This window comes from Singulisphaera rosea (assembly GCF_054877945.1).
Map to the genome: position 1 here is coordinate 1 of NZ_JBTYIP020000017.1, position 57,671 is coordinate 57,671.

Annotated in this window: 43 protein-coding genes (1 of these 43 running past the window's edge); 21 read left to right on the forward strand and 22 right to left on the reverse strand. The window is 66.0% G+C overall.

Annotated features, from left to right (window positions below):
* Nucleotides 1-528 precede the first annotated feature (528 nt).
* The 6 genes from ACYOEI_RS24860 to ACYOEI_RS24885 form a co-directional block, all read right to left on the reverse strand.
* The gene (locus ACYOEI_RS24860) at nucleotides 529-2,232 is read right to left on the reverse strand and encodes a polymorphic toxin-type HINT domain-containing protein (protein WP_462852328.1); all 1,704 of its coding nucleotides are present in this window, start codon (nucleotides 2,230-2,232) and stop codon (nucleotides 529-531) included.
* Entirely contained in the window at nucleotides 2,145-2,759 is a 615-nt protein-coding gene (locus tag ACYOEI_RS24865) for a hypothetical protein (protein WP_462852329.1), read from the reverse strand. Before ACYOEI_RS24865 ends, ACYOEI_RS24860 begins: the two co-directional genes overlap by 88 nt.
* A gap of 253 nt (nucleotides 2,760-3,012) precedes the next feature.
* Entirely contained in the window at nucleotides 3,013-3,789 is a 777-nt protein-coding gene (locus ACYOEI_RS24870; protein WP_462852330.1) for a class I SAM-dependent methyltransferase, read from the reverse strand.
* 90 nt (nucleotides 3,790-3,879) lie between these two features.
* Complete coding sequence (locus ACYOEI_RS24875) at nucleotides 3,880-4,713, reverse strand: helix-turn-helix domain-containing protein (protein WP_462852331.1); 834 nt, start codon at nucleotides 4,711-4,713, stop codon at nucleotides 3,880-3,882.
* A 260-nt stretch (nucleotides 4,714-4,973) separates the two neighbouring features.
* On the reverse strand, nucleotides 4,974-7,580 hold the full coding sequence (locus ACYOEI_RS24880) for a polynucleotide kinase-phosphatase (RefSeq protein WP_462852332.1): 2,607 nt from the start codon (nucleotides 7,578-7,580) through the stop codon (nucleotides 4,974-4,976).
* Between the two features lie 260 nt (nucleotides 7,581-7,840).
* The gene (locus tag ACYOEI_RS24885) at nucleotides 7,841-9,262 is read right to left on the reverse strand and encodes a 3' terminal RNA ribose 2'-O-methyltransferase Hen1 (protein ID WP_462852489.1); all 1,422 of its coding nucleotides are present in this window, start codon (nucleotides 9,260-9,262) and stop codon (nucleotides 7,841-7,843) included.
* 372 nt (nucleotides 9,263-9,634) lie between these two features.
* Here ACYOEI_RS24885 and ACYOEI_RS24890 point away from each other — a divergent pair, with 372 nt between their 5' ends.
* Nucleotides 9,635-11,146, forward strand: coding sequence for a radical SAM protein (locus ACYOEI_RS24890; RefSeq protein ID WP_462852333.1), 1,512 nt, complete (start codon nucleotides 9,635-9,637; stop codon nucleotides 11,144-11,146).
* A 189-nt stretch (nucleotides 11,147-11,335) separates the two neighbouring features.
* Here the strand turns inward: ACYOEI_RS24890 and ACYOEI_RS24895 are convergent, their stop codons facing one another.
* Nucleotides 11,336-12,442 (reverse strand): WD40 repeat domain-containing protein, encoded by a 1,107-nt coding sequence (locus tag ACYOEI_RS24895; RefSeq protein ID WP_462852334.1) that lies wholly within the window; start codon nucleotides 12,440-12,442, stop codon nucleotides 11,336-11,338.
* Nucleotides 12,443-12,714: 272 nt separating this feature from the next.
* Here ACYOEI_RS24895 and ACYOEI_RS24900 point away from each other — a divergent pair, with 272 nt between their 5' ends.
* Together ACYOEI_RS24900 and ACYOEI_RS24905 are read left to right on the forward strand one after the other, a co-directional pair.
* Nucleotides 12,715-13,308 (forward strand): ECF-type sigma factor, encoded by a 594-nt coding sequence (locus ACYOEI_RS24900; RefSeq protein ID WP_462852335.1) that lies wholly within the window; start codon nucleotides 12,715-12,717, stop codon nucleotides 13,306-13,308.
* Nucleotides 13,305-15,830, forward strand: a complete 2,526-nt coding sequence (locus tag ACYOEI_RS24905; protein ID WP_462852336.1) for a WD40 repeat domain-containing serine/threonine protein kinase — start codon at nucleotides 13,305-13,307, stop codon at nucleotides 15,828-15,830. Before ACYOEI_RS24900 ends, ACYOEI_RS24905 begins: the two co-directional genes overlap by 4 nt.
* Before the next feature lie 135 nt (nucleotides 15,831-15,965).
* Here the strand turns inward: ACYOEI_RS24905 and ACYOEI_RS24910 are convergent, their stop codons facing one another.
* Both ACYOEI_RS24910 and ACYOEI_RS24915 read right to left on the reverse strand, forming a co-directional pair.
* Entirely contained in the window at nucleotides 15,966-20,711 is a 4,746-nt protein-coding gene (locus tag ACYOEI_RS24910; RefSeq protein WP_462852337.1) for a chemotaxis protein CheB, read from the reverse strand.
* A gap of 458 nt (nucleotides 20,712-21,169) precedes the next feature.
* Nucleotides 21,170-22,390: a c-type cytochrome gene (locus ACYOEI_RS24915; RefSeq protein WP_462852338.1), complete on the reverse strand. Its 1,221-nt coding sequence runs from the start codon at nucleotides 22,388-22,390 to the stop codon at nucleotides 21,170-21,172.
* Between the two features lie 521 nt (nucleotides 22,391-22,911).
* Here ACYOEI_RS24915 and ACYOEI_RS24920 point away from each other — a divergent pair.
* The 6 genes from ACYOEI_RS24920 (at nucleotide 22,912) to ACYOEI_RS24945 (ending at nucleotide 31,112) form a co-directional block, all read left to right on the forward strand.
* Nucleotides 22,912-23,982 (forward strand): alkene reductase, encoded by a 1,071-nt coding sequence (locus ACYOEI_RS24920; RefSeq protein WP_462852339.1) that lies wholly within the window; start codon nucleotides 22,912-22,914, stop codon nucleotides 23,980-23,982.
* A 41-nt stretch (nucleotides 23,983-24,023) separates the two neighbouring features.
* Nucleotides 24,024-25,058 (forward strand): aldo/keto reductase, encoded by a 1,035-nt coding sequence (locus tag ACYOEI_RS24925; protein WP_462852340.1) that lies wholly within the window; start codon nucleotides 24,024-24,026, stop codon nucleotides 25,056-25,058.
* 309 nt (nucleotides 25,059-25,367) lie between these two features.
* Nucleotides 25,368-26,903 (forward strand): carboxypeptidase regulatory-like domain-containing protein, encoded by a 1,536-nt coding sequence (locus ACYOEI_RS24930; protein ID WP_462852341.1) that lies wholly within the window; start codon nucleotides 25,368-25,370, stop codon nucleotides 26,901-26,903.
* 418 nt (nucleotides 26,904-27,321) lie between these two features.
* A complete protein-coding gene (locus ACYOEI_RS24935) occupies nucleotides 27,322-29,259 on the forward strand; it encodes a type II and III secretion system protein family protein (protein ID WP_462852342.1) in 1,938 nt (645 codons plus the stop codon).
* A 50-nt stretch (nucleotides 29,260-29,309) separates the two neighbouring features.
* Nucleotides 29,310-30,119: a hypothetical protein gene (locus ACYOEI_RS24940; protein ID WP_462852343.1), complete on the forward strand. Its 810-nt coding sequence runs from the start codon at nucleotides 29,310-29,312 to the stop codon at nucleotides 30,117-30,119.
* A 171-nt stretch (nucleotides 30,120-30,290) separates the two neighbouring features.
* The gene (locus ACYOEI_RS24945) at nucleotides 30,291-31,112 is read left to right on the forward strand and encodes a tetratricopeptide repeat protein (protein WP_462852344.1); all 822 of its coding nucleotides are present in this window, start codon (nucleotides 30,291-30,293) and stop codon (nucleotides 31,110-31,112) included.
* 9 nt (nucleotides 31,113-31,121) lie between these two features.
* On the opposite strand, the gene ACYOEI_RS24950 is transcribed toward ACYOEI_RS24945, so the two are convergent.
* From ACYOEI_RS24950 to ACYOEI_RS25000, 11 genes are all read right to left on the reverse strand, one after another.
* On the reverse strand, nucleotides 31,122-32,081 hold the full coding sequence (locus tag ACYOEI_RS24950) for a type II secretion system F family protein (RefSeq protein WP_462852345.1): 960 nt from the start codon (nucleotides 32,079-32,081) through the stop codon (nucleotides 31,122-31,124).
* A gap of 26 nt (nucleotides 32,082-32,107) precedes the next feature.
* Nucleotides 32,108-33,073: a type II secretion system F family protein gene (locus tag ACYOEI_RS24955; RefSeq protein WP_462852346.1), complete on the reverse strand. Its 966-nt coding sequence runs from the start codon at nucleotides 33,071-33,073 to the stop codon at nucleotides 32,108-32,110.
* Nucleotides 33,070-34,416 carry a TadA family conjugal transfer-associated ATPase gene (locus ACYOEI_RS24960; RefSeq protein WP_462852347.1) on the reverse strand — a complete coding sequence of 449 codons (1,347 nt, stop codon included), beginning with the start codon at nucleotides 34,414-34,416 and terminating at the stop codon, nucleotides 33,070-33,072. The genes ACYOEI_RS24955 and ACYOEI_RS24960 overlap by 4 nt, the downstream gene beginning before the upstream one ends.
* Nucleotides 34,417-34,576: 160 nt before the next feature.
* Nucleotides 34,577-35,617: a DUF362 domain-containing protein gene (locus ACYOEI_RS24965; RefSeq protein ID WP_462852348.1), complete on the reverse strand. Its 1,041-nt coding sequence runs from the start codon at nucleotides 35,615-35,617 to the stop codon at nucleotides 34,577-34,579.
* Nucleotides 35,614-36,540 (reverse strand): hypothetical protein, encoded by a 927-nt coding sequence (locus ACYOEI_RS24970; RefSeq protein WP_462852349.1) that lies wholly within the window; start codon nucleotides 36,538-36,540, stop codon nucleotides 35,614-35,616. Before ACYOEI_RS24970 ends, ACYOEI_RS24965 begins: the two co-directional genes overlap by 4 nt.
* Before the next feature lie 437 nt (nucleotides 36,541-36,977).
* Nucleotides 36,978-38,093, reverse strand: coding sequence for a CpaE/TadZ family protein (locus ACYOEI_RS24975; protein WP_462852350.1), 1,116 nt, complete (start codon nucleotides 38,091-38,093; stop codon nucleotides 36,978-36,980).
* Nucleotides 38,094-38,242: 149 nt separating this feature from the next.
* On the reverse strand, nucleotides 38,243-39,238 hold the full coding sequence (cpaB, locus tag ACYOEI_RS24980; RefSeq protein ID WP_462852351.1) for a Flp pilus assembly protein CpaB: 996 nt from the start codon (nucleotides 39,236-39,238) through the stop codon (nucleotides 38,243-38,245).
* Nucleotides 39,235-39,867: an A24 family peptidase gene (locus ACYOEI_RS24985; RefSeq protein ID WP_462852352.1), complete on the reverse strand. Its 633-nt coding sequence runs from the start codon at nucleotides 39,865-39,867 to the stop codon at nucleotides 39,235-39,237. The genes cpaB and ACYOEI_RS24985 overlap by 4 nt, the downstream gene beginning before the upstream one ends.
* A 268-nt stretch (nucleotides 39,868-40,135) precedes the next feature.
* Complete coding sequence (locus ACYOEI_RS24990; RefSeq protein ID WP_462852353.1) at nucleotides 40,136-40,315, reverse strand: Flp family type IVb pilin; 180 nt, start codon at nucleotides 40,313-40,315, stop codon at nucleotides 40,136-40,138.
* A gap of 163 nt (nucleotides 40,316-40,478) precedes the next feature.
* Nucleotides 40,479-40,658, reverse strand: coding sequence for a Flp family type IVb pilin (locus ACYOEI_RS24995; protein WP_462852354.1), 180 nt, complete (start codon nucleotides 40,656-40,658; stop codon nucleotides 40,479-40,481).
* Between the two features lie 141 nt (nucleotides 40,659-40,799).
* A complete protein-coding gene (locus tag ACYOEI_RS25000; RefSeq protein WP_462852355.1) occupies nucleotides 40,800-40,979 on the reverse strand; it encodes a Flp family type IVb pilin in 180 nt (59 codons plus the stop codon).
* Between the two features lie 870 nt (nucleotides 40,980-41,849).
* Between ACYOEI_RS25000 and ACYOEI_RS25005 the strand changes: the two genes are divergently transcribed.
* The 3 genes from ACYOEI_RS25005 to ACYOEI_RS25015 all read left to right on the forward strand — a co-directional run bounded on the left by ACYOEI_RS25005 (nucleotide 41,850) and on the right by ACYOEI_RS25015 (nucleotide 44,146).
* Nucleotides 41,850-42,272, forward strand: a complete 423-nt coding sequence (locus tag ACYOEI_RS25005) for a TadE family protein (protein ID WP_462852356.1) — start codon at nucleotides 41,850-41,852, stop codon at nucleotides 42,270-42,272.
* A 96-nt stretch (nucleotides 42,273-42,368) separates the two neighbouring features.
* Nucleotides 42,369-42,734: a TadE family protein gene (locus tag ACYOEI_RS25010; protein ID WP_462852357.1), complete on the forward strand. Its 366-nt coding sequence runs from the start codon at nucleotides 42,369-42,371 to the stop codon at nucleotides 42,732-42,734.
* A 134-nt stretch (nucleotides 42,735-42,868) separates the two neighbouring features.
* Nucleotides 42,869-44,146: a TadE/TadG family type IV pilus assembly protein gene (locus ACYOEI_RS25015; protein WP_462852358.1), complete on the forward strand. Its 1,278-nt coding sequence runs from the start codon at nucleotides 42,869-42,871 to the stop codon at nucleotides 44,144-44,146.
* 74 nt (nucleotides 44,147-44,220) lie between these two features.
* Here the strand turns inward: ACYOEI_RS25015 and ACYOEI_RS25020 are convergent, their stop codons facing one another.
* Nucleotides 44,221-45,741, reverse strand: a complete 1,521-nt coding sequence (locus ACYOEI_RS25020) for a hypothetical protein (RefSeq protein WP_462852359.1) — start codon at nucleotides 45,739-45,741, stop codon at nucleotides 44,221-44,223.
* 199 nt (nucleotides 45,742-45,940) lie between these two features.
* Here ACYOEI_RS25020 and ACYOEI_RS25025 point away from each other — a divergent pair, with 199 nt between their 5' ends.
* Both ACYOEI_RS25025 and ACYOEI_RS25030 read left to right on the forward strand, forming a co-directional pair.
* Nucleotides 45,941-47,848 carry a redoxin domain-containing protein gene (locus ACYOEI_RS25025; protein ID WP_462852360.1) on the forward strand — a complete coding sequence of 636 codons (1,908 nt, stop codon included), beginning with the start codon at nucleotides 45,941-45,943 and terminating at the stop codon, nucleotides 47,846-47,848.
* Nucleotides 47,845-49,464: a hypothetical protein gene (locus tag ACYOEI_RS25030; protein ID WP_462852361.1), complete on the forward strand. Its 1,620-nt coding sequence runs from the start codon at nucleotides 47,845-47,847 to the stop codon at nucleotides 49,462-49,464. Before ACYOEI_RS25025 ends, ACYOEI_RS25030 begins: the two co-directional genes overlap by 4 nt.
* Before the next feature lie 175 nt (nucleotides 49,465-49,639).
* Here the strand turns inward: ACYOEI_RS25030 and cax are convergent, their stop codons facing one another.
* Nucleotides 49,640-50,740: a calcium/proton exchanger gene (gene cax / locus ACYOEI_RS25035; RefSeq protein ID WP_462852362.1), complete on the reverse strand. Its 1,101-nt coding sequence runs from the start codon at nucleotides 50,738-50,740 to the stop codon at nucleotides 49,640-49,642.
* Nucleotides 50,741-50,961: 221 nt separating this feature from the next.
* Between cax and coxB the strand changes: the two genes are divergently transcribed.
* The 7 genes from coxB to ACYOEI_RS25070 all read left to right on the forward strand — a co-directional run.
* Nucleotides 50,962-51,981, forward strand: coding sequence for a cytochrome c oxidase subunit II (gene coxB / locus ACYOEI_RS25040; RefSeq protein WP_462852363.1), 1,020 nt, complete (start codon nucleotides 50,962-50,964; stop codon nucleotides 51,979-51,981).
* Nucleotides 51,982-51,992: 11 nt separating this feature from the next.
* Entirely contained in the window at nucleotides 51,993-53,636 is a 1,644-nt protein-coding gene (gene ctaD / locus ACYOEI_RS25045; RefSeq protein ID WP_462852364.1) for a cytochrome c oxidase subunit I, read from the forward strand.
* 13 nt (nucleotides 53,637-53,649) lie between these two features.
* Nucleotides 53,650-54,321 carry a cytochrome c oxidase subunit 3 gene (locus ACYOEI_RS25050; protein ID WP_462852365.1) on the forward strand — a complete coding sequence of 224 codons (672 nt, stop codon included), beginning with the start codon at nucleotides 53,650-53,652 and terminating at the stop codon, nucleotides 54,319-54,321.
* 163 nt (nucleotides 54,322-54,484) lie between these two features.
* Complete coding sequence (locus tag ACYOEI_RS25055) at nucleotides 54,485-55,807, forward strand: hypothetical protein (protein WP_462852366.1); 1,323 nt, start codon at nucleotides 54,485-54,487, stop codon at nucleotides 55,805-55,807.
* A complete protein-coding gene (locus ACYOEI_RS25060; RefSeq protein ID WP_462852367.1) occupies nucleotides 55,804-56,631 on the forward strand; it encodes a c-type cytochrome in 828 nt (275 codons plus the stop codon). Before ACYOEI_RS25055 ends, ACYOEI_RS25060 begins: the two co-directional genes overlap by 4 nt.
* Before the next feature lies 1 nt (nucleotide 56,632).
* On the forward strand, nucleotides 56,633-57,184 hold the full coding sequence (locus tag ACYOEI_RS25065; protein WP_462852368.1) for a QcrA and Rieske domain-containing protein: 552 nt from the start codon (nucleotides 56,633-56,635) through the stop codon (nucleotides 57,182-57,184).
* A 25-nt stretch (nucleotides 57,185-57,209) separates the two neighbouring features.
* Nucleotides 57,210-57,671 carry the start of a cytochrome b N-terminal domain-containing protein gene (locus ACYOEI_RS25070; protein WP_462852369.1) on the forward strand. The gene runs 1,026 nt beyond the window's last position, so the window shows 462 of its 1,488 coding nt (coding positions 1-462); it begins with the start codon at nucleotides 57,210-57,212; its stop codon lies off the right edge, out of view.

The window sequence follows — 57,671 nt, forward strand, 5'->3', positions numbered from 1 at the left end:
ACGACGGAACTGAGTCCGCTGCAGCGCAGGCTCCTGAGCCTGTTGCGAATGACGGCGGCTTATAACCGCTGACGTGGCGACCGCCGGAAATTCGGAGAAATTGAATGCCGGATGTGCGGAACGTAGGCTGATGCAAGCTGCCTGCGCCGAATTGTCAAAACGCCCCGCGACCGCTCAGCGGGAAAGGCAACGAGCCGAGGACGAATAAACATGGGTGGACAAATCTGGCGGCAAACGCGGCTTCTCCTGCGGGTATTCTTCTCGACCTTGATCGATGGCATAAGGATGAATTGGCGGCGAGGTCGATTTCTGCGTTATCAGGCAAACGCCCGAGCATGGATCATACGAGGGGACCAAAATCAGCGTTACGCTGAACTCGCCCGGTCGAGGGGTGATCTCGCTGATGCATCAAGATGGGACGAGCATGCCCTGAACGCATACAAATGTCGACATCTGTATAAACATCAAGCCGTGTATGGCCGAGATCACATGCCGCCGTTTCGAATGGCCCGACCAAGGCCGCTCGTTTCAAAGTCTTCCGGCAATTCTCGTCGGTAATCCATTGACCGCAGCCGTGGTGGATTCTCTGTCGAAGGGAGACGCGACATCGTTGGCGACGGTGTTGTCGTGGACCAGGGCACCCTGGCGACCGACGAGGAAGTCGCGGTCGCCCTCGACCTCGAGGTTGAAGACCGGCATCACGGTTCCTTCGCGGACGGCGACGACGCGCGAGGGTTGATCCAGGGTGCGGATGGCGTCGCCGGGCTTGAGGTCGCGGGCGGCGACCCACCCCTTGCCGGCCTGCCAGAAGCGGTGCCAGGGGGTCGTCACGATCGTCTCGTCCCCCAACTCGACCTTCAAGGTAAGGCTCGGCGGGTTGTGGAAGACGGTCAGGATCGGGCGGTACGACAGGGCCCCCGTGGCCACGTCCCGGGTCAGCACGCGGTCCCCCACCTTGAGAGACTCGATCGGGCGTCGGCCGGTGATCGTGTGGACTTCCGTGCCGGCGCCGAAGCAACTGATCGCCTGGAATCCCACGAGGTTTTGAGTCACCTCGATCGTGACGGGCGACGGCGTGTATTCCAGGGGGACCTCCTCGACGATCGTCGGTCGTTCCTTCTGGCTCGAGAGGAACGCATAGCCCTTGGCGTCGGCGATCCACTTCGACCAGGCCTTCCGGTCCGCTCCGAACGCCTGACCCGTCCCCCCCTCCAGGGCCGCGAGCACGGGGGCGTTGCGTTTGGCGATATCGGCGTTGGTGCGATCTATCGAGTCGACATCGGCCTGCAATTGTTTTTGGGCGACGACGGCCGAAGTCTCGGCCTCGGCAGCCATCCGGCCGACCGGGACCTGGAGGGCATCGTCGTACGTAATCGCGAAATAGCGAATCGGGTCGAGGGGGGAACCGAGCAGCCCCCGTTGGGACAGGGCAATCTCATAGTTCAGCTCCGCCTCGAGGGGAGTGCGGCCCCCAGGCATCACCGGAAAGGCCGGGTACGTTGACGGATGATCAACCAGGAACTGGCCGAGGTGCCGGCCTTCCTCTCCCAGAGGGCTTTGGGCGAGTTGATTTCGAAGATCGATCAGATTTTGATGATTGCTGATCGCTGGGGAGCTTGTAAAGATCCCGACTTGGGTGTCGATCATCAACGTGCGGGTGTCGAGCACATGGTTGAGGACCGGCAATCCGGAGGCGTCGAGGGTGAAATAATCGTCGGGGCTGGGGGTAAAGTCCGGGGCGTCGAGCGGGGAATACCGACGCTGGACGTCGACGCGGTCACCCTGGACGGTGAGTTCGCCCGGCGAGCCGGGACCGGGCACGGGGCGGGACTGATACTTGATCGGGTCGCGCAGGAGGGCGATGAGGAGTTCGGCGAACTCGCGAGGGTCTCGCCGTTTGAGCGTCTCGATGGCCGTCCTGCGAACGTCGGCCGAAGGTCGGGTGACCGCCATGATCGCCAGGAGTCGAGAAGCCGACGCCGAGTCGACCTGGCCGAGGAGTTGCACGGCGACGAGTTGCCGTCGCGTCGTCCCGCCGGCGAAGAGTTGATAGATCATCGGCACGGCGCGGGGGTCGGTGACATCGGCGAGGGCCTCGACCGCGCCTGGATGAGGCCTGGGCCGTTCGAGGCGGGCGCGGTAGGTCACCAGCAAGGGGCGCCATTTTTGATCCGCCCGCTTCTGGGCCTCGGCCTCAACTTCGAGGCGGCGAGGTTCGCCTCGGTCACCCACCGGCCTTTCTCTCGACGATACCCGAGTCGTTTCCAGGCCGCCTCGCGACGCGGGTCCAGCCGGACCACGGCCGTCAGGTGGGCGCATGCTTCGGACTCTAATCCCCGTTCCTCGCACCAGAGGGCGAGCTTCCAATGCCCGTCGGCGGTCACGGGCGTCCTGGCGCGACGGGCGTGATATTCGGCCAGGAGCCCGACCAACTCGGTGTCCTTGCTAAGCGTCTTGCCCACGTCCTCGGGCCGCTCCCAACGTCCGCCGAAGGCGACCATCCCCATCAGGGCCCGCGCCTTCGCGTTCTTCGGGTCGCGGATGATGGCGAGCGCCAGGTGCTTGATCCGCTCGGTTGAGAGCCCGTGCCGCTCGCACCAGAGGGCCAGGTCGACCTGCGCGTCGGCGTCCCGCCCCGCCGTCGACCTGACCGACTCGTACTCCTTGAGGACAGCCTCTTTCGAAGAGGAAGGATCGACCTCCTCCGCAACAGGGCCGGCCGACGTCAGGGCTGCTGCGAGGATCAGGCAGGCAAGCATCGACCTTCCTCCCACGTCCGGGGACGGCACTGGCACGAGTCCACCGAATTCATTCCGCAGAGCTTGCCCAATCATTGACCCAAGACGGACCGGCATCAAGTCGTTCCGCCAAGAACGTGAGCCCTGCTCACACGGAGAGGTATTCACCACAAAGGCACAAATAAAATACCGAAAGAATTTTTCATTCTTCCCTTCTTGTCCCCTTTGTATCTTTGTGCCTTTGTGGTGAATACCTCCCCCTTGGTCAGAGCCGTCAGCGAGGCTTTCGGCCGACGAGGATCACCGTGGGAAACGCGAACCGGAGCCCGTCCTCGGCACGATAGGCCCCGACGCCGAGGCGGTCTCGGCCGATGTCGTCGGCGAAGGTCTGGCGGATCGTGTCGAGGTCACCCGGATCCGAGAACGAGGCGGAGAGCAAAGGCTCGAGGCCGACATCGAGCCCGTAGCGCTCGCTCCGGACATCCCGAAGACCCGCGGCCTGGAACAGAGACTCGAGCTCGTCGAGGCCGAGGGCCCTCACATGGGAGGGGTCGCGGAGTGTCTCGACGCGGTCATAGGCCTCGGCCTGCTCGGGGCTCGTCGAGTAGACGTCCACGAGCGCGACCCGACCCCCCGGCCGGCACACGCGGACCATCTCGGCGAAGACGGGCGTCGTGTCGAGGATGTGGTGGTACGAGTAGCGGGTGAAGACGAGGGAGAAGCTCGCGTCGGGATACGGGAGCGTCGCGACGTCGCCGACATCCCAGGAGAGGTTGGCGAGGCCCTTTGAGCGCCTCAGGTCCTCGGCCTGCTCGATCATCGCGGGGGTGATGTCGATGCCCGTAACGTGTCGGGCCACCCCGGCCAGGGCACAGGCCATCAGGCCTGGCCCGCACGCGACGTCGAGTACGATATCGGACGGGCCGACCTCGGTCGTCTTGAGCACGAGGTCGACCGAGTCCTCGGTGGAGTGGGCCGGGAAATCGCGGAAGGGGGCCGCCTGGCGGGTGAACTGGTCCAGGATCAGGCGTCGATGGTCTTCGGGATTCATGGTCGTCCTCAATGGCTTGCTCGAGTCGAGTCGGGCGGCCTCGGGACGCCGGCCTCAACGCCGCGTCCCTCGCCGGTCCTCGAGCCAAGTCTAGGGACCGGCCCCCGAGGGGTCTTGAACGTTCCTGCCCTTCGCCCGATACGAGCCGGGCGTCACCCCAACGAGCCGCTTGAAGTGGCGGGTCAGGTGGGCCTGGTCGGCGAAACCGAGCCGGGCCGCGACCTCGACGATCGGCCGCCCTTGCTTGAGCCAGGCGCGAGCCCGATGGATCCTGGCCTGGACCAGGTACGCATGGGGAGGCAGCCCGAAGGCCCGCCGGAAAGCCCGAGAGAGGTGCGACGGGCTCAGGTCCGCCAGGGCCGCGAGATCGGAAAGGCCGAGCGTGCCGACCGGGCACTCGTCGAGGAACTCCCGGACTCGCGTCAACACAGCCTCACCCGGGCTCGAGATGGCCGCCGCCCCCAGTTCGGCGAATGGCTCGCCCCCGAGGCCGTCCAGCAGGCCGAGGATATGTTCCTCCTGCTCGAGCTCCGGAGCCCCCTCCACGACCGCCCGATGCAATCTCAGAAAGGCCGACGACGCCCCTGGAGACCTCGGAAGCATCCGCCCCCATCGCGGAATCCTCGTCTCGACGTCGATCGACCGGACGGCCGCCTCGGAGAGATACAGCGTGTCGAACCGCCACTCCGAAGCCACGGACGGGATCACTTCGTGGACCTCGCCGGGCCCGATCACGACGATCTGCCCGACCTCGCACGGCGACCTCACGCCAACGCTCACGAAAGAGCCGAGACCCGACCGCGTGAGGCTGATCTGGTAGTCGTCATGCGAGTGCCGAGGCTGCACGTGGCCGGCCCAGGTTGACTCCCACGCCTCGAGCCCAACCTGGGGCGAAGTCCAGAGACGGTTGCGGCTCGCGGTCATCCGAGGGGAGCCTCATCGGGTCGACTGATTTTTAGCCACGGATTGAACACGGATGAAACACGGATGGGGAAAATATCGATCAACGGACGACGCAGATGATCGCGGATTGAAAATTATAATTAATTTAACAATTTTCAATCTATTCAATTTTGATTTATCCGTGTCAATCTGCGCCATCTGTTGATTGTCAATCTTCGTATTTCATCCGTATTCCATCCGTGGCTAAAGACCGATTCACTCACCCAGCCAACGAAGACACGTCACAGCCTCGGGTCGACGGGTTCGCTCTCGAGGGCGAGGACGCCGAAGACGCATTCGTGGGCCCTGCGGAGGGGCTCGCGTCGGACGAAGCGTTCGAGGGACTCGATGCCGAGGGCGAATTCGGCGAGGGCCAGTGAACGCTTGCGGCCAAGCCCTCGGGAACGGAGGCGGCCGAGGTTTTCGACGGCCGTGTAGTCGGGCCCGTAGATGAGCCGGAGGTATTCGGGCCCTCGGCACTTCAACGCGGGTTGTGCGAGGCCTCGGCTACCTCGGTGGACGAAGCCCAGGGGTTTCACGACCATCCCCTCGCCGCCCCGGTCGACCAGATCCTGCCACCAGGCGATTCCTTCGGCCTGGCTTTCGGGGTCGGTGACGTCGACGATACGAGAGGGAGTCGCCCGCAGCAACTCCGGGTCGGCCGCGCAGAGACCGGCCAGCGTTTCCATGTGCCAGGTGTGGTCCTTGTCGGCGTGGACGTGCCCCTCGGTCGCCAGCAGGTGGAAGGGGGCGAGCTTCAGGTCGGCCAGAGAGTTCACGGGCCAGCAGTACCTTCGATAGGCCGCGACGAACCGCTCGATGCCCTCTTCCTTCCGGCCGAACCGCTCCCGGACCTCGGCCAGGATTCGCGCCTCGGGTCCTTCGAGCCTCTCGGAGTCGAGGGCCAGGGCGGCCCCGGCGGAGGCAAGAGACGCCATCCCCGAGGCGCCGACGGCCGCATATTGCGACTTGAGGAGCTCCTGGGCCTTGGCCGACCAGGGCATCAGCTCGCAGTCGAGGCAGGCCCAGTCGGTCTCGAGGCGTTCCCAGAGACCGGCGTGGCCGAAGGCCTCTCGAAGCCGGTCGAGGAAGGAACGCTCCAGGACGGGGTCATTGAAGAACCGGCGGCCGGTCCGGGTGACGACGGCGCCGAGCTCGGAGTCGTCGACGCCGAACCGCCGACGCGCGACGGCTTCGTCGCGACAGACGATCACGACAGCCCTCGAGCCCATGTGCTTCTCTTCGCAGACGACCTTCGGGGCACCCTGGCCCCGGTAGTAGGCAAACGCCTCGGCCGGGTGTTCGAGCAGTCCGGGCTCGTCGCTGGTCTCGCTGGGGGACATCGTGGGGGGGAGGTAGATGAGCCACCTCGGGTCGGCGGCGAACCGGCTCATCACCTCGAGCGCCGCGGCCGCGTTCTCTTCGCGGATGGTGACGCTCCCTCGCAGCCGGGTCGCGATGAACCGCTTGCCGAGGACGTCCTCCGCGTCGAGCACACGGTCGTAGGCCTGCTGGGCCGAAAGATCCGGCGCCTGAGCGGGCTCGGGCAGGAACGGGCGGGCCGGCTCGCAGTACGTCCGCGCGGCCGGGACCGAGACGAACGTCCGCTCCGGGTAGCGCAGGGCGGTGAGCGACCCGCCGAAGACGCAACCGGTGTCGACGTTCACCGTCCGGTTGAGCCAATCGGGCGTCGGCACCGGCGTGTGTCCGTAAACGACCATGGCCGAGCCTCGATATTCCCTCGCCCAGTCGTGTCGGATCGGCAGCCCGAACTCGTCGGTCTCGCCGGTCGTCTCGCCGTAGAGGGCGAAGTCGCGCACCTTGCCCGACCCCCTGCCCTGCATCTCCTCCTTCAACCCGGCATGGGCCACGACGAGCTTGCCGTCGTCGAGGACGTAGTGGCTCACCAGGCCATCGAGGAACTCGGCCAAGGCCTTGCTGAATTCGTCCCGCAACTCGCTCGGAAGAGCGTCGATCTCCCGGAGGGAGTCGGCCAACCCGTGCGTGACCTGGACCTTCTTCCCCCGGAGGGCCTTGAGCAGCTTCATGTCGTGGTTGCCGGGGACGCAAAGGGCCGAGCCGGCGCCGACCATGTTGTAAACCAGGCGCACGGTGTCGAGGACCCGAGGCCCCCGATCCACCAGGTCGCCGAGGAAGATTGCCTTCCGCCCTACCGGGTGCGTGTAGACCGGGCCGGCCCCCAGGGCTGGCCCGCCCGGCGCGAAGGCGACGGGCTCGTACCCGAGTTGCCCGAGCAAGCCCTCGAGCTCGTCGCAGCAACCGTGAATGTCGCCGATGATGTCGAACGGGCCGTGCTCGGTCCGCCGGTCGTTCCAGAGCGGCATCCGCTCGACGGTCGCCGCCTCGACCTCCTCCGGCGACTCGAGCTTATAGACGTACCGAAAGCCTTCCTTCCAGAGCCCTCGGATCGACCGACGCAACTGGGACTTCTGGTTCCGGACGACGTGCGGGCCGAAGTTCCGGTCAGGACGTGCCTCGTTACGATCCGAGCAGACCCGCTCGGGCATGTCGAGCACCACGGCGACCGGAAGGCAATGGTACTGTCGCGCGAGCTCCACAAACGGCCTGCGGGCCTCCGGCTGGACGTTCGTCGCGTCGATGACGGTCAGGCGGCCGAGAGCCAACCGTTTCGAGGCGATGAAACGCAAGACCTCGAACGCCTCCTTGGTGACGTTCTGGTCGTTCTCGTCGTCACCGACCATCCCTCGGCAGACGTCGGACGAGAGGATCTCGGTCGACTTGAAATGCCTCCGAGCGAACGTACTCTTGCCCGAGCCGCTCGGGCCGACCAGGACGACGAGGCTGAGCTTCGGGATCTTGATGAGCATGGGTCTTCAATCCAACGCAGGAGCGGTCCCGACGCGATAGTCTGCCACGGGGAGACGAAAGATTCTTAGCCACGGATGAAACACGGATGGAACACCGATGGAACACGGATAAATCAGTGGACCAAAGGCAAAATAAAAATAAATTTATGAACATTACAAATTTAAATTTTAATACACAACATTAACATGCTTTTAATTTTATTGACTATCCGTGTTTCATTCGTGGCCAAGAATTCTCCGCCTCCCAACCGTGGCTGCTTTCAGACCGATGATGGGGTCGTTGATTCTGTTCGCGTGAAAACGCCCATCTGCGTCGGTGCCCCGAGCCGACGGTCCTCCGGCCCGATCGGGAGGATCCGGGCCGAATAGCCATGCTGGGCCGCGACGCGGTCGGCCCAACCTTGGAACTCCTCGCGGGTCCACTCGAAGCGATGGTCGGGGTGCCTCAGTCGGTCGGGCCCGACGGCCTCCCAGGTCACGTTATACTCGCGGTTCGGCGTCGTGAGGACCACCGTACGAGGGCGGGCGAACTCGAAGAGGACTCGTTCGAACGCGGAGAGTCGGGAGGGGTCGAGGTGCTCGACGACCTCGACCACGGCGGCCGCGTCGAAGCCTTCGAGTCTTCGGTCGCGATAGGTCAGCGACCCGTGGAGGAGGCGGACGCGTTCGGACTGGCTCGGCGGCAGACGGTCGAGCTTGAGCCGATCCTGGGCCACCTCGAGCGATCGGAGGGAAACCTCCAGGCCGACGATCTCCTCGAAGGTCTTATCCTTGATCAATTCGCGGATCAGCTTGCCTTCGCCGCAGCCGAGATCCAGGACCCGCCTCGCGCCGATGCCCCTGAGCACGGCCATGACCGCGCCGATCCTCTGCTCATGGAGGCTCAGGGTTCGCTCCAGGCTCTCCTCGGCTCCGCCCGAAGGCCGCTCCTCCCCTTCCGGTTCAATAGGCTCCTCGTCCTCCTGGAGGCGATCGAGAGCCTGGCGGTAGAGGCCCGGTCGGTATTTCAGGTAGCGGCGGGCGATCTCCTCACGCGCCGGGTGCGCCGCCAACCAACCTTGGCCTTTCGAAAGGAGTTTTTCCAGCTCGTCTTCGCCGACGAAGTAGTGCTTCCGGTTGTCGAACACCGGGACGAGGACGTAGAGGTGCGTCAAGAGCTCGGAAACGGTCGTGGCCTTCCTCAAGGTCAACGAGACATACGGGCTCTCGCCCCACTCGGGAAACCGGTCGTCGAGCGGGAGGTGCCGGGCCTCGACTTCATAGCCCAAGGGTTCGAAGAGGTCGCGAAGGAGCCGTTCGCCCCCCCGGACGGGAAGCACGTCGAGGCGAGCGGTAAGGGGCATGGCTGTGGTCGCCAGCTCAGGCCGATCTTTGCAACGACCCGCCAGGGCCGAACCATACACCTGGGAGATCGCCACGCTCAGGAATGACGAGGCCGCGTACGGCCGGTCGTTGACGTACTGGGAAAGCAGCCCGCGCTCCTCTCCCTTGCCCCGGACGAGGCCGACGGGATCGACCTCGAGCAGCAGGCAGGCCGTGCATCGCTCCTCGGACGCGTCCGGGTAGAAGACATGCGCCCGGCCGAAACTCAGGTCGACGCTCTGGAACCGGGCCGGATGCTTGTGCAGCAAGAATCCGAGGTCCGTCGCGGGCCGGTGATCCGTCGAAAGGGTGAGCAGCACGGCAACAGCCCCAGTCAAACCTCGTGACATCCTCCCGGACCGCTCCGAGCGGCGGCAGACCACCTTAGGTTCTGTCCGCGTCTCCGACACCGCAACCGGCAAATCGGTTCGCCCTTCTCATGTCGTGGACGGGGAGGATTCACCACAAAGGCCCAAAGGACACAAAGTGAATTCAAAATCAAAACGTTTTCTTTTTAATTTTTCCTTTGTGTCTTTGTGCCTTCGTGGTGATTCTTCTCTCGGTTTTCCACATCCCGCGTGATATTCGGCGAGCTTGTTAATACCGCCCGACCGCTCCGGTTCTCTAGACATGGCCGGTCGTGTCGGGAGGTCCGACGCGAACGGCGCTTCGTCTTCGCAGGAGTGGTCTCGATGAAGGTTTTGCTCGTCAACCCACCCTATCAGACGATCACCTCGAATTTCGGGGTGGGACATCAGATCCCTCTCGGGCTCCTGATGGTCGGCGGCCCGCTCATCGACGCGGGGCATGGGGTGTCGTTGCTCGACGCAGAGCGCCGGCGATTGAGCATCGAGGTCATCGTCGGAGAGGTCCGACGCCAGCGTCCTGACGTGGTCATGACCGGACATGCAGGGTCGACGCCGGCTCACCCGGTCTCCGTCCGCATGTTGCGGGCAATTAAACGGAGCTGTCCCGAGGTCGTCACCGTGTATGGCGGCGTTTATCCCACGTATCACGCCGAGCAGATCCTCGCGGGCGAACCGGCGATCGACCTGATCGTGCGTGGCGAAGGCGAGGCGACGACCCTTGAGCTCGTTCGGACGCTGGCATCCCTCGAAGGCGAGGCGAACGGGCCCGGTTTTCGAGGGGTCGCGGGGCTTGCGTATCGGGAAGGCGACGAGGTCATCCTCACGGCGAGCCGAGCCCCGATCGCGGACCTCGACGCCTGGCGTGTCGGTTGGGAGTTGATCGAACGTTGGGAGGACTATCGCTGCTTCGGCCTCGGGCGTGCGGCGATCGTCCAGTTCTCCCGAGGCTGCCCCCACCGCTGTACGTACTGCGGCCAGCACGGCTTCTGGGTCAAGTGGCGGCATCGCGACCCTATCAGGCTCGTCGACGAGGTCGAGTGGCTTTACCGTACCCACGGGGTCCGCTTCATCACGCTCGCCGACGAGAACCCCACGACTTTGAAAGTCCAGTGGCGGGCCTTCCTCGAAGAGCTCGCGGCCAGGAAGCTTCCCGTCCAGCTCTTCGCCACGATCCGCGCGACGGACATCGTCCGGGATCGCGATGCCCTACCCCTCTATCGCGAGGCCGGGATCCTTTACGTGCTGATGGGGATCGAGTCGACCGACGAGGAGATCCTCCGCGAGGTCCGGAAAGGGTCGAGCGTGCGCGAAGACTACCTGGCCTGCCGCCTGCTCAAGGAGAACAACATCTTTTCGATCATCGGCCACATCGTCGGCCTCGGGAGCGAGACCCGGGCGAGCTTCCGCACGGCCCGTCGCCAGCTCGCGCTTTATGACGGGGATTATCTGAATGCCATGTATGTGACCCCGCACGCCTGGACGGCCTTCGGGGCGGACGTTCGCGATCGGAGGGTCGTGCAGCTCGAGCAGGAGAAGTGGGACTATCGCCACCAGGTCCTGGCGCAGGAGACGATGTCGCCCCGGCAGCTCTTCTTCGCGGTCAAATGGCTCGAGCTCGCGTTCCACCTGAGACCCGGCAAGATCTGGGGGATCCTCCGACGGGGGGATCGCTTCCAGAAACTCCAATGGCTCTGGGTCTCGTGGAACATCACCCTGGTGTGGCTGGCCGAGATCCTCGAGTTCGTCACCAGGACCCCGTTCGCCCGAACGCCGATCACCCTCGGCGAGTTGGAATCCGCCAAGGATGGAAGACGGAAATCAATCAGCCACGGATGAAACACGGATAAGGCAAGGAAAGAGAACGATCAACAGATGAGGCAGATGGACGCAGAGCGGAAATCCAATAAATAATTTACATTATTTAAATTTTCAACTCGTGTTGATCTTTGCCACTTGTTGACAAATTCCCCGATTTCTTGATCCGTCCGCGGCTCAAGAGACCCGTTCTCCATTCGGGGCGCCCGTTCAGCGGATGGCAGGCGTGAGGGACGCGAGGGTCGAGTGGCCGGCGAGTTCCCAGATCCTGAGCTTGGCATCATCGCCACCGGAGACAATCGTCGTCCCGTCGGGTGAAACCGCCATCGCCTTCACCCGGCATGTCTGACCGCTCAGGGAACATCGCGGGAGCACGCGGTCTCGGGCGATGTCCCAGAGGTCGACGGACCCGTCCAGGCCGCAAGAGGCGAGGGTCGCACCATCGGGGAAGTAGTGAACGACGGTCACCACCCCTTTGGGACACGACCAGCGCCGGACGTTTCCCGACGAGAGGGCCCGGACCACGATCCCTTCCGACCCTCCGACCGCGAGCGAACGGCCGTCGGGGGCGAAGGCCACCGACCACAGGCGACCGACCTTCGCCGGAAACTCCTCCCGGGGTCGACCGCTCTTCACATCCCACAAGATGACCCGGCCGTCGTGCCCGGCCGAGACGAGTGTCTTCCCGTCGGTCGACAAGGTCAGGGCGTCGACGGTCTCGGTGTGCCCTCTCAGGACCATCAACTCTCGGCCCGAGGAGCGTTCCCAGAGTCGAACGGTCGAGTCGTCGCCGCCCGCGACGATCGTGCCACCATCGGGGGTAAACGCCACCGACCGGACCGCGCCGGCGCCGGCCGTCAGGGTGGCCAACTCATCCCCGTTGGAGGCATCCCAGACCGAGACCCGCCCATCCAACCCGCCGGCCGCGACGGCCTTCCCGTCGGGCGAGAAGGCGACGCAGGAAAATCCCCAAGCCCCTTTGAGCTGAAAACTTCGGGGGTGGCGCGTGGTGACGTCCCAGACCCTCACGGTCCCGTCGCGGCTGGCCGAGGCGGCCGTCCGGCCATCGGCGGAGAACGCCAGGCCCTCGATTCGGGACGTATGAAGGGGAGCCTGGTCGCGTCCGGATTCGTCGCCCGATGCGTTCATACTCGAGAGGGAGATGCCCGCCGCCAGCAGCACGAGCAGGAAGCCGACGACGCAGAGCTCGGGCGGGATAATCCTCCACAACGCAAACCGACGGACGGCTGTGACGTTTGACGACTCGTCAGCCGGATCATCCTGGGTCGATTCCCATCCGGAAGCTTCGTGGCGCATCGAGGGACACTCCGATTCCTTGAGCGAACGCACGATTCAGGCAGGACTTATGCGCCTTGGCGGGTCGAATTCATGGGGGGAGAGGGCATCGCCTTCCTGTAAGGACACTCGCCAACGAGCGAAGAAACCCAGCGCGCCTTCGGAAAAAAATTCTCGAGGCGAAACGCAGGGAAGATGGGATGGAGTGGCAAGGCCGCTTGGCCGCACGGGGTCGAAGAGTCTAGAATCAAACTCGTCGACTTGTTTTGAATCGATTCGGAGTGCCGCCTGAGATGTCGTCTTCGTCGCGTTCGATCACCCTGTGCATCGACATGCTCAAGCGTGGGGAACGTGCGGCGGCCGAGAAGCTTTGGGACGCCTACATGCGTCGCCTGATCGGCCTCGCCCGAGCCCGGATCGGCGGTACGACCCGGCGCGCGGCCGACGAAGAGGACGTGGCGCTGAGCGCGTTCGATAGCTTCTACCGGCGGGCCGAGCTCGGCCAGTTCGCCCGGCTCTCGGACCGGGACGACCTCTGGCAGATCCTGGTCCTCATCACCGAGCGCAAGGCGATCGACCTGATGCGCCGGGAGGGGCGGAAGTCACGGGGCGAGGGGAACGTGGTGTGTCTCTCCGAGCTCGAAGGCGAGTCGGTGGGGGACGTCTTGGACCCGGGACCGACTCCGGAATTCGCCGCGCAGGTCGCCGACGAGTTCCGGAAACTCCTCGAAAGGCTTGGAGATGACTCCCTTCGGAAGGTTGCGCTGATTAAGATGGAGGGCCATACGAACAAAGAGATCTCCGAGAGGATGGGTTGCATCGAGCAGACGGTCGAGCGCAAGCTCCGCGCCATCCGTCAGATCTGGTCCGCGGAGGGAGCGCCGTGAGCGAACCGACCGCATCTGCACGGGCCTCCACGACCCCTTCCGCGATCCGGCGCCAGGAGCGGGCCTGCGACCGGTTCGAGACCGCCTGGGGAGATGGCCACGCCCCGGCCCTCGAGGACTATCTCGGCGACCCCACCTCATCGCGCCACTCGGTCCTCCTCCGCGAGCTGCTGATCGTCGAGCTGGTCTACCGCCGAAAAGCCGGTGAGTGCCCGACATCCGACGAATACCTCTCGCGCTTCCCGGGCCGCGCCGAGGCGATCTCGGCGGCCTTCGACGCCTCGGACGAATCCCGCGACCCCGAACTCGCCACCGAAGACCGACTCCCCAGGACGCTGCCCGCCATCCCCGGGTATATGGTGCTTGAGGAGCTCGGCCGGGGGGGCATGGGCGTGGTCTTCAAGGCCAGGCCCGAGCGGCTCAACCGCCTGGTCGCGCTCAAGATGATCCTGGCCGGCGACCTGGCCGGTCCTGAAGCCTCCGCGCGATTCCTCGCGGAAGCCGAGGCCGTCGCCCGACTCCAGCATCCGCAGGTCGTCCAGATCTTCCGGATCGCCGACCACAAAGGCCGTCCCTATCTCGAGATGGAATTCGTCGACGGCGGAAGCCTGGCGGACCGGCTCGACGGGACCCCCTGGACCCCGTTCGAAGCCGCCCACTTGATCGCCTCGCTGGCCCTCGCCGTCCATCACGCCCACTCCCGAGGCATCATCCACCGCGACCTGAAGCCGGCCAACGTCCTCCTCACCGCGGACGGCCTGCCCAAGCTGACCGACTTCGGGCTCGCGAAGTGCCTCGAGGTCGACGAAGGACTGACCCGGACCGATTCGATCATCGGATCCCCAAGTTATATGGCCCCCGAGCAGGCCGGTGGCGGGCTCCATCGCGTCGGGCCCACGACCGACGTCTATGCCCTGGGGGCCATCCTGTATGAACTGCTGACCGGCCGTCCCCCGTTCCGCGCGGCGAGCGTCCTCGAGACGCTCGACCAGGTCCGGCTCGCCGAACCCGCCCCCCCTTCGCGACTCCAGCCGAGTTTGCCGATCGACCTCGAAACGATCGTGATGCGGTGCCTCCACAAGGAGCCCACCCGGAGATACCCCGGCGCGGAAGTCCTCGCCGAGGACCTGCGACGATTCCGGGCCGGCGAGCCGATCCTCGCTCGCCCGATCGGGGTCGTCGAGCGCGGGATCAAATGGGCCCGGAGACGCCCCCTCACCGCGGGACTGGCGATGGCCAGCGCCGTGTCGACCGTGCTGCTGATCCTCGTCCTGGCGATCACCAACGTGCTCATCAGCCGGCAGCAGCAGCAGACGTTGGCCGCCCTCGACCGCGAGCGACTCGTCAAGGAAGAGCTCGCCCGAACGAACCAGCGACTCGCCGAACAGCAGCGAAGGACCGAGTCGGCGCTTCAGAAGCAGACCGTCGCTTTGGGTGCCCGCAACGAGGACCTCCAGCGCGAACGCCAGGCCTCCTACTTCCAGCGGATCGCCCTGGCCGCCGCGGAGAAGCGTGCGGGTCGCGTCAGTCGCTCCGAACAGCTCCTCGAAGACTGCCCTCCCGACCTGCGAGACTGGGAGTGGTGGCTGCTCAAGGCCTCTCGGCCCGCGGGGCCGGTTCCGTTCCTCGGGCACACCGGCGAGGTCTGGGATGCCACCATCAGTCCGGACGGAAGGAGCCTCGCCACGGCGAGTTTCGACGAGACCGTGCGGGTCTGGGACATCGCCACCGGACGATCCCGGAAGACACTCTTCGGGCACTCCGCCCGCGTCTACAGCGCGGCGTTCGACCTGAGCGGGACGCGATTGGTCACCGCCAGCGCCGACCGGACCGCGATCGTCTGGGATGTGGCGAGCGGCGAACGGCTCCTCACCCTCCGCGGGCACAACGACAATGTCCGCTGCGCGGCGTTCAGCCCCGACGGGCGCTGGATCGCGACGGGGAGCTGGGACGGGACCCTCCGGCTCTGGGATGCCGCGACCGGGAAGTCCTCTCGAGTCTTCCCGACCGGGGCCGGCTGGATCACCCGACTGGCCTTCAGCCCCGATGGCCAGTGGATCGTCGTGGGCGGGACGTCGGGCCGGGCCGAGGTCTGGGACTTCGCCGCCGGTCGGAGGCTCCAGTCGTTCGAGGGGCACATCGGCCCCATCCTCAGCGTCTCGTTCAGCCCGGACGGCTGGCAAGTCGCCTCGACCAGCAACTCGAACGGCGTCGGCCTGGTCAAGGTCTGGGAGATCCCCAGCGGTCGCGAGGCCCTGTCGATCAAGCACAGCTCCGGCGTCCTCGAACGGGTCGCCTTCAGCCCGGACGGCCGTCGCCTCGCCACCTCCGGCTGGGACGGCAACGTCAAGCTCTGGGACGCCCGCACCGGCCGCGAGGTCCTGACCCTCCGAGGGCACAGCGACCGCGTCTGGGGCGTTTCCTTCAGCCCTCGCGGCGACTCCCTCGTCTCCGCCAGCGCCGACGGCGTGGTCCTGCTCTGGGACGCGAGCCACTCGGAACGCAACGAGTCGGCCGAGTAGCTCGAGAGATCACAGTCGACCTAACCCGCCGTTCGTTCGTGTCGTGCGACGGGGTGGTCGTCAATTTCGAGGAAGAGGATCGCCAAACCGTTCTCGCGCATCCGTCAGGTTTTCAAGGCCGAGAGGACGCACCGCTCAGTCTCCATGGATCGCCGCTTCGGATGGCCGATCCAATGGGATCCTGGCCCGGATCGACGTTCCTTCGCCTTCGCCCGATTCGATCAAGAGCGTCCCGCCGACCAAACCCAGACGCTCGCGCATCCCGAGCAGCCCGATGCTCCGATGTCCGGAGCCGTCGGCGTGCGCGGGGTCAAAACCTCGGCCGTCGTCCTCGACCATCACGATCAACTCGCCGCCCTCTCGGGCCGCCAGGATGGTGACTCGTCGCGCCCCGGCGTGTTTGGCGACGTTGTTCAATGCCTCTTGCACGACGCGATAGACGGTCGACTCGATTTCCGGTGGCAAGCGCACGCCGTCCAGGCCCATCGGCTGGAACTCGGCGATGACCTTCGTCCGCTCCGACCACCGCGACGCATAGGCGGAAAGCGCGGCCACGAGCCCGATATCGTCCAGCGCGGTGGGCCGCAACTCGACGGCCAGGTCGTGTGCCTCGCGGCTTATCCCGTTGACGATCCTCTCGACCTCCAGCAATCTCTCCCGTCCGGGGTGGTTCTCCGAGATGGCGTTCTCCAGCGCCCTGAGGCCGAGGATCAGGGCGGTCAGTTCCTGGCCCAGTCCGTCGTGCAGCTCGCGGGAAAGACGCCGTCGCTCGGCCTCCTGGGCCGTGACCAGTCGACGGAGCAACTCGGTCCTGGCGGCCATCGCCTCCTGCATCGCGTCATTGGCCCAAGCCAGCTCGGAGGTCCGTTCGGCGACCCTTCGCTCCAGTCCGTCGCGTGCTCCCCTCAGGTCGTCTTCCATTCGCTTGCGCTCGGTGAGGTCTCTGGTGACCTTCACGAACCCGCGCAAGCCGCCTTCCCCGAGTGGGGAAAGCACGCCAGAGGCGTAGAACCGCGTGCCGTCCTTGCGGATGTGCCACCGCTCGTCGCCGACCCGCCCTTCGCGTAAGGCCGTCTGAACTTCGGCCTCGGGCGCACCGGCCTCGCGATCCTCTGGGGTGAAGAGGATATCGGCGGAGCTTCCCACGACCTCCGTCTCATCGTAGCCGAAGATGGCCACCGCCCCGGGACTCCAGCTCGTAACCGTGCGGTCTGTGGCGAGGGTGATGATGGCATAGTCGATGGCGCTGGCGAGGATCAGCCGCAGACGCTCTTCGCCAGCCCGTACGGCCGCCTCCGCCTCTTTCAGGTCGGTGATGTCGACGCAGGCACCGGCAAGGACCGACGTCGCCTCACCGGCCGCGCCGAAACCATCCCCCTGGTTTCGCAGCCAGCGGACCGACCCGTCCGGTCGGACGACGCGGAACTCGAGGTGCAGTTCGAGGCCTTGCGTGGCGGATGCCTCGAAGGCCGCCGCGACCGCCTCCCGGTCCTCCGGGTGGACGAACGGCTTAAGGAACTCCCCGAGCGGCAGCCTCGTCTCGACCGACTCCAGGCCGAGCATACCGTTGAGGTTAGCGTCGCGGATATGAACATCGGTCGCCACGTCCCAGTTCCAGATCCCCATCCTCGCCGCGGCGCTCGCCAGCCGCAGCCGCCACCCGCTCTCTCGCAGGGCCTGCTCGGCCCGCTTGCGTGCCTCCGCCTCCGTGTGTCGGGAGATGATGATGGAGGCGGTGTGGGTCAGGAGCGACGCGAGCTCCAGGTCATGATCGGTCGCCTCGCGTGGCCGTTGCGAGTAGATCGCGAACGTGCCGACGAACTTCCCCGCCGAGGTGTGGATCGGGAAGCTCCAGCAACCGCGGTAATCGAAGCGTTCCGCCATCCCTCGCCACGGCTCCCAGCGAGGGTCCTTCGTCACGTCGGCGGTGACGACCGGCAGGCCGGTGAGCATCGCCGGGCCTCTCGCCAGGGACTCCGGCCCGATCTTGAGCCCGTCGACCGCCTCCACATAGGCGGTAGGCATGCCCACCACGTGGTCGAGCGTCTCACCGCCGGCACTGGCAAGATAGAAGGCCGCTCGCGTCCCTTCGCCCAACGCGTCGACCGCGGTGCGGACCAGGACGCCGAGCGACGTCTGCAGCAGTGCGCCGTCGAGGGCAACCTCCGTCGCCTCTCGTTGGCCGTTGAGCCACGCTCCTCGTGCACTCAGAGCGTCCTCGGCCCGCTTCCGGGCCGTGATGTCGACGAGTGTGACGACGACGCCATCGATCCGGTTGTCCGTCGTGCGATACGGCAAAACCCGGCGGAGGTAATGGCGGCCATCGGCGCCGGCGACCTCACGCTCGGCCGGTATGAGCCGCTCCAACACTCGGCGAGCGTCTTCGTCCAGCTGTGGGTCATCGAATCTGCGGGCCAGGGCCGACAGCGGCCGCCCGACGTCGCTGGAAATCAGGTCCACGAGGCCCCGGAACGCCGGGGTGAAGCGCCGGATGCGAAACTCGGTGTCGAGGAAGAGAACGGCGATGTCGGTGCTGGCCAGCAGGCTCGCAAGGTCACTACTGGACGTCTTGTGCTCTTCCATCTTGGAGCGGAGCTGGGCGTTAACCGTCGTCAGTTCCTCGTTGAGAGACTGCATCTCCTCCTTGCCGGTCTCGAGCTCCTCATTGGCGCTCTGCATCTCCTCGTTGACGCTGCTCACCTCTTCATTCGACGCCTTCAATTCCTCGTTGCTGGTCTGCAACTCTTCGATGGTGCTCTGCAGCTCGAAACGGAGCCGACGCATCTCATCGGGCTGCCCCGCTCCGCCATCCAGGACGACCGGGGCCGCCGTGGGGAAATCGCCGCGTTCCTGGAAGCTCACGACGAAGAGGTCGGAGGGACTGGTCGAGTCGTCGGGGGCCGTGACGGCCGGCGAGGCCGTCACCGCGACCCGGATTCGTCGGCCCGGCCTGAGGTCGACCCAACCGTCGAGCTCGGTGGCCTTGTCGCCCTCGGTGATCGCCCGCCGGAGCGCGATCCGAATCGCCCCGCGCAGACCCTCGCGAGCCATGAGCAGCAGTTCGTGTGTCGGCTGGCCAGGCGGCTGGCGCAGGAACGTATGCGTGACACCGTGGTAATGTTGGATGTGGCCGTCGCGGTCCACCGTCACGGCGGGCGGGGTGTGCGAATCGAGCAGGGTTCGCTCGGTACGTCGCACCACTGATGGCAGTGTCGCGTCCCACCGACGGGTTGTCGGCGGCGATGGGTCTCCAACGGCGCGTCGGCCCTCGTCCGCGACGAGGGCGTGCGGCTGCGACGAGTCGGACATGCCGTGCCGTGCCAGCCCCACCCGGCGGAAGATCCGCGCCTTCTTGTCCACCGGTTCGAACTGATCCTCGACCCCGGAGACCGCCTCGCTGGTGCCCAGGAATAGCGCCCCGCCTTCGCGCAGGCCGAAGTGGAGCAATCCGAGCACCCGCCTTTGTACCTCCGGCTCCAGGTAGATCAGCAGATTTCGGCACGTGGCGATGTCCAGGCGGCTGAACGGCGGGTCCTGGAGTACGTTCTGCGGGGCGAACACCACCCGATCCCGCAGCGATGGCTTGATCTGATAGATCGAATCGCTCCGGTCGAAGAACCTCTCGAGTCGGCCCGGAGAGATCTCGGATTCGATCCCGCCCGGGTAAACGCCGGCCCGCGCATTCGCCAGCGTTCGGTGGGCCAGGTCGGTGGCAAAGACCTTGATGTCGAGCCGCTTGTCGACGGCCTCGGATTCTTCCACCAGCAGCATGGCCAGCGTGTAGGCCTCCTCGCCGCTCGAGCAGGCCGTCACCCAGGCGCGGACTGCCGCGCCCGGCTCGCGGGCGGCGACCAGGGGGATGATCACCAGGCGACGCAGCGTCTCCCACGCATCGGGGTCGCGGAAGAACCCCGTGACGTGGATGAGCAGGTCATCGGCAAGTGCCGTCACCTCGACGGGACTTTGCCGCAACAATTTGGTGTACTCGCCCATGGTCGTCGTGCGAGTCAGCCCCATCCGCCGCAGGACGCGACGCAGGAGCGTCGGCTTCTTGTAACCCGAGAAATCCTGGCGAGTCCGGGTGCGGAGGATCGCCAGGATCTCGCGGATATGCTGCAAGGTCCGCTGGAGCTCCTCGCCCACGTCGGCCTTGTGCCCTCCCCGGGCGTATGGCTGGGCGGCGTAATTGCGGAGGACTTCGGGGATATCGACCGGACGGAGAATGTAATCCGCACAGCCGGCGTCGATCAGGTGCTGCGGCATGCTCGGGAACTGGGCCGACTCGGGCTCCTGGGCGATGCAAAGACCCCCGACCGCCTTGACGGTCTGGGCGCCCGCGGTGCCATTGGAGCCCATACCGCTCATGATGACGCAGATCGCACGCTCGCGCTGCTCTTCGGCCAGGCTCTTGAAGAAATCGTCGACAGGCCGGTTCGCGACCTGCGGCGTGCCGAGCGGGGGTCCCAGGTGGAGCTTACCCTCGCGGATCGTCAGACGGTGTCCGGGGCGGATGACGTAAAAGCAATCCGGCTCGATGGCCATGCCATCCTCGATCTGGAGCACCGCCATGGCGGTCCGGCGATGGAGGATCTCAACCATGAAACTCTCATGGTCCGGTGGTAGATGCTGGACGAGAACGAACGCCATGCCCGAGTCAGGGCGCATGGCGTCGAGGAACTCGCTCACAGCCTCCACTCCCCCGGCAGAGGCTCCGATGCCGACGACCAGGAAAGGTAGGCGCGGTGGCTGTTCGGCATCGACCGGTTGGACCTGCCGGTCGGGTGGCTGTTCGGCATCGACCGGTTGGACCTGCCGGTCGGGTGGCGTATCCGGCTCCGAGCCCGAGGTCGGATCAACAGGGATTGAGTTCGCCTGGTCCATACCAAGACTCCTCAGGGAAACCGAGCCGGTTTGGTACCCCTTCCCCGAGGCAGACGGGTAACATGCGAGGCCGGCAATAAGTGTACTCGACGGAGATTATCTCTCCTTACAAGACGATTGCCATGCCGCCCCTCGGATTGCAATCCACGATTCGTCGCCTCAACCATCTCGCTGGACTGGACTCGACGACGGGGAGCGGATTCGAGGGATTGATCCATCCGCCTGACATCCGACGTGGCATCAGGATCGGACAAGGAGGAATCGAGTGGTCGATCGGGAATGTCGAGGGAGTCGCAACCCAGGCGAGGACCGTTCCTATTCTCCGAGGGGGACCAGGGCCAGTCGGGCAAGGGAGGGGAATGGTCGTGGCCCGCGTCCGCCGGTCGGAAACGACATCACCAAGGCCTTCCCCCTGTGGACCCCGGCTTTGCGGAGAAGCCGGGGTTCGCGACAGTCGTTCAAGGCTTGGAAGCGTTGCCAGGCCCGGACTCCGTGGAGGCCGGCTTCCGAGCGGGACGTCCCTGGACGATCGCATCCATGATCAGGATGGCCATCTCGTTGGTCGTCTGCTCGCCGTACGTGACGCGCTTCGGGGGGTGGCTCGGGTTGGCGGGGTTGTCGGCGGAGTTGTCGAAAGTCCAGTGGGCCTCGATCCGGGTCCCGGCCGGGAGCCGGAGGGGCGTGGCGTATCGGTAGTAATATTGCCAGTTGAAGTCCCAGTCGCCGATGGAGATCAACGGCTCGACCGAGCCGTTCGGGAGCTTGGCCGTGACCTTGACGCTCCGGCCGATCAGGTGCATGTGCGGGAAGATGCCGTAGAGGTCGATGGAGGCCGGGAGCGTCTTCGCGGTATCGACCGCGAACTTGGCGGCGCCGGGGTCGATGCTCAGGCCTTCGTCGTTGATCACCACGATGTTGAGGCGTCCCCGAGGCTTCTGATCGGTGAAGTGGAGCCCGATGACCGACTGCTCGGTCTCCGGCTTGCCGCTCGGGTGGAGGTGGAGCTGCAACACGAGGTCGTTGCCGTCGGCCCAACCGGCGGCATAACCCTCGGGCAAGGGCCGAGGCTCCATCCCGGGGGTCCAGAAGGCGAGCGGGCCTGGCAGCAACTCGCCGGGAGGCGCCAGGCCGCTCGCGAAGCTCTTGCCGTCGCCGGCGTCCAGCTTCGCCTGGGCGATCTTGTGCGGCAGTCGTGTCAGAACGGCGTGATGGACGATCTTCCGATTCCCTGGCCGGTACTCGACGGACTGGAGATACTTCCCCTTCGGAATCTGCAGCGGGATCACGAAGCACTGGTAGAGGTCGGGCCCCTCAGCGGCCAACGCGAAGGGCTCGGCCATTTTCACGACCATGTCCGGCTCGCCGAGCTGCCAGCCCGCGGTGAACGTCGGGGGCGTCGGGAGGTCGGCCGCGTCCCCCTCGGGGGTACCGTCCTTGACCCACCGGACGATCGTCGCGACCTGTTCGTCGGTCAACCGCCGCTCGTCGGAGAAATGCCCAAAGCCATGTTCGGCGCGCCACGGGGGCATGCTCCGCGCTTCGACCGCGGCCTGGATGAGCTCGGCCCGCTTGCTCACGTCCCGATAGTCGAGCAGCGAGAACGGAGCAACCTCACCCGGCCGGTGGCACGACGAGCAATTCCGATAGACCAGCGGCGCGACGTCTTTGTTGAACGTCACGGCCTCCTTGCCCTTGCCGACCTCGCCCGCAGAGGCAGGCGCCGACGGGCCAACCCCCACCAGGACTATGACCGCGAATAACGATACGCGACAACGCTTTGGAACGCTCATACGCTACGTTCGCCTCCAATTGGTCCGCGCAGGTCCCCGCATCGGGCCCTCGACTCGTACCCTAGCGGCCAAGGGAGGGTTTCGACAATCAGGGACGTTAACGAAAGAATCAATTCTCAAGCGAGATCGAACCAATATTTACAATAAAATCAATATCTTTTCACTAAAAATTCATCCTGCAACAATCAATCCACAGGAGCCACGGACTAACTCGGATCGAATCCAAAGTTTCTAAACATCTGCGTCATCCGCGGATGAATCTCTTCTCTTATCCGTGTTCAACCCGTGGCCAAAACAGGCCTTCGTCCTTTTGTTCAGGGTTTACGAACTCCCTAAACTTGGGTCAGGACCAGAGGCCGTCCGTGGCGTTGCCTCCAGGGATCCCTGTGACGCGGACCGAGGATTTCTCGATGCCCAGGCTCAACGACCCGATCACGATCGGTGCCCTTTCGCTCCCCAACCGGATCCTCATGGCTCCTTTGACGCGCTGTCGCGCGAGCGCCGGGCGGGTCCCCAACGCGATGATGGCCGAGTACTACGCCCAGCGGGCGTCGGCGGGCCTGATCCTGACCGAGGCGACGTCGGTGACGCCGATGGGCGTGGGGTATCCCGACACCCCGGGGATCTGGTCCCCAGGGCAAGTGGACGGGTGGAAGCACATCACCGGCGCGGTCCATGCGGCCGGCGGGCGGATCCTCCTCCAGCTCTGGCACGTCGGGCGGATGTCGGACCCGAGGTATCTCGACGGCGAGCGGCCGGTGGCCCCGAGCGCCATCGCCCCGACGGGTCACGTGAGCCTCATCCGTCCGTTGACCCCGTTCGTGACGCCCCGGGCGCTCGAGATCGGCGAACTTCCCGGCATCGTCGAGGCGTACAGGCAAGGCGCCGAGAACGCCAAGCTCGCCGGCTTCGACGGCGTCGAGATCCACGGCGCCAACGGCTACCTGCTCGACCAGTTCCTCCAGGATAGCTCGAACAAGCGGACGGACGCCTACGGCGGCCCGATCGAGAACCGCGCCCGATTGATGCTAGAGGTCGCGGACGCGGTCGTCTCGGTCTGGGGCCCGGAACGGGTCGGGATGCACCTCGCCCCTCGAGGCGACGCCCACTCGATGGGCGACTCCGACCCGTTGGCGACGTTCGGCTACGTCGCCAGGGAGCTCGGCAAGCGAAAGCTCGCCTTCCTCTGCGCCCGCGAGTCGCTCGGCGAGCGTCGGATCGGCCCGGCCCTCAAGGCGGCCTTCGGCGGCACGTACATCGCCAACGAGAAGTTCACGAAGGCGACCGCCGAGCAGGTCCTCGAGGCCGGCGAGGCCGACGCCGTCGCGTTCGGCCAGCAGTTCATCGCCAACCCCGACCTGCCCCTCCGGTTCGCGACGGACGCCCCGCTCAATGCACCGGACCCTTCGACGTTCTACGCCCAGGGGCCCGCCGGATACACTGACTACCCCTTCCTCGAGCGGACCGTGAAGACCGCCTGAGGGACACCTTGAACACGACGATGGGACTGGAGTCGACGACCATGGAATTCAGGCAACTCGGCGGTTCGGGGTTCAAGGTCCCCGTGTTGAGTCTCGGGACCGGCACGTTCGGCGGCGGCAACGAATTCTTCAAGGCCTGGGGTTCGAGCGACGTCGCCGAGGCCACTCGCCTCGTGGACGTTTGCCTCGAGGCCGGGCTCAACATGTTCGACTCGGCCGACATCTACTCGAAAGGGATGGCCGAGGAGATCCTGGGCCAGGCGATCAAAGGGCGCCGAGACCAGGTCATCATCTCGACGAAGAGCACCTTCCGCTTCGGCGAAGGGGCGAACGACGTCGGATCCTCGCGCCATCACCTGATCCGGTCGGTCGACGCGAGCCTCAAGCGTCTGGGCACCGACTACATCGACCTGTATCAACTCCACGGCTTCGATGCCGTCACGCCCGTCGAGGAGGCCCTTGGCACGCTCGACGACCTCGTTCGTGCCGGCAAGCTCCGATACATCGGGTGCTCGAACTTCTCGGGCTGGCACCTGATGAAGTCGCTGGCCGTCTCGGATCGCTACGGCCTGTCGCGATATGTCGCCCACCAGGCCTATTACTCGTTGATCGGCCGAGACTACGAGTGGGAGCTCATGCCCTTGGCGGTCGACCAGAAGGTCGGCGCCGTCGTCTGGAGCCCGCTCGGCTGGGGGAGACTGACCGGCAAGATCCGCCGAGGCCAGCCCTTGCCGGAGACGAGCCGCCTCCAGAACAAGACCGTGACCGACATCGGCCCCCCCGTCCCGGACGAGTACGTGTACAAGGTCGTCGACGCCCTCGACGAGGTCGCCAAGGAGACCGGCAAGACCGTCCCCCAGATCGCCCTCAACTGGCTCCTCCAGCGCCCCTCCGTCGCCAACGTCATCATCGGCGCCCGCAACGAGGAGCAACTGCGCCAGAACCTCGGCGCCGTCGGCTGGAACCTCACCCCCGAGCAGGTCGCCAAGCTCGACGCCGCGAGCGCCACGACCCGGGCCTACCCCTACTGGCACCAGAGCGGCTTCTCCGAACGGAACCCGTTCCCCGCGGGCTGAACGCCCATAAATGGGACCGCGTGCTGACACCCGCCGAACATGGCCCCCTCCCCCGGGGCGGGCTGTGTTCGGCGGCCTCGCGTTGCGGACCTCCGGTCCTCCCGATCAACACCTCGCCGCCCTCTCCTCTCGAGCTCCTCGAGTCCTCTTACAATCCGTTGCCCGATCGTCGACGGGACTTCCTCCGGAGGACGATCCGGCCACCGGCGGATTGTATGTTGATCCCACGTCGTCTACGCTCACCACCGGAGATCGCCACGGCCATCCGAGGAATCATGGCCCCATCACAGAGCACGGCGGAGGGACGAGATGGGCGGGAGCCACCGTTCTCAAGTTCGTCGGAGTGTCCTGCTGGGCCTGTGCGTCGCCGTCTTTTGGGTGTGCCAGGCCCACGCCTGGGAGGAACCCGAGGTGGGCGTCCTGTCGGGAAGGGTCGTCGATGCCAGGAACCGGCCGATCGAGGGGGTCGAGGCCGACGCGTGGCACTGGAAGCCCGGGCACGTGACCCGGACCGATCGGGACGGCCGATTCCGGTTCGAGGCCATGCCCAAACGTGAGGCCATCACAATCCGTCTTCGCAAGGACGGTTACGCAACCCACTTCTATCTCGATAAGGTTTCCGATCGACCCGAATGGGTGGTCGTCCTCGGCAACTCAACCTACCTCGAAGGCCGAGTCCTCGCCCTCGACGGGATGCCCGTCCCTCGGGCGTTATTACGGGCCGAACCCGTGCCTCGAAAAAGCGCCGGGGATATCCTCCCGGATTGCTACACCGAAACGTCGAGCGGCGAAGATGGCCGATACCGGCTCTATCTCGAGCCTGGCCAGTTCACCATCGGAGTCCTCGCGCCCGGTCGAGGAGTCGCGAGCCTACGCGAGATGCTCGAGTACGGACAGGCCTCGGCGAAGGATATCACGCTCCAGCCGGGCATCCGATTCGTCGCCCAGATCCTCGACAGCGAGTCGGGCAAGCCGATTCCGGGCGTGCGACTGAGCCATTGGCTCAAGCCCGAGCTCGACGGGATGTCCGACGCCGACGGCCGGATCGAGATCCGTGACGTCCCGCCCGGCAAGTACCCCCGGTTCCAAATCAAAGCCAGGGGCTACGCGCGATGGTGGTCCGAAGACTGTCTCAGCGTTTGGGGCCGATTCCAGAAATCCCGAGACTTCCAGCGCAACTTCGACGACCTCGACTTCGCGGTCCACCCCGGCATGAAACCCGTGACGATCTCCCTCGAACGAGGCGTCCACGTCAAAGGGCGGGCGATCGATCCCAACGGTAAGCCCGTCGCCGGGGCGATCGTCGCACCCGCCATGACCGGGACGGGAAACTCGCTGACCGGCGACACTCGCTTCAGCTTCAGATCCGACGCGGACGGCCGCTTCGAGATGTGGCTGCCGGCCAGCCCCGATCGCGACTACAACCTCGTCGTCCACGACGGCAGGTACGGCGAGTGGCGCCACTGGTCCAATGGCGTGCGGGCCCCATTCCGGACCAAACCCGGCGAGGAGGTGGGCATCATCCTGATGCGCCTGACACGCCCCGCCACGGTACGCGGCCGTGTGCGTGATCCCCAGGGACGACCGATCGCAGGACGGGAGATCCGCGCCACCCCCACGGACCGGCTCGAAAACCGGTACGACGACCCGACCACCAGGACCCGCGCCGATGGAACCTACGAGTTGAAATTCCTCCGCCCGGCCGAACAGTGCATCCAGGTCGCCCCCTTCTGGATCGACCCCTTCCAGGCCCCCCTCGGGACGTACGTCACATTGCCCCTCGGCCCCGGAGAGTCGCGAGACGGCGTCGACTACGAGGTCCTGCCCGAAAAAGGAGGGGACTGACGAGGGATACGGGTCCCGACGCACCAAGAGCCCGTCTCGGAAGCCGTGTCCCGAAACCCGGTTTCCAACAAAAACCGGGGTTCGAGACAGAAACTAACAGCAATTCGCCGAATGCCCACCTTCGGCTTCGATGCCCTTCACAAAAAAAATCAATAGATCTACACGTATTATTTCATTGTTTTCAATCTGCGATATCTGTTGATAGCCCCTCCATTCTCAATCCGTGTCGAATCCTTGGCCAAGGACCAGATCGACCACGTCTTCCCCGCCATACGCCTGCATGCACGCCCGGACGCACCCGCACCCGCACCATTTCCCCACGGATTGTGCATCCATCCTTCAGAGGCGGAGGCGATCCGGCCGATAAGGGTCGCGTAGGACCTTGACGATTCTATCGTTATTGCGGCCGAGACCCGGAATGATGCGAGGACTATCCCCGAAAACGCTCGAGGTTCGGGGCGGCCATTTCCGGCTCGGGTACGTCCTCGTGGCGTTCCTCTTGCTCGCGGCCTGGGCCGGGAGTGCGGGGGCGCAGGAGGGGGTACGAATCCCGCCGCCGTCCCCCCCACCCCCGCCTCCTCCTCGATTTCGTGTTGATGGCAAGCCCGCCCCGTCGGGACCCGTCGTAACCCTGGCTAAGCCCAAGGACTCGGGAATCGTCGACCAGTTGTCCGGGCCCTCGTCGCTGATCGAGATCAAGGTCGGCCAGGGGCGATTCCTCACGCTCAAAGAGGACCTGGCCGCAGCCGGGCAGCCCGCGCCGTTCCTGGCCGTGGGCGACCCGACGGTCGCCGATTTCTTCCAGGTCGGACCGCGCCAGCTCCGTTTGATCGGGAAGCGGCTGGGGACGACCGACCTCACGATCACGACCTCGTCGGGGAAGACCTACGACTACGAGCTCCAGGTCATCGGCGACCTCAGCTTCCTCGACGCCCAGCTCAAGAAGATGTTCCCCGACGCCAGGCTCACCCTGACCCAGCTTCGCGAGAAGATCGTGGTCGAGGGCGAGGCGCGCGACGCCGGCGAGGTCATGCGGATCCTCTCGGTGATCGACAGCTACGTCCGGTCGATCCAGCGGGTGATGGTCCCGGGGCAGATCGGGAACGTCCAGAACGTGATCCAGGGGGCCGACCCCAACGCCCAGGTCTCGGGGAATGGGACCGATGCGCAAGGGTTCCAGAACCCGGCCGGGGGCCCTGGCGTCTTCCCGGGGAGCGTTCCCGGGGCCTTCCCCGGTGGGTCGGGCATGGGCCTCGCGATGGGAGGGGTCGGAGGGACCCAGATCACCCCCGGCACGATCGCGACCAACCAGCTCGCGACGAACCAGGTCCAGGTCATCAACCTCATCCGGGTACCGACCTCGCAGCAGGTCCTGCTCAAGGTCCGGGTGGCCGAATTGAACCGGACGGGTTTCCGCCAGATCGGGGCCGACTTCCTCGCGTCGATCCCCCAGTTCGGCAGCCTCTTCGGCACGCAGATCGCCGGGGCCACGTTTGGCCCCGGGCAGATCGGCAGCACGACGTACGGGCTCCGGAACGGCAACAACGTCCTCATCCCACAGGACTCCAGAGACCTGACGTTGTCGACGCAGACGGTCTTCGGCACCTTCTCACACGGCCAGTTCAACGCCATCCTCGCGGCGCTGCGGCGGAACAACATCCTGAAGATCCTGGCCGAGCCGAACCTCGTGACGCTCAACGGCCACCAGGCGAACTTCCTCGCCGGCGGCGAGTTCCCCGTGCCGGTCCTGGCAGGTTCCGCGGGGGGGACGGGCGGGTCGAGCATCAACGTCCAGTTCAAGGAGTTCGGCGTCCGGCTCGCGTTCCTCCCGATCGTCGAGGACAACGACACGATCCGACTGACCGTCGACCCCGAGGTCAGCACCGTCGACGCGACGCTCGCGACGACCCTCGTCCCCGGAGGCAGCCCCGTCCCGGGCCTGAACACCCGCAAGTCGCACACGACCGTCGAGCTGAAACAGGGGGAGACGCTCGCGATCGCCGGGTTGATGCAGCTGACCCTCTCGGGTCAGACCGCGAGGATTCCGGGCCTCGGCGACCTCCCCTACATCGGCGCCTTCTTCAGCAACACGACGAGCACGAGGATCGAAAAAGAGCTCGTCGTGCTCGTGACCCCCTACCTGGTCGAGCCGATGAGACCGGGCCAGATCCCGCCGACCCCGGGCGAGGAATACGTCGAGCCGAACGACCTCGAGTTCTTCTTCATGAACCGGATCGAGGGACGCACCGGGATCGATGGCCGGTCGACGACCTCCTACGACGACCCGCTCCACCTCGTCCGGCCCGCCTTGGTGGAGCGGAAGTACCTGATCGGCCCCTCGGGATATCAGAAATGACGGGAAGGTCTCGGCCCTCATCGGCCCCGGCCTCGCGGAGGAGCTTGGCGATGTCGACGTCCCAACGCCGTTACGTGTTCGCCGGCCTGATCCTGGGCGTGATCCCGGCCGGTCGCGCAAAGGCCGAGGATCTCCCGCTCCCGATCCCGACTTCGCCGGGCATCATCCCCCTCGAACGGCCCCTGGTCGTCGCCCCACCGACGGACCAACCATCCATCGTCCGTCCCTTGCCCACGGTGGTCGAGGTACCGCTGGAAGGCGTCCCTTCGACGTGGGCCCCCGGACCGACCGACCCGGTCGCCCTGGAACGCCGAGGCCCGCACGCCGTCCCGAAGAAGACCCGATCCTGGCACTGGCGCCGGTTCCAGGGGAAGGTCGCGGGCTATCCCGAGGAATTCGCCCCGAGGCCCCTGGGCGCCTCGCTCTACGAATTCGGCCGCACGATGGCCTCGAATGGTGCCTCCGCCCGACTCACACTCTTCGACTACGACTTCGAAGCGGGGTCGGGACGCCTGAGCACTCGGGGTCGCGACCAGCTCTACAAGCTCGCCGCGCAGCTCGCCGCGAGCCCTTACCCGTTGATCATCGAGCGGACGGCCAACGACCCGACGCTCGCGGTCGCGAGGCGCGAGGCGGTCCTCGCCGAATTGGCCAGCGGACCATTCCCGATCACGCCCGACCGCATCCTCGTCGGCCTCCCGCTGCCCTATGGCATGTCGGGCAACGACGCCCAGATCGTCGGCGCGAACACGCTCACGCGGACCCAGCAATACGGGCCGCCGATCCCGCTCAACTTCAACGGGGTGAACAGCCCCAGCGGCGTGACCAACAGCGTCTCCGGCATCCTCCCCGGCCAGTGACCGTCCGGGTTTGACCCGATCGGCTGAAGGGGTGCAATCCATGCGATGAATGGGTCGTCGGTGCAACGATGTTCATACGCCGGGTGCCACATGAGCTGACCCAGTCTCTCGAGTCGTCTGTCGTCCGCGGGAATCATCCATTCGTCCCAGCCAACAAAAAGGCGAGCGAACATGCCTTTCCTACGCGAGCTCTGCAAACGAATGAGTCTCGCCCTGGCGATCGCTCCGCTGCTATTCGCCGGATGCAGCCAACTCTCTCATCGGACTCCGGAGCACGACTCGGCGGGGCTCCTGGACTCGGGGCCCGTTTCCAAGGTCTCGAAACGACAAGCAGCCGACGTCGAGATTGCGCTCGGGCGGTCACTCGAGGGGTCGGGGAACCTCGAAGATGCCGAGTCGACCTATCGTGACGCCCTGAAGAAGAACCCGAAGCGATCGGACGCGGAGGAGCGCCTGGCGATCCTCGCCGATCAGAGGGGGGCGACGAAGGAGGCGAGCCAGCACTTCGCCCGCGCCTTGAAGCTCGACCCGAAGAACCCCGAGATCCTCTGCGACCTCGGCTACAGCTCTTATCTCCAGCGCCGCTGGTCCGATGCCGAGGACTACCTGAGGAAGGCGATCGCACTGCAACCGCGACACGCCCGGAGCCACACCAACCTCGGCCTCGTGCTGGCCCGCCAGGGCGACAAGGCCGGCGCCCTCGCCGAGTTCGCCCGCGCCGGCTGCGACAGGGCGGACGCGCAGGCGAACCTCGGCCTCGTGCTCGCCATGGAAGGCCATTTCGAGGACGCCAAGCAGGCCTACGCGGCAGCGCTGGCGGCCAAGCCCTCCTTGCCGGTGGCCCAGGAGGGGATGCGGGCGACCATGGTCGCCATGAACGGAGGCAAACCGATCCCGGTCAAGGCCATCGCCGGGATTCCGGGGCCGAAGGCACGCTTCGACCCCAGCCTGGCCCGTACCTCCGCGATCATCCCGGCGGACTCTTCGCGATAGACGGTCGGGTCACGGCCGGGCGGCGGACTCGGCGATGCTCCTGCTCGACGAGGGGCTGGTCGGCTGGTCGCCCGCAAACGCGCTCATCATCTGATAGATCGCGGGGGCGAGCAGGATCACGAAGATCGCGGGGAAGATGCACATCAGGGTCGGGAAGAGGATCTTGGTCGCGGCCTTCTGCGCCCGCTCCTCGGCCTGCTGCTTGCGGCGGACCCGCAAGGTGTCGGAATGCGCCCGGAGGCTCTTCACCAGGCTGGCCCCGAAGCGTTCCGACTGACTGATGACCGTCGAGAGGCTGAGCGCCTCCTCGAGGTCGGTCCGTTGGGCGAAGTGGAGGAGGGCCTCGCCGGGGGCACGGCCGAGCTGGACCTCGCGGTCGACGATCCGGAGCTCGTGACCGAGCAGCGCGTGGGCCGAACGGATCTCCTCGGCGACCCGTTTCAGGGCGCTCTGGAAGCTCAGGCCCCCCTCGAGGCAGATGATGAGGACGTCCATGGCGTCGGGCAAGGCCCGACGCATGAGGAGCTGTCGGCTGCTCTTGCGATGATCGAGCCAGAAGCTCGGGCCGATCATCCCGGCGATGAAGAGCATGAGCGACGCGATCATCCCGTGGAGCACCGGGATGAGGCCCGTCGAGGTGAGGCCGGCCCCGGCGATGACCGCGAGGAGGAGGAGGGACAGCTTCACCCCGAGGAAGATGTGCATCGCCTGGCGTTGATAGAGGCCGGCCTGGATCAGCCGGGCGCGGAGTTGGGTACGTTCCGCCTCGTTCTCGGGGACGATCACCTTACCCAGCTTGGGCAGGGCGGCCCGGGCCATCTGCTTGACCGTCTCGGGCTTCTCGCTCCGGCGCATGTGGCCCGACAGCTCGCCGATCCGCTCGTCGAGCTTCCGCTGACGTCCCGTGACGAGCAGGCCGACGACGACCGCCAACGCTGCGGCCATCACGAAGATGATGACGATGATCAACCGATCCGGATCCATGGTCGGGCCTTTCAGAAGTCGAAGTTGACGATCTTCCGAATCCAGAGGATACCGAGCACCTCGAAGCCGAGCGTCCCGAGCAGCAGGTCGGTGTGCTCGAAGAGGACCATGGCATACGGGCGATTCATCACGAACAGCACGAGGAGGATCACCGGGGGCATGGCGGCGAGAATCCAGCCTTGCATCCGCCCCTCGGCCGTGAGCGACCGAATCGTCCCCCGGATGAGATACCGTTCGCGCACGACCGCGGCGAGCTTGGTCAGCAGCTCGGCGAGGTTGCCGCCCGTCTGCTGCTGGACGAGGACGGCGAGGACGAAGATCTTGAGCTCGATGACGCCCGTGCGACGAGTCAGGTCGCGGAAGGTGACCTCGGGCGAGAGGCCGAGGTTCTGCTGCTCATAACAGTAGGCGAATTCGGTGGAAATCGGCTGGGGAAACTCCTGGGCGACCCCGAGGAGGGCCTGTCCCAGGCTCTGCCCCGCCCTGACGACGCGGGCCATCAGGTCGAAGGCCTCGGGGAGCTGCGAACGGAGCTTCTCCATCCGGCCGTCTCGCTTCCGCTTCACGAGGATGATCGGGACGATGCCGCCGGCGAGCGCGGCGAGCGACGCGTCGAGCGGACTGCCTCGGACCAGGCTCCCGACGATCCCGAAGGCCACCGCCAGGACGACCGCGATCGACACAACCCGCACGGGGGTGATGTTCAGCCCCGACTGCTCGACCATGATCTCGAACCGCTCCTTCAGGCCCGAGGGGGCCTCGTCGGCGATGGCCTCGGCGGCGATCAGGTCGAGATTCTTGAACAGGGGCGACTTCTTCGCCTTCGCGGCGACGTTCTTCTTGAGGAACTCGAAGTCGACGCGGTCGTTGACGCGCGTCCGGTCCCGGAGGAAGAGGTCGGAGAGGACCTGGTAGATGGCCACCACGAACGCGATCGCCGTCGCAGCCGCCAGCCCCACGACGATCATCGGGTTCATCGCGGCATCTCCCCTTGGCGCTGGCCGGAGAGGATCCGACGCTCGAACATCTCGATCGGGAGCCTCACGCCGGCCGACTCGAGCGTGTCGAGGCACTTGGGGCGGATGCCCGTGCAGAAGTGGTAGCCCTGCGCCACGCGGTCCTCGTCGACTCCCGTCTGCTTGAAGACGAAGAGGTCCTGCATGCTGACCACGTCCTCCTCCATGCCGACGATCTCCGAGATCTTGATGATCTTCCGGACGCCCCCCGACAACCGCGCCGCCTGGACGATGACCTGGACCGCGGAGGCGATCTGACGACGGATGATCCAGATCGGCAGGTCGAAACCGGCCATGCCGACCATCATCTCCATACGTCCGATGGCGTCCCGGGTGTCATTCGCGTGGATCGTGGTCATCGAGCCGTCGTGGCCGGTGTTCATCGCCTGGAGCATGTCGAGCGTCTCGGACCCGCGACACTCGCCGACGATGATGCGGTCGGGCCGCATACGCAGGGCGTTCTTGACGAGGTCTCGGGTGCCGATCATCCCCTCCCCCTCGATGTTCGCGGGGCGGGTCTCCATGCGCACGACGTGGGGCTGCTGGAGCCGGAGCTCCGCCGCATCCTCGATCGTCGCCACGCGCTCGTCTTCCGGGACGAAGGCCGAGAGGGCGTTCAGGAGGGTCGTCTTGCCCGACCCGGTCCCCCCGGAGATGACCATGTTGATCCGCCCTTTGATGGCCGCCGACAGGAAGTCGGCCATCTCGGGGGTCATCGCCCGCTTCTCGAGCAGGTCGTTGATGAGTAGCGGCGACTTGCCGGCGCGCCGGATCGAGAGCAAGGTACCGTCCAGCGCGAGCGGGGGGATCACCGCGTTGACGCGCGACCCGTCGGGGAGGCGCGCGTCGCACAACGGCGAGGTCTCGTCGATCCGGCGCCCGACCCGGCTGACGATCCGCCGGACGATCTCGATCAGGTGCTTCTCGTCGTTGAAGACGACGTCCGACTTGGTCAGTCGCCCTCGGCGTTCGACGTAGACCGACTTCGGGCCGTTGACCAGGATGTCCGAGACCGTCGGGTCGCGCATCAGCGCCTCGAGCGGGCCGATCCCGAACGTCTCGTCGAGGACCTCGCCGATCAGTCGTTCCCGCTCCGACAGGCTGAGCAGGTCGTTGTGCTGGTGGCAGAGCTGCTCGGCCCCCCGGCGGACCTCCTCGCGCAACTCGTTCTCGTCCATCGTCCCGATGGCCGACAGGTCCATGTCGGAGATCAGCTTCTGGTGCAGCTCCTTCTTGATCCGCAGGAGCCGTTCCTCCGTCGAGGAGGGGGCCGATGCCTGGCCAGTCGTCGGGAGGAAGCTCATGCGACTCATCGTCTCGGTCCGCCTTCCTGAATGCGAGGGCCAAAATCCCCGCGCCGACCCCGATCTAGGGGATGATTCGCCACAAAGGCACGAAGGTTACAAAAAATTACAAAACGTTCATTTTTTCAATTTTTCAAAACTTTGTGTCCTTTGTGGTGGATCATCCCTTCAGGTAGTCGAGGCTCGGGTGGTCAAGGATCGCGAACGGCTTGGTCATCACGTCGATCGACTCTCCGCGCTGGCGAATGTGCCGCTCGGCGATCGGGCCCAGGCGGCCGGAGGCCACGGCGAGGTACGGGATGCGCGCGGGGTCGATCCCCATCAGTCGGGTCGCCGTCGCGTCCACGGCGGTCGCGTTGGTCCCCATCACGAGGACGCCGGCGGCCTTGGGGGTCCCCATGATCGGCCCGTCGCCTTCCATCCCGACGATCCCGTCGATGATCGCGAGCGACGGCCTTACGACGGCGTTGATGTCAAGGATCGAGCCGGGGATCCCAACCTGGTGGAGCACGTTCTTCGGCCAGCCGTACGCGGCCCCCGGCATCACCCCGAACAGGTTCTTCATCGCCAGGGTCACGCCGGCCCAGTGGTGCGTCTTCATCTTGGGGAGCGAGACGATGATGTCGGCCCGGCGCAACGACGTGGGCAGGTGCAGGGAAGGCAGCCGCGTCGCCCTGAGCCGGTTCCTCGCGGAGAAAACGTCGTCATAATTCAGGTCCACGAACTCGAGATTGGCCTCGTCGAGCATCGCGCCCAGGCCCGATTGCTCGAGGACGAAGTCACCGTCCCGGCAATGTCCCTGCCCCTCGGCCACGAAGACCTCGCGGGCGTCCCAGGAGCGGAAGACCTGCGCCACCGCCCGGACGAGTGTGGGGTGGGTGTTGATATGAGGCGACGATCGCGAGGGCTCGACGAGGTTCGGCTTGAGGAGCACCGACTTGCCCTTCGCCCAGGCTTTCCCGAGGCCGAGCTCGAGCAACCCGTCGCGGACGACCGACTCGAGGTTGAGGTCGTACGACCGGGCGTCGGCGACGACGACGTCGGCCCGCCACCCGTGCTCGTCGCGCTCGACGAGGGCGACCCCCGCCGCAGCCGAGGCGAACGCGAGGCCCGCCCCCGCGAGTAATTCCCGGCGCCCGAAGCGACGGGTGCGTGGCTCGGCGTCGTCGAGCGTCGTCGATGTCCTCAGATCCTCCGTCATGCGAGTCCGTTCTCCGCTCGAGGTCGGATACCGAGAATGCGTAACGAATCGGGATCGGCCGCCAGGATGAGCATCGCCAGGGGGAGCACATCGTCACCCCCTCGAGACGCGACCCGTTCGAAGGACCGCCCGAGCCGGTCGTCTCCCCCTTCGAGGATCGCTCCCCAGGCCCGCAGGCCGAGAATCCCCCATCCGAGCGAGGCGGGGGCGAGGGTCTCCGCCAGCGTCGATTGGAGGTAGGCGATCGCGGAGCGGATCACCCTGTCGCGTTCCCCACCCCTGGCGAGCGCCAGTAAGGCCAGGCCCGTCGGTTGCGGCAAGGGTCGCAGGGTCGCCCCGAAGAGCGCGGGGTTGCCGTAGTTCCAGCCCCCGGTCGCAATCGCGCGATCCTTGAGGAGCCGACGCCCTTCCAGGGCCCTCGGGTGGTCCCACTTCCCCTCGAGACCCAGGACGAGTAGGGCCGACGCGGTCGGCTCGACCCAGGAGTGGGTGTCGGCCGTCCAGGGCCAGCCGATCAAGGTCGTGTCGTGATTCATCGGCCCGTGAGCCTCGCGAGGGACGGGCACACCCCGAGTCGACAGGAGCCAATCCACCGCGCCTAGACGCTCGGCCGCGAACCCCCCCACCGCGGCCCAGAGGAGCGAGGCGAACGGGGTCGCCCAACCCGGATCGCGAAGCGAACCGGTCACCCCCAACGAGCCATCCCGGCCTCGGATCGAGGCGAGCCAACGGGCCGCCGCGGTCGCCTCGACGCTGGGACTTCCCGTTCCCCCTTCGGGGTCGGTCGCCAGCAGGGCCAACCCGGCGAGCGCGGTCGGCTCGACAGCAGGCGTGGTCGTCCGACGATAGCCCCAGGCCCCCGACTTGCCTTGCAGGCGGAGCAGCCGGCGTCGTGCGTCGTCGATCCAATCGAAGGCCAGCATCGCACGCTCACGGTCGAGAGAAAAAGCGACTCATGTCGCGGAATTCATGCGGTCCAAGAGGACTCAGATCCACGCGTTGGGACTCAACCCGCGAGTGCCAGCCTCGAAACCTGTTTTCTTCTTAAAAAACGGGTTTCTGGAGGGAGCAGACCGCGACATCACGCGAGAGGTGAGCAACGTCGAGCGCGTCAGAAGCCCGATTCTCAAAAGAAACCAGGTTTCGGGACCGGCACGACGTGTCCATTAGGCCATTCGGCCTGGACACGTAACCCCAGGCCAGTCACCGATTTCGTGACATGCGCTCACCCAGCCTCTCGGAAGAACCGGGTTTCGGGACAAGCACTAACTTAATACTAGAACATCTTTCGCGGAGAGGACCGCGCAAGCGACGTGAGCGGTCAATCGAAGCAAGCTCATACCTGCAGCAGTCGGGACCATCACTTCGTCCCGTGCCGCCCGTTGACGCTCAGCGCGAGCTGAATGAGGCTCTTGGAAACCTTCGCGGTGGGGGATTCGAGGACGACCGGGACGCCGTGGTTGTTGGCGCGGTTGATCGCCTTGGTATCCTCGGGGATGAAGTGGCCGATCTTCCTCCGGAGCGCCTCCTCGGCCTTGGCCGGGGGGACTTCCTGGGGCTGGCCGCGGCGGTTGACCACGAGCTGGATCGCGTCGCCCGAGATGCCGAGCTTCTCGAGATGCTCGAGGGTCCGATGAACGTTGCGGAGCGAGGTGAAGTCGAGGCGGAAGACGACCAGGATGATGTCGGCCTGCCGGAGGATGACGAGTTGCTCGTCGCGGAACGAGTGGTCCATGTCGGCGATGACGTAGGGGAAGCGGGCCCTGGCAAAGTCGACGGCCTGGGCGACCCCGTCGGGACGGACGTGCCCGACGTCGGCGAGGTGCTGGGGCGGGGCCAGGAGGTGGACCCCCGACTCGTGCTTGGCGAGCGAGCGCTCGAACATGACCTTGTCGAGGCGGGACGCGTTCTGGCAGAGGTCGGCCATCGTAAACGACGGGCGGAGGTCCAGGAGCGCCGCGAGGTCGCCCGACTCGAGCTTCATGTCGATGAGCCCGACCGCCTTGTGCTCCTGGGTCAGCGAGGCGGCGATATTCGCGGCGATCGTGCTGGAACCGCTCCCACCGTTGGGGGCGAGCACGGCGATCAACCGTCCCGTCTGGGAGGCGCCGGCCGTGGCGGCGGCGAGGTGAGAAAGGGCGGTCTCGAGCTCGATCTCGAGGTCAACCAAGTCGACGTAGTCCTTGGCCCCGGCCCTCAACGAGCGGAGGACGAGCTTGGTATCGGAGGCCGGTCCGACCGCGAGGACCCTGCCGGGGGCGATCTTCGCGAAGGTCGGCAAGAGCCCGAGCCCTCGTTCCCGATTCAAGGGGAGGACGAAGACGACCAGTTCGACGTTCGGCTCGCGCCCGAGACGGAACGCCGCGTCCTCGAGCGAGAAGACGTGGGAACTCGGGCAGTCCTGCCCTCGGAAGTTCAGGACCCCTCGAATTCGGGAGACGATCGAGTCGTTCTCGGCAACGATGAAGGCCGGCATTGGCGCCCCGGAAGAATTCCATCCGATCCAAACAGGCCGTCGCCGCAGACACGTGGGGGCGAGTCGAGAGCCTGGCACTTCCAGGGTCCGACGACCGCTCAAGCCGCCGGGTGCTTGCTACCCGCCAACCCCCAACGGCGACGCGGGCCTCAACCTGGCCGGTCTTGCCGAACCACGGAGGGCGACGGGGCGGGCGACTTCACTTCCGTGAAGCGTCCATGGGGGGGCGACGCGGGGGGAGGTAAATTCGACGACGCCTTGGCCGCCCGCTTGGTTGCCGGCATGACGACGACAATTTGGTCGGACCCTACCATCGTCCCGCGCAGCGTTCGAATCGGCAAGATCACCGGGACCGGTTCCGGTTCCGGTTCCGGCTCGGGAGGCGGCGCCGCGACGACCGGGGCAGGCTCGGGCTTCGGGGCCTGAGGCAAACCGAGGTCGGCGAGCGTCGCCGAGCTCGACGCCGTGGTCTTCTCGTCCTTCAGGCTGCGGAGCGAGAGGTGGAGCGTCCCCTTGTTCTGGCCGAGATCCAGGATCGAGGCCTGCTTCGGCGTCACGAGGAGCGTGACCGATCGGGCTTCGTTCGGGTCGGTCCGATTCGCGGTCGGCGCCTCGACGATCGTGTGGACCGCGAGGATCTCGATGTTCTGGAGCAAGGTGCTCGTCGCCTCGAGGGTCTCGGCCGCGGGCCCCCCCTGCGCGACCATCGTCAGGAGGACGTCCACGCGATATCCGGGCAAGAGGTGGCCCGCGAGCGACGAGGAAAAGCTCGGCGTCTGGATCGTGAAGGCCCGCATCCCGGGCGGGATCAGGGCCGCCATGCCGGTACCGCTCCCCTTCGGGAAGAGCTTGGCCTCGACGACGGACTCTCCCTTGAAGATCGGGAAGTGCGCCGTCCTTGATAGGACGTCTTCCGCCTTGTCGAAGGCCCCGGGGAACTTGTCCTTCGGCTCCTGACGCACCTCGATCATCGCCTTGTCGATCGTCTCGCCGGGCCGGATATCGGCCAGCGCAACGACGGCGGGCACCGTCTCGATGACCGTAGCGGTCTGTTGAGGCTTTTGCAGCGTCATGCGGACGCCCACGGCGGCCGCGAGCCCGAACAGCAGCGCCAGGCCGAGGACGACCAATGTCTGGGGCCTCATCGCATCCCTCCTGGTTCAAGGGTCGAGACCGCCGCGATCGCAGCCCGAGGTTGGGCATACGGAGGCCAGACCTCGTCGAGGTCGGCGACCCACCGGAAATAGGTCGCGAACACGCCGAGGCAGGTCATCGCCGCGAACGGGACGAGCCGTCGACGGCGGTCGGCGCGATGGACCTCCGCCTTGATCGAGACCTCGGCCGGGGTGGGCATCTCGCCCGAGACCATCCGTCGCACCAGGATCAAGAGCTCGACGGCCGCCGAGAACATCCCGCCACGCATCACGATCAGCACCAACGCGTACAATCCCGCGGCCAGGGCCGAGGCGAGGAACACCTGGACGATCAGGTAAGGACCGAGCCAGGCCCCGAGGGCCGTCATTAGCTTCACGTCGCCGGCCCCGACGCCTCCCATCATGAAGAAGACGACGAGCGTCGAGAATCCGAGCGCGGCCCCGAGCAGGCTCGAGCCCAAACCCGCCCCCCCCCCCAGGACGGCCGAAACGGCCAGCCCCGTGAAGAGCGCGGGGAAGGTCAGCGCGTTATAGACTTTGAATTTCCAGAGGTCGGTCATCGCGGCGACGATCACGACCGACGCGACGACGAACAAAGAAGCGACGTCTGCCTGGTCCACGGGGTACTCTCCTCAAATCTCGACGTTCCGCCGGATCCGCGCCCAAGGTCGGGCGTTTCGAGCGAGGGGGGCACGAAAGCCATCCAGCCGGGCGGATACGTTCACGCCGTGGCGAGGGGTTAGGACGATCGATCGGCGGGAACGAAATGACCCTGGCATCGCTCCCGCGACGCCAAGGTCAAGTTGATTCGTCCGACGGACGGGCCGCCGTGTAAAGGGGGGGAGAGGCGACCAAGAGGAGTCGCCTCCAAATCCCTCGGGGGATAGCTCAGGTGCCACCGGCGCTCGAGACGGAGGTCGCAGCCGAGTTGAGCTTGCTGTTGATGTTGGTGCCGAGCAGGGTCGCTCCGGCGATCACGACGATGGCGATCAGGCCAACCATCAAGGCGTACTCGACCATCGTCGCGCCTTCTTCGTCGGAAATCAGGTGCTTGAAGAATTCCTTCATGAGAATGCAACTCCTGGCTAGGGGTTCAACCGAACAATCGGACGATCACGGAGAAGGAGACGCTCTTACGCCCCGACACGCCGACAAGGCGGAGGGACGGGCCCCGCACGAGGCGGGGAGACGGACGCGAGTCGAGGCGAGTTCGCCCCGACCCGGCGACGGCTCAGGTGCCGCCAGCGGACGACACCGAGGTGGCGACCGAATCGAATTTGGAGTTCAGGTTCGTGCCGAGCAGGGTCGCCCCGGCGATCACGACGATGGCGATCAGGCCTATCATCAAGGCATACTCCGCCATCGTGGCACCGTCTTCGTCGGTGAAGATGTGTTTGAAAAAATCCTTCACTGTTGGAATTTCCCTCGCTTCTGATCACCGGAACGAGTCACCCATCCGCGCCTCGGTCGGCCCGGCCGCGTCAACCAATCCGCGGCCGTCCCGGCAGAGGTGATCTCGCTCAAAAACGGATCTGTTGATTTTCTGATCGGTTCAGGTCGCCCCGGCTTTCGCAACCGCCGCGGCTTGGTCCTCGAATTTCGAGTTGACCGTCGTGCCGAAGAGTGTCGCGGCCCCGATCACGGCGACCGCGATCAGCACGGCGAGCAAGGCGTATTCGGCCTTGGTGGCTCCGATCCCCTCGACGATGAATCGCTGGATGAGCTTATCCAAACGGCCACCGATCCCAATCCCCGATGAGGAAGAGAATGCCCGGACAATCCGGGGTCGCCGACGTCGGACGGCCATCCGTCCGCTCGAGGCGAATCGAAATACATCTTAAATAAACCGTGCCGAAAATCCCGAACGAGGCCGGTCCAGGGTGCCGAATCGACCGCGACACGGAAGGTCGCAGGTCCCCCACTCGCATGGCTTTCAGCGTTGTCCTTCGCCGAAGTTCACCGGGGTGGGCGGCGTCGCTCCACACCCTTACCTTGGGTCACTTTCAATGGGTTGTCAACTCAACCACAAAAAAAGCTCCGACCGCGACGTCCGATAGCGTCCGCACAATCCCACCCTCCCGCGACTCGGCGCAGCAACATCGACCCGCGTAAGAGAGAGGGAAACTTCTCCGTTTAGGCAGGCGCGTGCCTTTGCCGTGTCCTTCCGCGGGATTTCCGACAAAACAAGCCCTTCGATCCGTCTGCTATCATGGTATCAGCACAAGAGAAGCAACGTAAAGCCCCCAGATTATCAACATCGTTTTATGCAACGCGGGCATCGTGTTTCTCCATGGCCAATCCAGTAACTTCGCAACGACGCGCATTGTTGGGCTCCACTTCGGCTGTATCACGTTTCGAGATCGATCCAACAGGACCGACCGCGCACGGCCGGGAATGGGCGAAGGAATGGCGGAGGGTGCGAGGTGCCGGCTGAACGAGAAGGGAAAGATCGGCGTGATCGCACGAGCCATCGAAGGACTCGATCGGTCGTTTTTGGCCGATTAGGCCTTCGTCGATTTGCCAGGCGAACGATCCTGGCCTAGATCATTATCATCCGAAACTCTATCGCTGGTGTGATGCTTGTTAGTCGAGGGGCAGGGAGATGCTCGTTTCCAGAGTCCGAAAGTTGCGTCGACGGCGGAAATCCCGCGGGGCCGCCGCGGTCGAACTGGCGATGCTGCTGCCTTTCCTCTGCTATGCGTGCATCGCGACGGTCGATTTCGGCCGCGTCTTCTCCGACCTCATCAAGGTGAATAATTGCGCACGCAACGGTGCCCTGTTCGCCGCGGATCCAGCTTTCGCCTCGTCGACGAACTTCGCGAGTGCCCAGGACGCGGCCCTCGCCGACGCCTCGGGCATGAGCCCGGCGCCGACGGTGAGCTCGACGAGCGGGACCGACGCGAGCGGCAACCAGTACGTCGAGGTGACCGTGACGTACACCTTCCAGTCCCTGACGGCCTACCCGGGCATCCCTTCGTCCGTGACGCTCACGAGGAAGGTCCGGATGATGAAGACCCCGACTTGAACCGGAACCTCGCCCTGCCGGTCGAGGCCGCCTCCCGAGGAGTGTGACGCGATGACCCGTCGGAGAATCCGAGCCCGATCGAGGCGAGGAGCGGTGATGGCGGAGTCCGCCGTGGTGTACTCGGCGCTGATGCTCCTCCTCCTGGGGATGATCACCGTGGGCCTGGGGGTCTTCCGCTACCAGCAGGTCGCCTCGCTCGCGAGGGAAGGGGCGCGTTGGGCGGCCGTCCACGGCCCGACGTATCAGTCGGAGCAGGGAGGAGCCGCCCCGACGGCGTCGGACGTGATGTCGAACGCCATCACGCCGAAGGCCGTCGGCCTCGACACGGCGAGCCTGACTTGCACCACGTTCACGATGACGTCGGGCAAGGTCACGTTGACCCTCACCTACAACTGGGTCCCCGAGACCTTCCTGAGCCCGGTCACGCTCACCAGCACGGCGGTGACGCCGATCTCGTATTGATGTCGTGATCCCCATGCGACCCAGGCGAGGTCCTGAGTCGTAAGCATCCTGTCCCGGCGGCGTATCGGCAGGGCGGACGGGGCAAGGTCGACCGAAGGCCGATCGAGAGTCCTGAAGCACGGACGAGGCGCGGAATGCTGCTCCGGAATGCAAAACGAACAGGGGCGTCGGCCAGGAGGGGCGCCACCGCCGTCGTGGTGGCGATCTGCTTCGTGCCGCTCATCGGGGTGATGGCGTTCGCCATCGACGGCGGCCTGCTGATGGCCCAGAGGCGGCAGGTGCAGGCGGCCGCCGACTCCGCGGCCCACGCCGCCGCGTGCACCCTCTATACGAACAACTCCGTCGACAACGGCCTCGACCCCCGGGGGAAGGCCCGGGCGGCGGCGCTCGCCTTCGCCTCGGCCAACGGCTACTCGAATGACGGGACGCGCTCCGTCGTGACCGTCAACATCCCGCCGACCTCCGGGACCTTCTCGGGCAAGAGCAGCTATGCCGAGGTCCTCGTGACCTTCAACCAGGACAAGGCCTTCAGCGCCATCTGGGGCTCCGGCTCGCTCGCGGTCCGCGCCCGCACCGTCGCGAGGGGCATCACGGCACAGCCGACGCCTTATACCACGGCCTCGATCCTGCTCCTCGACCCCTCGGCGTCCGGCAGCCTCTCCGTCACGGGCACCGCCAAGGTCGCGGCGGAGTCGGGCATCCAGGTGAATTCGAGCAACACGACCGCCGTCACCGCCACCAATTCCGGGACAATCAACGCCAAGTCTGTGAGCATCGTCGGCAATTACACCACGAACACGGGCGGTTCCATCGTGGGCACCATCGCCAGGGGTGCGGCGTCCGTCTCGAACCCGATGGCGAGCGTCGTCGCGCCCAACCCGGCGACCCTCCCCACCCAGAGCTTCACCAGCACCTACGGCTCCGCGACGCTCAATCCCGGCGTCTACAACGGCGGGCTCACGTTCGGCGGCGGGATGAGCATCACGCTGAATCCCGGAATCTACTACATGAAGGGGGGCAATTTCACCATCGCCAACGGCGTCACGCTCAGCGGCAGCGGGGTCATGATCTACGTCGACAACGGCGGCGGCCAGTTCAACTTCCAGGGGGGCGGCGTCATCAATATGAGCGCCCCGACGAGCGGGCCGTACGCGGGCATCGTCATGTTCCAGGATCCGAGCTCGACCAAGAACATCTCGATCGCCAACGGCTCGACCACGACCATCACCGGCACCGTCTACGCGGCCGGGGCTACGGTCTCGATTGCCGGCGGGGCCCAGAACAGCCAGTATGGGTCGCAGCTCATCGCGAAAAACCTGAACTTATCCAATAATGCAAACATTTCATTAAAGACAAATTCGACACAAATTGCCACCCGTCTAGGTACCGCTTCCATCGCCATCGTGGAGTGACGGACGCGTCCGCCGAACCCTCGGCCGGCGGCGGATTCCTCGAGCAATCCCACGCGCTCCGGCCCGGCGACGGCCTATCGGCCGGCGCCCTCGCGGAGGTAGAGCGTCGCCACGGGAGTTCGCCTGACGAGCGACCAGCCGGGCCTGCCGTCGAAGGCTCGGTCGAATCCCGAGCCCGTCTGGACCAGGGCACCGTCGATCGGATACTCCGACAACCACCGCATCAAGCCTTCGGGGTCGAGCTCGGCTCGGTCGTAGCGCAACAGCCATTCATCCCGATAGACCTCGCAACGGTCGTCGATGAAGACCTTGATGCCGGGCGTGTAGTAGATCAGGAATCCCCCGAGCAGATACTCGTTGAAGAATCGGACAGGCGCCCGGGACGCTTCCGCCTTCCGGAGCTCGGGGAGCAGTTCGGTCGGCCAATGATTCGGGTCGAGCCGGGCCCATCCCCGGCCCAGGACGGGTGCGCGGACGCCGGCCGCCTGGAGCACGACCGCGACGACGACCACGCCCGAGGGGATGAGCCAGGAGAGTCCGAGCCGACGCCGGGCGGGCTCGGGGTCGGCCACGAAGAGATCCCGGCCGGGCCTCGCGAGCCAGGCGGAGAGCCGAGACTGCGGGAGGATGTCGGCCAGCCCGACCAAGGCGGCCACGCTGAAAAGCGGCGCATGGCGGACCCTCGAGCATGCGAGGGCCAGCCAGATCGGCGCGAGCATCCAGGAGGCCCGCCAGCGTCCCAGCGGGACTCCCGCGAGCGCGACGGCGTAGAAGCCTCCGAGCAGCCCCATCATCAGCGCCTCGGGGCTGCGGAGCCGCGTCGGGGCGTGCTCCACGATCAGCTTGGGGATGACGGGCGATGCCATGATCTCCAACCAGGTGCGCGGGAGCCGATAGCCGTACGGGTTCACGAACGCCGAAAGGGCACAGGCCAGGATCAAGAGCCCCAGCCAGCCCACCTGTCGAAGATCCTTGACGGGCGATTCCCGACCCAGGGTGCGAAGCACGCACCAGCCCACGACGACGAGCGTCACGCTCGCGAATCCCCCCAGGGCCCCGCCGTGGATGTTCGACCAGACGACGAAGAGGGGGATGAGGCACCAGAGACCTCGCCGATCGAGCCGGCCCGCCTCGACGTCCGCGAGCCAGGCGCAGGTCAACGCCAGCCCGAAGATCGTGGCGATATGCGGCCGGACGTGGAGGTGCCCCGCGGACGCCGCGACCCCGATCACGATCAGGAGGGTCGTCGGCAGCCAGGTCAGGCCGCCGCGGAGCAGCCGATGCGCCAACCAGCCGAAGAGCACGGCCAGGGACGTCGCCGTCGCGAGGAGCAGGCCGTCGAACCCGGACACGCCGTGCACGACGGCCATCGCGCACTCGCCGAGCCACTCGTAAGGGATCCAGGGTTGGCCCCCGAACGTGAAGCTGAACGGGTCCGTATCCAGGAACGCCCTTTCCGAAAGGATCTTTCGGCCCACCACCGTGTGCCAGAAGATCCCCGGATCTCGGAGCATCCGGCTCCTCCCCGCGATCATGAGGAAGAGCCAGACGCCCAGGCCGATCCCGGCCTCGGCACTCCAGAGTCGCGGTTTCATCGGCAGTTGACCCGTCCGGCTCGTCGGTTTGGAAGGTGGGAAGTCGCCAAAGGGCAACGGCGTCGACACTCGCAGTATAGCTTGCACCTCCGATTTCCCGGACGCTCGCCGTCGTTCGATCTATGCTTCTCCGAAGGGGCTTCCTGAATTGATGAGGCGAGCCCAGCCTCGACCGAGACCCGGACCCTTTGGGGCGACGATGCCGACGATTGCTCTCTGGCTGGCGACCGCAATCACCCTGGTCGGGGTCGACGAGCCCGATGCGGGCCGTGCGGAGATCGGCACCAGGATCACCGACTTCGCGTTGACCGACGACCGAGGGGAGGTCCATCCACTCGACGAGTGGCGAGGAAGCCGCGCGCTGGTCGTCGTCTTCCTCCGCGCCGAGTGTCCGGTGGCCGAGCTCTATGCGACTCCGTTGGCGGAGATGGCCCACCGATTCGAGGCCCGAGGCGTCTCGTTCGTCGGCGTCGTCCCGGGACGGAGCGATCCGCCGTCGACGCTCGCCCGGTTCGCGAAGGCCCACCGGATCGGGTTCCCCCTGCTCCGCGACCTCGGGTGCGAGGTCGTCGCCCGGCTTGGGGCTTCGCGGACCCCCGAGGTCGTCGTCCTCGACGACGCACGCATCCTCCGCTATCGAGGGCGGATCGACGACCAGTACGCCGTCGGTTCGCGACGGGCGAGCGCGGGAAGCCACGAACTGCTCGACGCCCTCGACGCCATCCTGGCCGGCCGGCCCGTCGCAGGGCCCGAGACCCAAGCGGTCGGTTGTCCGATCTCGCAGGCTGAGAGGATGAAAGCGACGACCGAAGTCACCTACTCTCGGGACGTCGCCCCGATCTTGCAAAGGCGTTGCGTGGCGTGCCATCGCCCGGGCCAGGTCGGCCCGTTTTCGCTCACGAATTACCGCCAGGCCTCGGCGTGGGCCGAGGCGATCGCCGAGGTGGTCGAGGACGGGCGGATGCCCCCCTGGCACGCCGACCCTCGATACGGCCGGTTCGCCAACGACGCCCGACTGACCGATCAGGAGCGTGGACGGATCACCGAGTGGGCGAACGCAGGCGCCCCCGAAGGAGACCCGGCCGACCTACCCGCCTCGAGCCTACCCATAGGCGATTGGCGGATTCGCCGGCCGGACCTGGTCGTGACGATGCCTCGGCCGTTCCACGTCCCGGCGGAAGGGGTCGTCGACTACCAGTCGTTCGAAGTCGACCCCGGCTTCAACGAGGACCGTTGGATCCATTCGGCGGAGATCCGCCCGGGGAACCGCAAGGTCGTCCATCACTGCAACGTCTTCCTCAAGTCGCCCGGCGGCCAGGGCGACGCCGACGCCCAGGGAGAGTTGGGGTCTTACTGCCTCGCCGCGACCACGCCCGGGTCGCCCCCGATGAGCCTCCCCTCGGGGATGGCGAAGCGGATCCCGGCGGGCTGGAAACTCGTGTTCGTGCTCCACTACACCCCGGTCGGCACGCCCCAGGACGACCAGACCAGCCTGGGACTGGTCTTCGCCGACCCGAAGTCGGTGAAGAAAGAGGTCGCGACGAACCTGATGTTCGACCCGGCGCTCCGGATCCCTCCCCGAGCCGCCGACTACCGCGTAGTGCACACCCGTCGCTTCGACGACGACGTCCTCCTCCTCTCACTCTTCCCCCACATGCACCTCCGGGGCAAGTCGTTCCGATATGAGGCCATCGCGCCCGACGGGGGCGTTGAGGTCTTGTTGGACGTCCCCCGCTATGACTTCAACTGGCAGAACCGCTACGAGCTCACCGAGCCGAAACGCCTGCCCGCCGGGACGACGCTCCGGTGCATCGCCCACTTCGACAATTCGGCGGCCAACCCGTCGAACCCCGACCCGGACGCCGTCGTCCTCGCCGGCAAGCAAAGCTGGGAAGAGATGTTCAACGGATACTACGACATCGCCCTCGCCGACCAGGACCTGACGCGGCCCCCGACCCGAGCCGAGGCCTTCCGCCGGGCCGCGTTGACGTACGCCCAGCCCTCGCTCTCCGTCGCCGGGCTCGCGTGTGCGGGGTCTTTGCTTGCCATCCGCCGGAAACGCGTGCGCCGGGAGGCCATCGGGGATCTCTCTCGGGGGACGCCATGAGCCAGGCACTCCTCGAGGCCACATCACGCATCAACGGCGAACGGCCCCGAACCTCGCGGATCGGCTTCGGGGCCATCGTCCTCGCCGCACTCGGGATCGCAGTCGTCCCCGTGTTCCTGGGTGTGCTGAACCACGACGTCGCCTGGTATCTCCACGTCGCCGGTCGTGTGCTGGTCGGCGAGCGACTGTATGCGGACATCATCGAGATCAACCCCCCGCTCATCGTCTGGCTCAGCATCCCGCCGACCCTCGTCGCGCACGCCCTCGGGATTTCCGAGATCCTGACGTTTCGCCTGATGATGATCGGTGTCATCGCGGGGTCACTCTCCCTGTCCGCTTGGGCCCTGCACCGGGCCTTGCCCGAGGACCCTTCTCTTCGACGATGGGCCCTGCTCTTCCTGGTCTTCGTCCTCGTCCCGCTGGCGGGATATGACTTCGGTCAGCGCGAGCACATGATGCTCACCTTGATCCTGCCGTACGTCATCCTGGCCTCCGCCCGGGCGCGTGAGACAACGAGTGATCGAGGGATCCTCCCTTGGGTCGTCGGCCTCGTGGCCGGGTTGGGAATCGCGTTGAAGCCCCACTTCGCCCTCGCCTGGATCGCTGTCGAGATCGACCTCGCCTCGATCCGTCGTACCTGGCGTGTCTGGCTCAGGCCTGAGGCGGTGGCAATCGTGGCCGTCGGGACACTCTATGCCGTGGCCGTCTTGGCGTTGACCCCCGACTACTTCGCACTGATCCGTTGGGCGAAAGGAGTCTATGCCGCGTCGAGCCGCATCACGGTCGGATCTCTATTGGTCGAACCGGCGACCCTGCTCACTGCGATCGCCTGGCTGTCGTTCTTGGCCTCGAGACCGGAACGAACGACCCGACGCGATTGCGAAGTTCTCCTCGTCGCCGACCTCGCGTTGCTGGCGGTCGCCTTCGTTCAGTTCAAGGGATTCACCTATCATTTCTATCCACCACTCGCCCTTGCATTCATGCTCCTCGGATGGCTCTGGTCCGAGTGTCGAGGGTCGAAGGCCCGGGACCTCGTCCTGGGGGGCCTGATCGCTTCGACGGTCCTCGGAGTTGCCTTCTTTCGGGTGAACGAGTCGCGATTCTGGAGAGGCCGCCCCGGCGTGTCGGCTACGGCGCTCGGGCGAATGGTCCGCGAGGCGAAGACGCACGCAAGCGGGGGTCGAGTCTTCACGTTCTCGCCGTCCATCGCCGCCTCGTTCCCGATGGTCACCTACGCGGGCGTCGGGTGGGCGTCGCGGCACTCGTGCCTTTTCTTCTTGCCGAGCTTCTACCCCGAGGTGTTCACGGGCAAACCAATCCCCGGATACCACTCGATCGCGACGATGGGCAAGGACGAGCGATTCTTGTTCGAGTCGGTGGTCGACGACCTGCTCAAGGGACAGCCCTCGGTCCTCTTCGTCGACGAGTCCCCCCGGAAGCTTGCCTTCAATGGGCAAGCCTTCGACTTCCTCGCGTATTATTCCCTCGACCCTCGATTCGTCACATTCTTGCGCGATTATGAGCCAGCAGAGACGATCGACATTATCCGCGTCTACCGGCGGAAGCCGGGTGTCAGACGCCTTCGAGATCCAGTCCCGAAACCCTTTTTTCCCTAAAAAACGGGTTTCTGTGGGCATCCACGACGACATCCCGCCAGGGGTCGTCGATGTCGAGTGGATCAGAAGGCCGCGTCGACGGCATCCCGCCAGGGGTCGTCGATGTCGGGCGGATCAGAAAACCGCTTTTTAAGAAAGAAACAGGTTTCGGGGCCAAACATGACCTTTCCGGCGATTATACCTTCATATGATAGAACCCGACGCCGAGCATCGCATAGACGGCGATCAACAGGAGCCCCTCGAGCCAGTTCGACTCCCCATCCATCGTGACCGTCCGTGCGACGAAGGCCGCGATGCCGATCGCGACGACCTCGAATGAGGAAAAGAGCAGGTCCATCGGCGAGCCGATCACGGCGCCGGCGAAGACCAGCACGGGGGCGACGAGGAGCGAGACCTGGGTGCTCGCGCCCATGGTCACGGACAGGGTCAGGTCGAGGTTATCGCGGCGGGCGAACCGGACCGCGTTCAACAGCTCGGACATATTCCCGACGGTCGCGAGCAGGAAGATGCCGGCGAAGACCGGGTTTAGATGTAAAGTCTGCGCGGTCGGCCCCACGGCCCCGGTCAACGCCTCGCTCGTGATCGAGAGGGCGACCGCGGTGGCGCCCAGGACCGCCAACGCCTTGCCGACACCCCAGGCCTTCTGGTCGGTCACCAGCGGGCCGTCGGCCTCTTTCTTGACGAAGAGCTGCCGGTGCGTGATCAGCGTGAAGGCGAGTCCGGCGAGGTAAGTGATGAAAAGGATGCCCGCGATCTCCATGCTGATCCGGGTCTCGACGCCCGAGGTGAAGTGGAAGAGCGCCGGGACGACGAGCCCGATGACGGCGAGGATCAGGAGCTTCGAATGCACGCCCGCCAGATGGGCGTTGTAGCGCTGGGTGTTGTAGCGGGCACCGCCGGCGAGCAGGGAGATGCCGAGGATCAGGAGGATGTTCCCGAGGATCGAGCCGGTTATGGAGGCTTTCACCACGGTCTGGAGGCCCTGGCGCAAGGCGGAGATGCTGATGATCATCTCCGGAACGTTGCCCATCGTGGCGTTGAGCAGCCCCCCCGTGGTTTCTCCCAGATGGGCCGAGAGGTTCTCGGTGGCCTTCGCGATCAGGACCGTCAGCGGCACGATCGCCCCGGCCGAGGTCAGGAACACGAGGATCGGGTTGGCGCCCGCGTGGTCGAGGACGAGAGCGACCGGGATCAGCAAGAGGAGCAAGTAGACGCGCACGGGTTCGCTCCCGAAGGGGGGGACGTCCGGGTGTCGGCTCGTGGCCTCGAGTTCCAAAGGCCGAGCCTCCGGCGGTCGCGGGGTGAGGCTTCGCGGTCGGCCACGTTACAGGCATGGGGATCGAGGCTCAATCCCACCTTGGGCCACGATCGGGAGGGTCGTCATATCCGGACGGATTCGATCGCCTGTCACTCGGTCACGCCTTGTTTGGTCAGGGGAGTGTCGGTACTACTGTTTGGGGACGACGCATCGACCTCGGAAGGGGAAGCCCGCTCGGCATGGACCCAACGCTGCTGAACAACGCCGGCGCCCAGGTGACGCAGAACGTCTCCATCTTCGCCCCCGTCTCCCCGCAGGCGGAGTCGATCCGGACGCTGTCGATCCTGGTCTTCGCCATCACGGGATTCATCTTCCTCGTGGTGGAAGGGGTCCTGATCTACTGCATCGTCCGATCCCGCCGACGCCTGGCCGGCGATTCCAGCGAGCCGCCCCAGGTCTACGGCAGCAAGCCGATCGAGGTCGCCTGGACCGCGGCGCCGGCCCTGATCGTCTTCATCCTGATGCTGGTCACGGCCCGGTCGCTCTGGGAGGTCAACGTCGACCCGCCGCGCGGCCCGAAGCCCGGCGACCACTCGCTCTTCGTCACGGTCGTCGGCCGGCAGTGGTGGTGGGAGTATCGATACGAATCCTACGACGGCAAGACACTCGGCTTCTTCACGGCCAACGAGCTGCACGTCCCCTTGAGCGAGGGGGGCGTCGCGCGTCCCGTCTACCTGAACCTGACGTCGGCGGACGTCTGCCACAGCTTTTGGGTCCCCCGATTGGCCGGGAAGACGGACCTGATCCCGGGGCATCCGAACTCCCTCTGGTTCCAAGCCGAGACGCCCGGGACCTACGTCGGCCAGTGCGCCGAGTTCTGCGGGACCCAGCACGCCAACATGCTCCTTCGCGTGGTCGTCGACCCACCTGGTGAATTCGAGCGTTGGCTCGCGCACGAGTCGAGCCCGGCGGCCGAGGAGCCTACCGCCGCCGAGGGGAAGGCGGCCTTCCTCGCGCAGACGTGCATCAACTGCCACCGGGTCCGGGGGACCGCGGCCGGGGGGACATACGCCCCCGACCTCACCCACCTGATGGCCCGCGGGACGCTCGCCTCGGGGATGGTCCCGAACACCCTCGAGGAGCTGGGCCGCTGGATCGACGACCCGCAGACGATCAAGCCGGGGTGCCTGATGCCGGCCTTCAAACTGGGCAAGGACGACCGGGACCGGATCCTCCGCTATCTCCTGACGCTCCGTTGAAGGGGACCGCAATGGCTGTCGCAGAAGGAGACGTGGGACTCTCGAGCCGGCCCTGGACGGCCGTCATGCACGACTGGACGAGCACGGTCGACCACAAGAAGATCGGGATCCTGTATATCCTGATGAGCCTGGTCTTCCTCGTCATCGGCGGCCTCGAGGCCGTCCTGATGCGTTGGCAGCTCGTCGTCCCCCGCAACAACCTGATCCCGCCCGACCTCTTCAACCAGCTCTTCACCATGCACGGGACCACGATGGTCTTCTTCGTGGGGATGCCGATCCTGATCGGCCTGGGGAACTACCTGGTCCCCCTGATGATCGGCGCACGCGACATGGCGTTCCCCCGCTTGAACGCGATGGGGTTCTGGGCCACCCTCTTCGGCGGCCTGATGGTCTACTCGAGCTTCGCGACCGGCGGGGCCCCCGCGATCGGCTGGTTCGCTTATGCCCCCCTGACCGAACGCACGTTCGCCCGGAGCGCGGCCACTGACCTTTGGGCGCTCGGCCTGATCGTCAGCGGCGTCGGCACGGTCTCGGGCGGCGTGAACTTCATCGCCACGATCCTGGCGATGCGGGCGCCGGGGATGTCGATCGGCAAGATCCCGTTCTTCTGCTGGACGATGCTCTGGACGTCGATGCAGATCCTCCTGGCCATCCCCCCCCTCACGGCGGCGCTCGTGATGATCCTGCTCGACCGCCAGCTCGGGGCGCACTTCTTCGACGTCCAGAACGGCGGGTCGGCCATGCTCTGGCAGCACCTGTTCTGGTTCTTCGGACATCCCGAGGTTTATATCCTGATCCTGCCGGTCTTCGGGATGGTCTCCGAGATCATCCCGGTCTTCTCCCGCAAGGTGCTCTTCGGCTACGAGTTCATGGCCGTCGCCACCATGGCCATCGCGTTCATCAGCCTCGGGGTCTGGGCGCACCACATGTTCGCCGTGGGAATGAGCCGGACGCTCGACCTCTATTTCGCGGTCGCGAGTCTGTTGGTCTCGATCCCGACCGGGATCAAGTTCTTCAACTGGCTGGCGACGATGTACGGCGGCCGGCTCGTCCTCGCCTCCCCGATGCTCTTCTCCTTCGGCTTCCTCTCCCTCTTCCTGATCGGCGGGCTGACGGGAATCATGCTGGCGACGGTGCCGTTCAACTTCCAGCTCACCGACAGCTACTTCGTCGTCGGCCACTTCCACTGGGTGCTGATCGGCGGCACGCTCTTCGGCACGATCGCGGGGATCCACTACTGGTACCCCAAGGCGACGGGCCGGATGCTCTCGGAGCGGATCGCCCGCTGGCAGTTCTGGCTGCTCTACGCGGGCTTCATCCTGACGTTCGGGCCGATGCACGTCGCGGGGATGCTCGGCATGCCGCGCCGAATTTACACGTATGACATCGACCGGGGCTGGGCGATCTGGAACCAGCTCTCGACGCTCGGGGCGTTCCTCCAACTGCCGAGCTTCGCCCTCTTCGTGTATAACCTGATAGCCTCGTTGTGGAAGGGCCGGCCTGCGGGGGACGACCCCTGGGATGCCTGGACCCTGGAATGGACGACGACCTCGCCGCCGCCGTCTTATAACTTCGAGACAATCCCGGTGGTCGCGAGCCGTCGACCGCTCTGGGACCTGAAGCATCCCGACGACCCGGACTGGCAATACGAATGACAAGGGCCACGACGTGACCGAAGCCGACCGCTCCCCTGCCCCGACATCGTCGTCGGGCCTGGCCGTCGACACGATCGTACCGGGCCCGGTCGACGGCGCCGGGTCGTCGCATGCCTTCGCGCCAGGCCTTCGGCTCAATGCACCCCAGTGGGGCATGGTCGCGTTCCTGGTCTCGGAGGTCTCGCTCTTCAGCACGTTGATCGTCGCTTACTTGTCGTTCGTGGGTCGGGATACCGTCGGCCCGACCCCGGCCGAGGCCCTCTCGTTGCCGCTCGTGATCCTCACGACCCTCTGCCTGCTCTCGAGCAGCGTCACGGTCCACCTGGCCGAGCGGGCCCTGAAGCACGGGACCCACGCGGCGTTCTGCAAACTCTGGGGGGCCACGATCGCGCTGGGCGTGATCTTCCTGCTCGGGACAGCCTATGAATGGCACGAACTCATCGAGCGGCACCACCTCACGATCAGCCGGAACCTCTTCGGGACGACCTATTACACGCTCGTCGGGTTCCACGGCCTGCACGTGACGGCCGGGGTGGTGACGATGGCGATCATGCTGGGTCTGGCCCTGACGCGTCGATTGACCCGCGAGAACGGGCTGGGGGTCGAGTTGATGTCGTGGTACTGGCACTTCGTCGATGTCGTCTGGGTGGTCGTTTTCTCGGTTGTTTACGTGTTCAGCAGGTAAGTGGCCGTCTCGAAACCTGTTTTTTCTAAAAGAGTGGGTTTCCGTGGGAATCCTCGACGACATCCCGAAAGAAGTTCTCGAAGTCGCAAGCGTCAGAAACCCGTTATTTAAGCAAATGACAGTTTTCGGGAGCCGCAGTCCCGGGGCGTTTTGAGAGGCAGGAATGGAAACGGACCCGCAGACGATCCCGAACCGCGAAGGGCCGGGCGTCACCGACGCCCTCGAGATGCCCGAGCCGACCGTCGCGCCGCTGGTGCTGGCGCTCGGGTTCAGCCTGCTCGCCGTCGGCGTGGTCAGCAGCCCCGCATTCCTGGTCGTGGGAGCGGTTGTCCTCGTCTCCGGGCTGGGGCTCTGGGTCTCGCAGCTCTTGCCGGGCCGGGGCCATTTCCATGAGTCGTTCGTCCCTCAGGCCCTGAGGCCTGGCGTCGTCGCCGGGCGACCTGGGATGGTCGAGCAGCTCGGCCCGGGGATGCCCGGGTATCGGCTCCGGATGCCTGCCCAGGTCCACCCGATCTCGGCGGGGGTCAAGGGGGGGATCCTCGGCGGGGTCGTCATGACGGTTCCCCCTTCGATCTACGGCTACTTGAGCGGGCATGGGATCTGGTACCCCGCGAACCTCCTGACGGGCATGGTCCTCCCCGGTGTCGGCGGGATGTCGGTCGCCGAGCTCGAGAAATTCCAGCCGACCTTGCTCGTGCTGGCGATCCTGATTCACGTGGTCAACTCGGTGATCTTCGGGATGTGCTACGGCGTCCTCCTGCCGACCCTGCCGCACGTCCCGAGGCCCCTGGCCTGGGGAGGCTTGCTCATCCCCTTGTTCTGGACCGGGTTGAGCTTCGGGGCCTTGAGCCTCTTCAACGCCCCGATCTCCAAGGGGTTGGACTGGCCCTCGTTCATTGCCTCGCAGTTCGCCTTCGGGGTGGTGGCCGCACTGTCGATCATGCGGACGGGTGACCTCCGCCCGCTGCCGGCCGGGCTGGCGGCGGGCGCCGTGGGAGGGCTCCTCATGCCGATCCCCGCGATCCTCTGGGGCCTCGGGAGCGGGTATGGGATCTGGTATCCGGCTAATGTCCTGGTGGGCATGGTCCGCCCCGGGTTGGACAAGCTGCCGGTCGACGAGTTGACGCAATTCCACGCCGACTGGTTGGCGATGGCGATCGCGATCCACCTCGCGATGTCGCTCGGGATCGGGCTCCTGTTCGCGGTCCTCCTGCCCAAGCTGGGCCGGATCCCCTCCCCCCTGGTCTGGGGAGGCGCGTTGATGCCCCTGCTCTGGTCGGCCGTGACCTTCGGGCTCATGGGGGTGGTCAACCCGCTGCTCCAGGAGCGGGTCAACTGGCCCTGGTTCGTCGTCTCGCAGTTCGTCTTCGGGGTGGCCGCGGCGATCGTCGTCGACCTCTCGGAGAAGGTCGTCATCCCCCCCGCGGGCGGGGGGCCGGACCGCCTGGAAACGTTCATCGATGGGTCCGGAGGGGGACATTCATGATCGGCCCCCGTGCCGCTCGAATCGAGAAGGGACGCCCCGCCGCCTCCCCGGCGCGGCTCTGGCCGCTGCTCGCCGCCCTGGCTCTGACCCCGGGATGCGGTCATTCCGAAGGGCCGAGCCCCGGGGGCAGGCCCGTCCGGGCCGACGAGGTCGTCGACTTCGACACGCTGTACAAACGAAACTGTCGAGGCTGCCACGGCGCCGAGGGCAAGCTCGGCCCCGCGCCGCCGCTCAACGACCCGACGTTCCTCGCGATCGTCCCCGATGAGGTCATCATGGCCCTCATCTCCGAAGGTCGGCCCGGCACCCCGATGCCTGCCTTCGCCCGAGAGAACGGCGGTGCGCTCACCGACGCCCAGGTGAAGGCACTCGCCGAAGGTCTCAAGCCCCGTTGGGGAGAGCCCAAGCCGAGCCGGGCAAACCTCCCGGCCTACGTCGCGGACAAGAAAGCTCCGGGCGACCCCGACCGCGGACTCAAAGTCTTCTCACAAGCCTGCGCCTCGTGCCACGGGGCGGACGGCGAAGGCAAGGAGAAGGGCGCGGGGTCGATCCGCAACTCGGCGTTCCTCGACCTGATCAGCGACCAGTGCCTCCGGCGCCTTGTGATCACCGGTCGCCCGGACCTCGGGATGCCGGACTTCACCGGCAAGGACGGCCGGGCGCGCGACTTCCGCGAACTCTCGACGACGGACGTCGCCGACGTGGTCGCGGCCCTCGCACGCTGGAGGCGGCCGAGCCCGGCCCAGTCCAAGAACACCGCCGCTGCCGCGCCCGGCGCGCCCGCCGCCCAAGGGTCCGCGAACCCACTCCCCGGAGGATCTTGAGTTGGAACCGTCGAGCCGCCCGTCGCCCGGGAGCGTCCAGGAGTCCCCGAGCCGGCGTCCCTTCTTCCGCTGGCTGACCTACGGCCTGGGCGCCGTGGCCTCGGCGTTCGTCGGGCTCCCGTTCGCGGGCTATATCTTGAAGCCGAAGAAGACGCCGGACACCTGGGTCCCCCTCGGGCCGGTCGCCGACTTCACGCCCGACGAGACCCGCCTGGTTACGTTCGACAACCCGATCCGCCAGCCCTGGGACGGCATGGCCGCGCACACGGGGGTCTACGTCCGTTACCAGGGGAAGGACGCGTCGAAGTCGGACCAATTCCTCGTCCTCGCGATGAACTGCGCCCACCTCGGTTGCCCGGTCTCGTGGTTCCCCCAGTCGGGGTTGTTCATGTGCCCATGTCACGGTGGCGCCTACTACGCCGACGGCGAACGCGCCTCGGGGCCGCCCCCTCGGGGGCTCTTCCACTGCGTTTGGCGCGTCCGAGACGGGCAGCTCGAAGTCCAGGCGCCCCACTACCCGACCTTGCAAGACACCTTGGAACAACCGGCCTGAGCCGAGACGAGACAGGGGGCCGAAGATGAATCGTTGGCTGGGTTCAGTAGGACGTTGGCTCGACGAGCGCCTCGGGTTTCGCGAGAGCATCCTGCCGATGCTGACCCACCCGATCCCCAAAGGGGCCGCGGGGCCGATGGGGTGGTGGTACGTCTTCGGGAGTGCCTCGCTGACGCTGCTCACCATCCAGGTGCTCACCGGCATCGGGCTCGCGCTCGTCTACGTGCCCACCGCCGACCAGGCTTATGAGAGCCTGCTCTACCTGAACAACGAGCAGCCGTTCGGCGGCCTGATGCGGGCGATGCACTTCTACGCCGGGTCGGGCATGGTCGTCATGGTCCTCGCCCACATGACGCAGGTCTTCCTCCAGGGGGCCTACAAGTACCCGAGAGAGCTGACCTGGGTCGCGGGCGTGCTCTTGCTCATGTGTACCCTGGGGATGTTCTTCTCCGGGCAGATCCTCCGCTGGGACCCGGACGCCTACTGG

What these genes read in the sequence shown, in the direction of transcription:
- ACYOEI_RS24900 (WP_462852335.1), top strand. Translation starts at nt 12,715, where the DNA reads ATGTCGTCTTCGTCGCGTTCGATCACCCTGTGCATCGACATGCTCAAG.
- ACYOEI_RS25060 (WP_462852367.1), top strand. Translation starts at nt 55,804, where the DNA reads ATGATCGGCCCCCGTGCCGCTCGAATCGAGAAGGGACGCCCCGCCGCC.
- ctaD (WP_462852364.1), top strand. Translation starts at nt 51,993, where the DNA reads ATGGCTGTCGCAGAAGGAGACGTGGGACTCTCGAGCCGGCCCTGGACG.
- ACYOEI_RS24990 (WP_462852353.1), bottom strand. Translation starts at nt 40,315, where the DNA reads ATGAAGGAATTCTTCAAGCACCTGATTTCCGACGAAGAAGGCGCGACG.
- ACYOEI_RS25005 (WP_462852356.1), top strand. Translation starts at nt 41,850, where the DNA reads ATGCTCGTTTCCAGAGTCCGAAAGTTGCGTCGACGGCGGAAATCCCGC.
- ACYOEI_RS24945 (WP_462852344.1), top strand. Translation starts at nt 30,291, where the DNA reads ATGCCTTTCCTACGCGAGCTCTGCAAACGAATGAGTCTCGCCCTGGCG.
- ACYOEI_RS24895 (WP_462852334.1), bottom strand. Translation starts at nt 12,442, where the DNA reads ATGCGCCACGAAGCTTCCGGATGGGAATCGACCCAGGATGATCCGGCT.
- ACYOEI_RS24955 (WP_462852346.1), bottom strand. Translation starts at nt 33,073, where the DNA reads ATGAACCCGATGATCGTCGTGGGGCTGGCGGCTGCGACGGCGATCGCG.
- ACYOEI_RS25030 (WP_462852361.1), top strand. Translation starts at nt 47,845, where the DNA reads ATGAGCCAGGCACTCCTCGAGGCCACATCACGCATCAACGGCGAACGG.
- ACYOEI_RS24940 (WP_462852343.1), top strand. Translation starts at nt 29,310, where the DNA reads ATGTCGACGTCCCAACGCCGTTACGTGTTCGCCGGCCTGATCCTGGGC.
- ACYOEI_RS24935 (WP_462852342.1), top strand. Translation starts at nt 27,322, where the DNA reads ATGATGCGAGGACTATCCCCGAAAACGCTCGAGGTTCGGGGCGGCCAT.
- ACYOEI_RS24870 (WP_462852330.1), bottom strand. Translation starts at nt 3,789, where the DNA reads ATGAATCCCGAAGACCATCGACGCCTGATCCTGGACCAGTTCACCCGC.
- ACYOEI_RS24965 (WP_462852348.1), bottom strand. Translation starts at nt 35,617, where the DNA reads ATGACGGAGGATCTGAGGACATCGACGACGCTCGACGACGCCGAGCCA.
- ACYOEI_RS24920 (WP_462852339.1), top strand. Translation starts at nt 22,912, where the DNA reads ATGCCCAGGCTCAACGACCCGATCACGATCGGTGCCCTTTCGCTCCCC.
- ACYOEI_RS25020 (WP_462852359.1), bottom strand. Translation starts at nt 45,741, where the DNA reads ATGAAACCGCGACTCTGGAGTGCCGAGGCCGGGATCGGCCTGGGCGTC.
- ACYOEI_RS25015 (WP_462852358.1), top strand. Translation starts at nt 42,869, where the DNA reads ATGCTGCTCCGGAATGCAAAACGAACAGGGGCGTCGGCCAGGAGGGGC.
- ACYOEI_RS24925 (WP_462852340.1), top strand. Translation starts at nt 24,024, where the DNA reads ATGGAATTCAGGCAACTCGGCGGTTCGGGGTTCAAGGTCCCCGTGTTG.
- ACYOEI_RS24975 (WP_462852350.1), bottom strand. Translation starts at nt 38,093, where the DNA reads ATGCCGGCCTTCATCGTTGCCGAGAACGACTCGATCGTCTCCCGAATT.
- ACYOEI_RS25055 (WP_462852366.1), top strand. Translation starts at nt 54,485, where the DNA reads ATGGAAACGGACCCGCAGACGATCCCGAACCGCGAAGGGCCGGGCGTC.
- ACYOEI_RS25025 (WP_462852360.1), top strand. Translation starts at nt 45,941, where the DNA reads ATGCCGACGATTGCTCTCTGGCTGGCGACCGCAATCACCCTGGTCGGG.
- ACYOEI_RS24960 (WP_462852347.1), bottom strand. Translation starts at nt 34,416, where the DNA reads ATGAGCTTCCTCCCGACGACTGGCCAGGCATCGGCCCCCTCCTCGACG.
- ACYOEI_RS24910 (WP_462852337.1), bottom strand. Translation starts at nt 20,711, where the DNA reads ATGGACCAGGCGAACTCAATCCCTGTTGATCCGACCTCGGGCTCGGAG.
- cpaB (WP_462852351.1), bottom strand. Translation starts at nt 39,238, where the DNA reads ATGAGGCCCCAGACATTGGTCGTCCTCGGCCTGGCGCTGCTGTTCGGG.
- ACYOEI_RS24880 (WP_462852332.1), bottom strand. Translation starts at nt 7,580, where the DNA reads ATGCTCATCAAGATCCCGAAGCTCAGCCTCGTCGTCCTGGTCGGCCCG.
- ACYOEI_RS24930 (WP_462852341.1), top strand. Translation starts at nt 25,368, where the DNA reads ATGGGCGGGAGCCACCGTTCTCAAGTTCGTCGGAGTGTCCTGCTGGGC.
- ACYOEI_RS24875 (WP_462852331.1), bottom strand. Translation starts at nt 4,713, where the DNA reads ATGACCGCGAGCCGCAACCGTCTCTGGACTTCGCCCCAGGTTGGGCTC.
- coxB (WP_462852363.1), top strand. Translation starts at nt 50,962, where the DNA reads ATGGACCCAACGCTGCTGAACAACGCCGGCGCCCAGGTGACGCAGAAC.
- ACYOEI_RS24970 (WP_462852349.1), bottom strand. Translation starts at nt 36,540, where the DNA reads ATGCTGGCCTTCGATTGGATCGACGACGCACGACGCCGGCTGCTCCGC.
- ACYOEI_RS25010 (WP_462852357.1), top strand. Translation starts at nt 42,369, where the DNA reads ATGGCGGAGTCCGCCGTGGTGTACTCGGCGCTGATGCTCCTCCTCCTG.
- ACYOEI_RS24865 (WP_462852329.1), bottom strand. Translation starts at nt 2,759, where the DNA reads ATGCTTGCCTGCCTGATCCTCGCAGCAGCCCTGACGTCGGCCGGCCCT.
- ACYOEI_RS24890 (WP_462852333.1), top strand. Translation starts at nt 9,635, where the DNA reads ATGAAGGTTTTGCTCGTCAACCCACCCTATCAGACGATCACCTCGAAT.